Origin of the sequence: Burkholderia perseverans (assembly GCF_022870505.1) — a bacterium.
Classification (GTDB): domain Bacteria; phylum Pseudomonadota; class Gammaproteobacteria; order Burkholderiales; family Burkholderiaceae; genus Burkholderia; species Burkholderia plantarii.
Genome location: NZ_CP045094.1, coordinates 4,041,996 through 4,094,658, shown reverse-complemented (window position 1 = coordinate 4,094,658; position 52,663 = coordinate 4,041,996). Strand labels below are relative to the sequence as shown.

49 protein-coding genes (1 of these 49 running past the window's edge) are annotated in these 52,663 nt (G+C 70.8%); 25 read left to right on the top strand and 24 right to left on the bottom strand.

The features are described from left to right. Positions 1-177 precede the first annotated feature (177 nt). A complete protein-coding gene (locus tag BpN12_RS32805) occupies positions 178-531 on the bottom strand; it encodes a hypothetical protein (RefSeq protein WP_246796235.1) in 354 nt (117 codons plus the stop codon). A gap of 450 nt (positions 532-981) precedes the next feature. Between BpN12_RS32805 and BpN12_RS32800 the strand changes: the two genes are divergently transcribed. After that, positions 982-1,752, top strand: a complete 771-nt coding sequence (locus BpN12_RS32800) for a phytanoyl-CoA dioxygenase family protein (RefSeq protein ID WP_246796234.1) — start codon at positions 982-984, stop codon at positions 1,750-1,752. A gap of 109 nt (positions 1,753-1,861) precedes the next feature. On the opposite strand, the gene BpN12_RS32795 is transcribed toward BpN12_RS32800, so the two are convergent. After that, the gene (locus BpN12_RS32795; RefSeq protein ID WP_246796233.1) at positions 1,862-2,068 is read right to left on the bottom strand and encodes a DUF3185 family protein; all 207 of its coding nucleotides are present in this window, start codon (positions 2,066-2,068) and stop codon (positions 1,862-1,864) included. 186 nt (positions 2,069-2,254) lie between these two features. On the opposite strand from BpN12_RS32795, the gene mgrA reads away from it, so the two are divergent. Continuing rightward, positions 2,255-3,298, top strand: a complete 1,044-nt coding sequence (mgrA, locus tag BpN12_RS32790; RefSeq protein WP_246796232.1) for an L-glyceraldehyde 3-phosphate reductase — start codon at positions 2,255-2,257, stop codon at positions 3,296-3,298. Between the two features lie 101 nt (positions 3,299-3,399). Here the strand turns inward: mgrA and BpN12_RS32785 are convergent, their stop codons facing one another. The 3 genes from BpN12_RS32785 to BpN12_RS32775 all read right to left on the bottom strand — a co-directional run bounded on the left by BpN12_RS32785 (position 3,400) and on the right by BpN12_RS32775 (position 6,320). After that, complete coding sequence (locus BpN12_RS32785; protein ID WP_042626264.1) at positions 3,400-3,585, bottom strand: hypothetical protein; 186 nt, start codon at positions 3,583-3,585, stop codon at positions 3,400-3,402. A gap of 90 nt (positions 3,586-3,675) precedes the next feature. Beyond that, positions 3,676-4,641 (bottom strand): DMT family transporter, encoded by a 966-nt coding sequence (locus BpN12_RS32780; protein WP_246796231.1) that lies wholly within the window; start codon positions 4,639-4,641, stop codon positions 3,676-3,678. Between the two features lie 404 nt (positions 4,642-5,045). Further along, complete coding sequence (locus BpN12_RS32775) at positions 5,046-6,320, bottom strand: MFS transporter (protein ID WP_246796230.1); 1,275 nt, start codon at positions 6,318-6,320, stop codon at positions 5,046-5,048. 449 nt (positions 6,321-6,769) lie between these two features. On the opposite strand from BpN12_RS32775, the gene BpN12_RS32770 reads away from it, so the two are divergent. Next, on the top strand, positions 6,770-6,982 hold the full coding sequence (locus tag BpN12_RS32770; RefSeq protein WP_006402972.1) for a hypothetical protein: 213 nt from the start codon (positions 6,770-6,772) through the stop codon (positions 6,980-6,982). 40 nt (positions 6,983-7,022) lie between these two features. Then, a complete protein-coding gene (locus tag BpN12_RS32765) occupies positions 7,023-8,054 on the top strand; it encodes a serine/threonine protein kinase (protein WP_246796229.1) in 1,032 nt (343 codons plus the stop codon). Positions 8,055-8,184: 130 nt separating this feature from the next. Here BpN12_RS32765 and BpN12_RS32760 read toward each other — a convergent pair whose 3' ends face one another. Next, positions 8,185-9,603: a coniferyl aldehyde dehydrogenase gene (locus BpN12_RS32760; RefSeq protein WP_246796228.1), complete on the bottom strand. Its 1,419-nt coding sequence runs from the start codon at positions 9,601-9,603 to the stop codon at positions 8,185-8,187. Between the two features lie 54 nt (positions 9,604-9,657). Next, entirely contained in the window at positions 9,658-11,334 is a 1,677-nt protein-coding gene (locus BpN12_RS32755; protein WP_246796227.1) for an isovaleryl-CoA dehydrogenase, read from the bottom strand. A 243-nt stretch (positions 11,335-11,577) separates the two neighbouring features. On the opposite strand from BpN12_RS32755, the gene BpN12_RS32750 reads away from it, so the two are divergent. Next, a complete protein-coding gene (locus tag BpN12_RS32750; protein WP_246796226.1) occupies positions 11,578-13,254 on the top strand; it encodes a GMC family oxidoreductase in 1,677 nt (558 codons plus the stop codon). A gap of 183 nt (positions 13,255-13,437) precedes the next feature. On the opposite strand, the gene BpN12_RS32745 is transcribed toward BpN12_RS32750, so the two are convergent. From BpN12_RS32745 to fliF, 6 genes are read right to left on the bottom strand one after another with little or no spacing between them, the layout of a single operon-like run. Next, complete coding sequence (locus tag BpN12_RS32745) at positions 13,438-14,862, bottom strand: flagellar hook-length control protein FliK (RefSeq protein WP_246796225.1); 1,425 nt, start codon at positions 14,860-14,862, stop codon at positions 13,438-13,440. 19 nt (positions 14,863-14,881) lie between these two features. Then, positions 14,882-15,346: a flagellar export protein FliJ gene (gene fliJ / locus BpN12_RS32740; protein WP_246796224.1), complete on the bottom strand. Its 465-nt coding sequence runs from the start codon at positions 15,344-15,346 to the stop codon at positions 14,882-14,884. A gap of 2 nt (positions 15,347-15,348) precedes the next feature. Continuing rightward, positions 15,349-16,791, bottom strand: coding sequence for a flagellar protein export ATPase FliI (gene fliI, locus BpN12_RS32735; protein WP_246796223.1), 1,443 nt, complete (start codon positions 16,789-16,791; stop codon positions 15,349-15,351). 7 nt (positions 16,792-16,798) lie between these two features. Then, a complete protein-coding gene (gene fliH / locus BpN12_RS32730; RefSeq protein WP_246796222.1) occupies positions 16,799-17,485 on the bottom strand; it encodes a flagellar assembly protein FliH in 687 nt (228 codons plus the stop codon). Next, positions 17,478-18,473, bottom strand: coding sequence for a flagellar motor switch protein FliG (gene fliG / locus BpN12_RS32725; RefSeq protein ID WP_246796221.1), 996 nt, complete (start codon positions 18,471-18,473; stop codon positions 17,478-17,480). The genes fliH and fliG overlap by 8 nt, the downstream gene beginning before the upstream one ends. Then, entirely contained in the window at positions 18,463-20,259 is a 1,797-nt protein-coding gene (gene fliF, locus BpN12_RS32720) for a flagellar basal-body MS-ring/collar protein FliF (RefSeq protein WP_246796220.1), read from the bottom strand. The genes fliG and fliF overlap by 11 nt, the downstream gene beginning before the upstream one ends. Positions 20,260-20,560: 301 nt before the next feature. On the opposite strand from fliF, the gene fliE reads away from it, so the two are divergent. From fliE to BpN12_RS32695, 5 genes are all read left to right on the top strand, one after another. Beyond that, positions 20,561-20,899, top strand: coding sequence for a flagellar hook-basal body complex protein FliE (fliE, locus tag BpN12_RS32715; protein ID WP_246798065.1), 339 nt, complete (start codon positions 20,561-20,563; stop codon positions 20,897-20,899). Positions 20,900-21,042: 143 nt separating this feature from the next. Next, positions 21,043-21,480 carry a flagellar export chaperone FliS gene (fliS, locus tag BpN12_RS32710; RefSeq protein WP_198250885.1) on the top strand — a complete coding sequence of 146 codons (438 nt, stop codon included), beginning with the start codon at positions 21,043-21,045 and terminating at the stop codon, positions 21,478-21,480. Next, entirely contained in the window at positions 21,477-21,809 is a 333-nt protein-coding gene (locus BpN12_RS32705) for a flagellar protein FliT (protein WP_246796219.1), read from the top strand. The genes fliS and BpN12_RS32705 overlap by 4 nt, the downstream gene beginning before the upstream one ends. A 308-nt stretch (positions 21,810-22,117) precedes the next feature. Then, entirely contained in the window at positions 22,118-23,602 is a 1,485-nt protein-coding gene (fliK, locus tag BpN12_RS32700; protein ID WP_246796218.1) for a flagellar hook-length control protein FliK, read from the top strand. Beyond that, complete coding sequence (locus BpN12_RS32695; RefSeq protein ID WP_246796217.1) at positions 23,599-23,958, top strand: EscU/YscU/HrcU family type III secretion system export apparatus switch protein; 360 nt, start codon at positions 23,599-23,601, stop codon at positions 23,956-23,958. The genes fliK and BpN12_RS32695 overlap by 4 nt, the downstream gene beginning before the upstream one ends. A 128-nt stretch (positions 23,959-24,086) precedes the next feature. Here BpN12_RS32695 and BpN12_RS32690 read toward each other — a convergent pair whose 3' ends face one another. Further along, positions 24,087-25,718, bottom strand: a complete 1,632-nt coding sequence (locus tag BpN12_RS32690) for a rhomboid family intramembrane serine protease (protein WP_246796216.1) — start codon at positions 25,716-25,718, stop codon at positions 24,087-24,089. Positions 25,719-26,226: 508 nt separating this feature from the next. Here BpN12_RS32690 and BpN12_RS32685 point away from each other — a divergent pair. Continuing rightward, positions 26,227-26,955, top strand: a complete 729-nt coding sequence (locus BpN12_RS32685) for a PepSY-associated TM helix domain-containing protein (protein WP_246796215.1) — start codon at positions 26,227-26,229, stop codon at positions 26,953-26,955. A gap of 174 nt (positions 26,956-27,129) precedes the next feature. Here BpN12_RS32685 and bcaP read toward each other — a convergent pair whose 3' ends face one another. The 6 genes from bcaP to BpN12_RS32655 all read right to left on the bottom strand — a co-directional run bounded on the left by bcaP (position 27,130) and on the right by BpN12_RS32655 (position 33,105). After that, positions 27,130-28,530, bottom strand: a complete 1,401-nt coding sequence (gene bcaP, locus BpN12_RS32680; protein ID WP_280529153.1) for a branched-chain amino acid transporter BcaP — start codon at positions 28,528-28,530, stop codon at positions 27,130-27,132. 220 nt (positions 28,531-28,750) lie between these two features. After that, a complete protein-coding gene (gene rqpR / locus BpN12_RS32675) occupies positions 28,751-29,416 on the bottom strand; it encodes a response regulator transcription factor RqpR (protein WP_246796214.1) in 666 nt (221 codons plus the stop codon). A 9-nt stretch (positions 29,417-29,425) separates the two neighbouring features. Further along, a complete protein-coding gene (locus BpN12_RS32670) occupies positions 29,426-30,286 on the bottom strand; it encodes a sensor histidine kinase (protein WP_246796213.1) in 861 nt (286 codons plus the stop codon). Between the two features lie 418 nt (positions 30,287-30,704). Next, complete coding sequence (locus BpN12_RS32665; RefSeq protein ID WP_198250893.1) at positions 30,705-31,475, bottom strand: ferredoxin--NADP reductase; 771 nt, start codon at positions 31,473-31,475, stop codon at positions 30,705-30,707. Positions 31,476-31,750: 275 nt separating this feature from the next. Further along, entirely contained in the window at positions 31,751-32,557 is an 807-nt protein-coding gene (locus BpN12_RS32660; RefSeq protein WP_246796212.1) for an endonuclease/exonuclease/phosphatase family protein, read from the bottom strand. A gap of 17 nt (positions 32,558-32,574) precedes the next feature. Continuing rightward, positions 32,575-33,105, bottom strand: a complete 531-nt coding sequence (locus BpN12_RS32655; protein WP_246796211.1) for a hypothetical protein — start codon at positions 33,103-33,105, stop codon at positions 32,575-32,577. Positions 33,106-33,464: 359 nt separating this feature from the next. On the opposite strand from BpN12_RS32655, the gene BpN12_RS32650 reads away from it, so the two are divergent. The 9 genes from BpN12_RS32650 (at position 33,465) to BpN12_RS32610 (ending at position 43,733) form a co-directional block, all read left to right on the top strand. Next, entirely contained in the window at positions 33,465-34,445 is a 981-nt protein-coding gene (locus tag BpN12_RS32650) for an AAA family ATPase (RefSeq protein ID WP_246796210.1), read from the top strand. Between the two features lie 266 nt (positions 34,446-34,711). Then, entirely contained in the window at positions 34,712-35,020 is a 309-nt protein-coding gene (locus tag BpN12_RS32645) for a high-potential iron-sulfur protein (protein ID WP_246796209.1), read from the top strand. Between the two features lie 214 nt (positions 35,021-35,234). Then, positions 35,235-36,533, top strand: a complete 1,299-nt coding sequence (locus BpN12_RS32640) for an MFS transporter (RefSeq protein ID WP_246796208.1) — start codon at positions 35,235-35,237, stop codon at positions 36,531-36,533. 390 nt (positions 36,534-36,923) lie between these two features. Then, positions 36,924-38,540 carry an ABC transporter substrate-binding protein gene (locus tag BpN12_RS32635; protein ID WP_246796207.1) on the top strand — a complete coding sequence of 539 codons (1,617 nt, stop codon included), beginning with the start codon at positions 36,924-36,926 and terminating at the stop codon, positions 38,538-38,540. A gap of 114 nt (positions 38,541-38,654) precedes the next feature. After that, the gene (locus tag BpN12_RS32630; protein ID WP_246796206.1) at positions 38,655-39,665 is read left to right on the top strand and encodes an ABC transporter permease subunit; all 1,011 of its coding nucleotides are present in this window, start codon (positions 38,655-38,657) and stop codon (positions 39,663-39,665) included. 4 nt (positions 39,666-39,669) lie between these two features. Then, entirely contained in the window at positions 39,670-40,581 is a 912-nt protein-coding gene (locus tag BpN12_RS32625) for an ABC transporter permease subunit (protein WP_246796205.1), read from the top strand. A gap of 2 nt (positions 40,582-40,583) precedes the next feature. Continuing rightward, positions 40,584-41,579: an ABC transporter ATP-binding protein gene (locus BpN12_RS32620; protein ID WP_246796204.1), complete on the top strand. Its 996-nt coding sequence runs from the start codon at positions 40,584-40,586 to the stop codon at positions 41,577-41,579. Further along, positions 41,576-42,592, top strand: coding sequence for a peptide ABC transporter ATP-binding protein (locus BpN12_RS32615; protein ID WP_042626235.1), 1,017 nt, complete (start codon positions 41,576-41,578; stop codon positions 42,590-42,592). The genes BpN12_RS32620 and BpN12_RS32615 overlap by 4 nt, the downstream gene beginning before the upstream one ends. Further along, on the top strand, positions 42,585-43,733 hold the full coding sequence (locus BpN12_RS32610; RefSeq protein ID WP_246796203.1) for a TraB/GumN family protein: 1,149 nt from the start codon (positions 42,585-42,587) through the stop codon (positions 43,731-43,733). Before BpN12_RS32615 ends, BpN12_RS32610 begins: the two co-directional genes overlap by 8 nt. 593 nt (positions 43,734-44,326) lie before the next feature. On the opposite strand, the gene pxpA is transcribed toward BpN12_RS32610, so the two are convergent. Genes pxpA through pxpB form a run of 3 tightly spaced genes read right to left on the bottom strand, consistent with a single transcriptional unit; the run spans position 44,327 to position 46,852 of the window. Continuing rightward, positions 44,327-45,079, bottom strand: a complete 753-nt coding sequence (gene pxpA, locus BpN12_RS32605) for a 5-oxoprolinase subunit PxpA (RefSeq protein WP_246796202.1) — start codon at positions 45,077-45,079, stop codon at positions 44,327-44,329. 37 nt (positions 45,080-45,116) lie between these two features. After that, positions 45,117-46,199, bottom strand: a complete 1,083-nt coding sequence (locus BpN12_RS32600) for a 5-oxoprolinase subunit C family protein (RefSeq protein WP_246796201.1) — start codon at positions 46,197-46,199, stop codon at positions 45,117-45,119. Further along, a complete protein-coding gene (gene pxpB / locus BpN12_RS32595) occupies positions 46,196-46,852 on the bottom strand; it encodes a 5-oxoprolinase subunit PxpB (RefSeq protein ID WP_246796200.1) in 657 nt (218 codons plus the stop codon). The genes BpN12_RS32600 and pxpB overlap by 4 nt, the downstream gene beginning before the upstream one ends. A gap of 158 nt (positions 46,853-47,010) precedes the next feature. On the opposite strand from pxpB, the gene BpN12_RS32590 reads away from it, so the two are divergent. Next, entirely contained in the window at positions 47,011-47,526 is a 516-nt protein-coding gene (locus tag BpN12_RS32590; RefSeq protein WP_246796199.1) for a winged helix DNA-binding protein, read from the top strand. A 28-nt stretch (positions 47,527-47,554) separates the two neighbouring features. Here the strand turns inward: BpN12_RS32590 and BpN12_RS32585 are convergent, their stop codons facing one another. Further along, positions 47,555-48,157 carry a 5-formyltetrahydrofolate cyclo-ligase gene (locus BpN12_RS32585; RefSeq protein WP_246796198.1) on the bottom strand — a complete coding sequence of 201 codons (603 nt, stop codon included), beginning with the start codon at positions 48,155-48,157 and terminating at the stop codon, positions 47,555-47,557. A 33-nt stretch (positions 48,158-48,190) separates the two neighbouring features. Here BpN12_RS32585 and BpN12_RS32580 point away from each other — a divergent pair, with 33 nt between their 5' ends. The 4 genes from BpN12_RS32580 to BpN12_RS32565 all read left to right on the top strand — a co-directional run. Further along, on the top strand, positions 48,191-50,143 hold the full coding sequence (locus BpN12_RS32580) for a lytic transglycosylase domain-containing protein (RefSeq protein ID WP_246796197.1): 1,953 nt from the start codon (positions 48,191-48,193) through the stop codon (positions 50,141-50,143). Between the two features lie 105 nt (positions 50,144-50,248). Continuing rightward, positions 50,249-51,208 carry a complex I NDUFA9 subunit family protein gene (locus tag BpN12_RS32575; RefSeq protein WP_246796196.1) on the top strand — a complete coding sequence of 320 codons (960 nt, stop codon included), beginning with the start codon at positions 50,249-50,251 and terminating at the stop codon, positions 51,206-51,208. 258 nt (positions 51,209-51,466) lie between these two features. Continuing rightward, entirely contained in the window at positions 51,467-52,099 is a 633-nt protein-coding gene (locus BpN12_RS32570; RefSeq protein ID WP_246796195.1) for a glutathione S-transferase family protein, read from the top strand. A gap of 41 nt (positions 52,100-52,140) precedes the next feature. Further along, positions 52,141-52,663, top strand: the 5' end (the start) of a protein-coding gene (locus BpN12_RS32565; protein ID WP_246796194.1) for a multifunctional CCA addition/repair protein. It continues 725 nt past the right edge of the window; only the first 523 of its 1,248 coding nucleotides appear in the window; the start codon lies at positions 52,141-52,143; its stop codon lies off the right edge, out of view.

Sequence of the window (52,663 nt, the reverse complement as noted above, 5' to 3'; positions counted from 1 at the left end):
CACTTCAGCGCAGCGTTTACAACCACTCCTTCCCCAAAACAAAAATGCCGTTCAGTTGCTTAACTGAACGGCATTACCGGCTTGCCGGGGTTTTTTCTTGGGCGCGCGTGGCGTGGTGAGGGGCGGGCCGTGATCGGACGGCGCATTGGCCAACCCATCGGCCGACGGTGGCCCGCCTCAACGCGCGCCGAACGCGAACCAGCCGGGGCTCGCCGACAGGCGCCGCGGGCGGTTGACGCGGCGGCGCGGGCCGTTTGCGCGACGCAGCGCGAGCAGGCGCAGCGACGACGGCTTGCGCAGCAGGGCCGGCAGGCCGAGCCGGCGCGCGCCGGCATGGGCGCGCATCGCCGCGAGGAACGAATGCAGCCAGGCGCGCAGGCCGTCGAAGCGCGGCGTCGATGCCACCGCGCGCGTCGCCAGCGCCCGGGTGCGCGCCTGATGATGGCGCAGGGTGCGGACGATGCGGCGGGGCTCGAGCTGGGAAAGACGTCGGGCGGCGCGGTGCAGGCGGGAGGTGAGACGGAAGGACATGACGATGTGACTTGGCTCGTAAAGGTGCCGGATCGGTTGCCCCACGGGCGGTCGGTGTTCGACACCTGAGTAAGGGTAGGCGCCGGGCGGACGCCGTTCTGGCGCGGCAGGCCCGGTTGGCCCGCGCCGGTCGACATGACAGGCGCCGACAGCCTACCGGCGATCCATGACGCCCAGAAGTCGAGACAACCCTGAGAGTGGCCCCGGGGCGGCGCGCGTTTCGCGCTTCGCGGGATTAGTCACACGGGGCGTCCGGCAGTTCCGCGATGGCGGCGGAAAGCGGGTAAAAAGCGGGCGGAAGCGGGACGAAAGCGCGCCGGCAGCCCTGCCGCGCCGGCAATCGGCCCGCGTGCCGCGAGATCCGGTCGCGGTCGTCGACAATGTTGGGTTCCGGATCGATCCGCGCCGTCTTACAATCGACGCATTCATAAAAACGACATCGAGCCAGCCATGTCCCCACAGCATTCGGAGTTGATTCGCGCCCAGATCGACGCATTGCGCGAACACGGTTATGTGATCGTTCCGGGGCTGGTTGCGCCCGAGACTTGCGCCGGATTGAAGGCGGTCGCCGAGCGCCAGTTGCGCGAAGCCGCCGAGCCGCTCGAATTCGAGGCGGACTTGCGCTATCCGGGCGCGCCGCAGTCGAAGGACGCGCCGGGCGGCCGTACCGTGCGCCGCCTGCTCGATGCCTACCAGCGCGCGCCCGAGTTCGCCGCGCGCGCCACCGCCCCCGAGATCGCCGCCTGGCTGCAGGCGTACTTCGGCGAGGCGGCGCTGCTTTCGCGCGCGCATCACAACTGCATGATGACGAAGCACCCGCGCTACGGCAGCCTGACCGGCTGGCACCGCGATTTCCGCTACTGGGCGTTCGAGCGCGCGGATCTGGTGTCGGTCTGGCTCGCGGTCGGCGCGGAGACCGACGGCAACGGCGCGCTGTGGCTCGTGCCCGGTTCGCATCGGGCCGAACTCGGCGCCGACTGTTTCGACGAGGCGAAGTTCTTCCGCGGCGACCTGCCCGCCAACCGCGCGTTGATCGAGCGCGCGGTGTGCCCCGAACTCGCCCCCGGCGACGTGGTGTTCTTCCACTGCAACACGCTGCATTCGGCCGGCCAGAACCGCAGCGACGAGGTGAAGTTCTCGCTCGTCTACACCTATCACGGCGAGAGCAACCGGCCGGTGCCCGGTTCGCGCTCGGCGTCGAAGCCCGACGTGAGGCTTTGACCGGCGGGAGCCGGACGCGGCGTCGGGGCCGTCGGCTCCGCCCGCGCCGGTTCAAGCGCGATGATTCAACCGCGGCTCACGCGCGACGGCTCGCGCGCGCCTCCGGCATTCAGCGCCGGCCGCCCGGCATCGCGAGGCCGATCAGGCCGGCCAGCATCGCGACCGCGCCGCCGGCGAACAGCAGGATCGTCTTGGTCGCCGGCGAGCCGGTGAAGAATCGCGACAGGCTGTCGTTGAACGAATGGAATGACTGGCCGCCGAAGTACAGCAGCACGATGCCGCCGACGATCAACGCGACCGAGATCGCTCGAGTCATGGATTGCTCCGCTATCACGCCTCATCAGGACGCCGCAGTGTAGGGTACCGGCGCCATGGCGTCCATCGCGCCGGGCAACGGCTGCGCGAACGCGGCCGGCCCGCTACCATGGCCGGCATGCGCTTCCCGTCCGCCCGCCGGCATCGCCCGGCGGGCGCCTTCACGACTCGACCGAGAGCACCCCCGATGGCCTACGAAGCAGCTTCCCACCGTTACGCGGACATGCCGTATCGCACCTGCGGCAAGTCCGGTCTCAAACTGCCGGCGCTGTCGCTCGGCCTCTGGCACAACTTCGGCGATACCACGCCGCTCGCGACGCAGCGCGAGATCCTGCGCACCGCGTTCGATCTCGGCATCACGCATTTCGATCTCGCCAACAACTACGGGCCGCCCTACGGCAGCGCCGAAACCAACTTCGGCCGGCTGCTGAAGGACGACTTCCGCCCCTACCGCGACGAGCTGCTGATCTCGACCAAGGCCGGCTGGGACATGTGGCCGGGGCCCTACGGCAGCGGCGGCGGCTCGCGCAAGTACGTGCTGGCGAGCCTCGACCAGAGCCTCGCGCGGATGGGCCTCGACTACGTCGACATCTTCTACTCGCATCGCTTCGATGCCCACACGCCGCTCGAGGAAACCGCGAGCGCGCTGGCCACCGCCGTGAAGCAGGGCAAGGCGCTCTACGTCGGCGTGTCGTCGTATTCGGCCGGCAAGACGCGCGAGATCGCCGCGCTGCTGGCCGAGGAGCGCATCCCGCTGCTGATCCACCAGCCTGCCTACAACCTGCTGAACCGCTGGCCCGAGCAGGCGCTGTTCGATGCGCTCGACGAGACGGGCGCGGGCAGCATCGCGTTCACGCCGCTCGCGCAGGGGCTGCTGACCTCGAAATACCTGAACGGGATTCCCGACGACGCGCGCGTCAACAAGCCCGGCGGCGGTTCACTGAAGGCCGAGCATCTGAGCGCGCAGAACCTCGACCACGTGCGCAAGCTCAACGTGATCGCCGTGCGGCGCGGCCAGAGCCTCGCGCAGATGGCGCTCGCCTGGGTGCTGCGCGGCAACCGCGTGACCTCGGCGCTGATCGGCGCGAGCCGGCCCGAGCAGGTGCGCGAGAACGTCGGCGCGCTGACGCGGCTCGACTTCACGGCCGAGGAACTGGCCGAGATCGATCGCTACGCGACCGAAGGCGGAATCAATCTGTGGGAAAAGCCGTCGACCGATCAGGCGCTGTGACGGCAAGTGCGCCGCGCGGCTGCATGGCGTGAGAGAAAAGAGGAGGACGCGCGCCGCGAGCGCGCGCCGTTCAACGACGGATCAATCGTGGAGTGCTTGCGCTAGATCAGCGCGGGCAGCCCCTCGACCAGCAGCAGCGCGACGCCCACCCCAAGCATCGCGCCAAGCACGCGCAGCACGTTGTGCCGCATATGATGCGTGCCGCACGGCACCGCGCCGAAGAACAGCGCGCCGGCCAGCGCCATCGGAATCAGAAGGATGAAATCGCCGATCGTGAAGTAGCTCATGTTCGTCTCCCGGCTTGATTCGACCCGCCCGTGAAGTGCGGGCGGTTGATTCAAGTATAGGTAACGAAATCGTGAATTTCGCGTTCCGGATTATTGCGAATCCGGAGAAACATCTTCCGCAACTGATCGATGAGCGCGGCACGATGCTTCGCTTTCCGAAGCATGACGGCGAGCTTTCTTTTTCCGCATCGCACGATCGGGCGCATGCCGGAACACCAGTGCGAGCCCGGCGAGGATCGCGGCCATGCCGGCGAGTTCAGGCAGCCCGGGCAGGTGGCCGAAACCGAGCGCGTCCATCAGCGTGGTGACTACCGGCACCAGATAGAACAGGCTCGTCACGTTGACGGCGTCGCCGTCGCGCATCAGGCGATAGAACAGCATCTGACCGGCCACCGAGATCACGAGGCCGAGCCAGAGCACGGCGGCGATGAGCGGCCACGAGCCGTCGAACGCGAACGGCGCGCTCGACAGCGGCAGGCACAGCGCGCTCATCGCCACGCCGATCGCGGTCTGCAGCGCGAGGCCGTCGGCGGGCGCCACGCCGCTGCGTTTCTGCAGCAGCGCGCCGGCGGTGATCGCCACCAGCGCGGCGAGTGCGAAGCCCGCGCCGGCCGCCGACACGCCGCCGCCGGCCAGGCCGCGCCAGACCACCAGCGCGAGGCCGAGCAGCGCGAGCAGCAGGCCGGCGCCACGCGGCGCGGACCAGCGCCGCTCGACCAGCGCGAGCGTGAGGATCGGCTGCGCGCCGAGCAGCGTGGCGAGCATGCCCGGCGTGATGCCGTGTTCGAGCGCGAGCAGATAGCCGATCGAATAGACGCCCATCAGCAGGCCGATCACGGCCGTGATGCGCCGCCCGCCGCGCGGCGGCAGCCAGCGGCCGCGCCAGCAGGCGACGGCGGCCAGCGCGAGCGAGGCGAGCGCGAAGCGCGCGATCAGGAACGCGAGCGCGGACGCATGGCGCACGCCGAGTTCGGCGAAGATCGCGCCGCTGCTCCACAGCAGCACGAACAACGAAGTGGTGAAATGCGCGGTGACCGCGCGTTGAACGGAACGCATGGTGATCCCTTGTCGATCGAGGTCGCGAACGGCCGCGCGCACCGCCGCGCGTCGAGGACGTCGCGCACGAACGGCGGGCGGGACCGCAGGAGAAAAGCGGAAAACGCGGCGCGGGTCAGCCGCGCCGGGCCGCGCGATGCGGCGGCGGCGCGCCGAGGCGCGGCGGATCGACAGGGGGAGGCGGGGCCGCTTGCGCGCGCACCCGCCGCCGCACGAGCGGCGGCGGGCAATCGGCGAGGTGAGCATGTGCGGCAGACCGCATGGTTCGGAAACCGTGGATGACGTGACGAGCCCTCACGTTAGCGCAGGGCGGGGACGTTCGGCAAGCGTTGCATGCGTGCGCTCGTGCATTCACGCGGGCGGGAAGCAGGCGGGCGGCCGCCGGCTTCGGGGCCGCTGCCGGCTCAGGCCGCCCCGACGCGTTCCCGCGCGCGCAGCCAGCGCGCCGCGACGAAGCCGGCCGCGAGCAGCGCGGCAACCAGCGCCGCGACGCCGGGCCAGCCCGATGCGCTCCAGAAGTGGCCGCCGAGCGAGCCGATCACGCTTGAGCCCACGTAGTACGAAAGCAGGTACAGCGCGGCGGCCTGCCCCTTGCCCTCGGTGGCGAGCCGCCCGACCCAGCCGCTCGCGACCGAGTGGCCGGCGAAGAAGCCGAACGTCACGCAGGCGATACCGGCCGCGATCGCGGCCACCGGCGTGAGCAGTGTCAGCGCGACGCCCGCGCCCATCATCACGATGCTCACCATCAGCACGCGGCCGCGCCCGATCGAATCGGCCATCCGTCCGGACCATGGCGAGGCGAACACGCCGACCAGATAGACCACGAAGATCGCGCCGATGGTGGCCTGGTTCATCGCGTAGGGCGGCGCGAGCAGCCGGTAGCCGATGTAGTTGTAGAGCGTGACGAAGCTGCCCATCAGCACGAAGCCCATCAGGAACAGCGCCGGCAGCTCGCGGCGCCCGGTCAGGTGCCGCGCCAGCGCGCGGCGATGATGCGCGAGGCCGAGCCCGCGGCGCGGCGTGAAATGGCGCGAGGCCGGCAGCAGCGCGCGAAACGCCAGCATCGACAGCAGCCCGAGCACGCCGATGCCGGCCACCGCGATGCGCCAGCCGAACCACTCGGCGAGCATGCCGGTGATCACGCGCCCGGCCATGCCGCCGATCGCGGTGCCGCCCACGTAGAGCCCCATCGCGAGCCCGAGCCCGTCCGGATGCACTTCCTCGGCGAGATAGGCCATCGCCACGGCCGGCACGCCGCCGAGCGAGAGCCCGGTGAGCGCGCGCAGCACCAGCAGCTCGTGCCAGTGCGGCACGAACGCGGCCGCGAGCGTGAACAGCGACGAGGCGGTCAGCGAGGCCGTCATCAGCCGGTGCCGGCTCAGGCCTTCGGAGACGAAGCCGGCCACGAAGATCGCGATCGCCAGCGCGGCCGTCGCGAACGACAGCGACAGGCTGCTCTGCGCGGGGCTCACGTCGAACGCGCCCGAGAATTCCGGCAGCAGCGGCTGCACGTAGTAGAGCAGCGAGAAGGTGGCGTAACCGGCGAACAGCAGCGCGATGGCCGCGTGCCAGTAGCCGCGCGTGCCGCGCTCGAGATACGGCGGCGGTGACGAGGACGACGGCTCGGATTGGGCGGGACGGCGGCTGGCCGGCTCCGGCGATCCGGGTGATGCACTCACGCTGGGACTCCCTGCAACGAACGAAAACCGCAACGATACGCCGGTTGCCTGCTTTATGTCGTCTGACGGTGTCGTCCGGACGTGTTGTCCGAATGCATCGTTCGAACGCGTCGCCCGGATCGGCCGGCATGGCGCGCGCAGCACGGAATGTCGCTTATGGCATCGGCGGTCGGCCGTCTCGCGCAAGGCCGATGATGGTGCGTTCTGCTGAGCGTCACATCTGTCGGGTTATGATGGCACTGCGCCGGACGGGGTTCCGGCGTGGCCGTGCCGTCCCGGAAAACGGGGGCGGGGCGGCCGGATCGTGTTTTTGCGATCTTTTTATTTTCATAAACGCGATTCCCATCCACGCGGGAATCGGTTGACAATGGATGCGCGTCCAGGCCTTCGGGCAGCGCGTCCGGGTATTCGCGGCCGGGACTCCGGCCGGCTTTGAGTGGGGAAACATCATGCATGTCGGTTCGATTGTCTGCACTACCCATATCGCCGTCCCGAAGGGCGCCCGGGGCATCGTCCAGCGCATTCTCGGTGACATGGCGATGGTGACCTGGTACGCCGGCGTGCCTGGCGAATCGAAGGAACTGAACACCGAGCCCTTCTTTCTCGAGGACCTGATCGACACCGGCGAATCGGTGCTGCCGGCGGGCGCCGCGATTCACTGAGCGCTCGTCAAGCCGCCCCGCGCGCGGCACAATGCGGGGCATGACCGACGACCATTCCGAACCCTCCGAGGCCGGCGCGAGCGCCGGCCTGCCATTTGCGGGCCTGACGCCCGAACGCGTGCTCGACGCGCTCGACAGCGTGCTGATGCCGGCCGGTCTGCGCACCGACGGCCGCCTGCTCGCGCTGAACAGCTACGAGAACCGCGTCTACCAGGTGGGCGTCGAGGACGGGCCGCCGGTCGTCGCGAAGTTCTATCGGCCGCAGCGCTGGTCCGACACGGCGATCCTTGAGGAGCACGCGTTCGTCGCCGAACTCGCCGCGCGCGAGATCCCGGCGGTCCCCGCGCGCGAACTCGACGGCCGCACGCTGCACGCCTTCGAAGGGTTCCGCTTCTCGGTGTTCGAACGCCGCGGCGGGCGCGCGCCCGAGCTGGACCGGCGCGACACGCTCGAATGGCTCGGCCGCTTCATCGGCCGCATCCACGCGGTGGGTGCCACCACCGCCTACGTCGAGCGGCCCACGCTCGACATCCGCAGCTTCGGCTACGATTCGCGCGACACGCTGCTGGCCGGCGGCGTCGTGCAGGACGACGTGCGTCCCGCCTACGAGACGGTGCTGGCGCTGGCGCTGGAAGGCGTCGAGGCCGCGTTCGCGCGCGCGGGCGAGGTGCGGATGCTGCGCGCGCATGGCGACTGCCATCCGAGCAACGTGCTGTGGACCGACGCCGGCCCGCATTTCGTCGACTTCGACGACAGCCGGATGGCGCCCGCGATCCAGGATCTGTGGCTGCTGCTGCCGGGCGACCGCGCCGGCGCCTCGGCCGCGCTGGCCGACCTGCTGGCCGGCTACGAGGACTTCTGCGAGTTCGATCCGCGCGAGCTGCATCTGGTCGAGGCGCTGCGCACGCTGCGCCTGATCCATTACTCGGCGTGGCTCGCGCGGCGCTGGGACGATCCGGCCTTCCCCGCGGCATTCCCATGGTTCAACACGCAGCGCTACTGGGAAGCGCGCGTGCTGGAACTGCGCGAGCAGATCGGCGCGATGCAGGAAGGCCCGCTCTGGCCGGTCTGAACTGACCGGCGGCTCGTAGGCGCGGGCCGCCCCGCGCGGTTGTCACAAGCCGTCCGCCGCGCGGCGTCGGCATCGGCATCGAACGCGGCGGCCGCTCCGGCCGCCCTTGCACCGCGCCGCGCGTGCGGCCTCAGAACCTCAGCATCAGCTTCATCAGCGCCGCGAAGCGCCGGCCGTAGGGCGGCAGCAGCAGGTTGCGCGCGTTGAAGCGCGCCTGCGTGAGCACCGGCTTCAGCTTCGAGAACGTGACGAAGCCGTCGTAGCCGTGATACGCGCCCATTCCGCTCGCGCCGATGCCGCCGAACGGCAGCGAGCCGCAGGCGATGTGCATCAGCGTCTCGTTGATCGACACGCCGCCCGAGATCGTCTCGCGCATCACGCGATCGATGCTCGCGCGCGATTCCTCGAACAGGTACAGCGCGAGCGGCCGCGGCCGCGCATTTACGTAGGCGATCGCCTGGTCCAGCGTGTCGTAGGGCACGATCGGCAGCAGCGGCCCGAAGATTTCCTCCTGCATCAGCGCGGCGGCGTCGGGCGCGCGCGTGACGGCCAGCGGCGCGAAGCGGCGCCGCGCCGGATCGGCCGCCGCGTCGGTCAGCGGATGCAGCGCCGCGCCGCCGGCCCGGGCCTCGGCGGCCAGCCGTTCGAGCCGCGTGAAATGGCGCTCGGAGACGATCGAGGTGTAGTCGGCGTTGTTCGCGAAGTCGGGATAGAGCTTCGCGATGCGCGCGCGGGCCCGCGCGATGAACGCGTCCTCCTTGCCGCGCGGCACCAGCACGTAGTCGGGCGCGATGCAGGTCTGGCCCGCGTTCAGCGTCTTGCCGGCGACGATCGCGTCGACCGCGTTGTCGAAGCGCGCGCCCGGCCCGATGATCGCGGGCGACTTGCCGCCGAGTTCGAGCGTGACCGGCGTCAGGTGCTCGGCGGCCGCGCGCATCACGTGCCGGCCCACCTGCGTCGAGCCCGTGAACAGCAGGTGGTCGAACGGCAGCGCGCTGAACGCGGCGCCCACCTCGGCGTCGCCGTTCACCACCGCGACGTGCTCGCGCGAGAAGGTCTTCGCGATCAGCGTCTCGAACAGCTCGCCGGTGCGCGGCGTCAGTTCGGACATCTTGAGGATCGCGCGGTTGCCGGCGGCGAGCGCGCAGATCAGCGGGCCGGCGGCGAGCAGCACCGGATAGTTCCACGGCGCCACGATGCCGACCACGCCGAGCGGCTGCGGGATCACGCCGGCGCGCGCCGGCATCAGCCACTTGTTCATCGGGCGGCGGCGCGGGCGCATCCAGCGCCGGCCGTGCCGCAGCGCGTCGTCGATTTCCTCCTTGGCCATCCAGATCTCGGAGAGCAGCACCTCCTGTTTCGCGCGATGGCCGAAGTCGGCGCTGATCGCCTCGGCGAGCGCGTCGGCATGCTCGAGCAGCATGGTGCGCAGCGTGCGCAGATGGCCCGCGCGGGTGTCCCACGACGGATACGGCGCGCGCAGGAACGCGGCGCGCTGGTCGTGCAGCAACGCGTCGAGCGTCGCGAGGCCGGGCAGGTCGTTTTTCATCTCGTCTCCTCGGAGCGGCCGGCGGCCCGAGGTCGGGCCGGCCCGGGCCGCGGGTCAGGCCGGGAACGCGCGCGCCACCAGCGCGCCGTGATCGAAGCTCGCGGGCAGCGTACCGTAGACGCGTCCCGCCTCGGGGCTCGCCGCGCCGAGGCGCGTCGCGATGAACGCGTCGGCCACCTCGGCGGGCGCGTGGCGCGCCAGCAGCGCGGCCTGCGCGATCAACGCGATGCGCTGCGCGATGCGTCGCGCCGAGGCCTCGCGGGCCTCGGCCGGCGCGGCCAGCGTCGCGAGCAGATCGTCGAGCGCGCGCAGCACCTCGCGCCGCTCGCCGAGATCGGCGCGCCAGGCGGCGACGAGCGCGGCGGCCGCGTCGGGCTCGCGTTCGATCGCGCGCAGCACGTCGAGGCACATCACGTTGCCGGAGCCTTCCCAGATCGAGTTGACGGGCGCCTCGCGATAGAAGCGCGCCATCGGGCCGGTCTCGACGTAGCCGTTGCCGCCCCACACCTCCATCGCCTCGCCGGTGAATTCGAGCGCGCGCTTGCAGACCCAGAACTTCGCGGCCGGCGTGACGATGCGGCGCCAGCCGCGTGCCTCGGCGTCGTGGCCGTCGTCGTGCTCGACCGCGTCGGCGAGGCGCATGAACAGCAGCGTGGCGGCCTCCGATTCGAGCGCGAGATCGGCCAGCACGTTGCGCATCAGCGGCTGGTCGGCGAGCCGGCGGCCGAACGCGTGGCGGTGCCGCGTGTGGTGGATCGCCTGCACGAGAGCGGCGCGCATCAGCGCGGCGCTGCCGATCACGCAGTCGAGCCGCGTCAGGTTCGCCATCTCGATGATGGTCGGCACGCCGCGGCCCTCGTCGCCGACCATCACGCCGTAGGCATCGAGGAACTCCACCTCGCTGCTCGCGTTCGAGCGGTTGCCGAGCTTGTCCTTGAGCCGCTGGATCTGCACCGCGTTCTTCGCGCCGTCGGGCGTGAAGCGCGGCACGTAGAAGCACGAGATGCCGGCGTGGTCCGACGTGCGCGCGAGCACCAGATGCGCGTCGCATTGCGGCGCCGAGAAGAACCACTTGTGGCCCACCAGCCGGTAGGCCTCGCCGCGCCCGCCCGCGCCGAGCGCGAACGCGCGCGTCTCGTTGCTGCGCACGTCGGAGCCGCCCTGTTTCTCGGTCATGCCCATGCCGATCATCATCGAGCGCTTCGCCGCGAGCGGCACGTCGCGCGGATCGTGCTCGCGCGTGTAGAGCCGCTCGCGCAGCGTCTCGAACAGGGCCGGTTCCCGTTGCAGCACGGGGATGCTCGCGAACGTCATGGTCAGCGGGCAGAGCGACCCCGATTCGAGCTGTGCGTGCAGGAAATAGCCGGCGCAGCGCGCGGCCATCGCGCCGGCGCGCGGCTCGGCAAACGGCAGCGCGTGCAGGCCTTCGCCGCGCAGCAGCGCGAGCAATTGGTGCCAGCTCGGGTGGAATTCCAGCGCGTCGAGCCGCTCCCCGCGCGGGCTGTGCGTGATGAGTTCGGGCGTGTGGCGGTTGGCGAGTTCGGCCAGCGCGAGCGTGTCGGGCGTGGTCAGCGCCGCGCCGTGGCGCGCCAGCGCCGTTCGATGCCAGGGCGCGCCGTGCCGCTCGACGGCGGCCGCGAGCGCGAGGTCGGTTTCAAACGCGTTGTAGTCGGTGAGCGGCGGGGCCTGATTCGTGACCTGATGCGTGGCCGCCGGTGCCTGCTGATCCATGCCGGTGTCTCCCACGGTGTCTCTCATTTCGCGGCGCGCTCAGGCGCGAAACCGCCCGCTGCCGCGCGAGGCGAATCCGGCCATCTTACGGCCGCGCGCGCCCGGCGTTTAGAGGAATCGCTCTTGATTCCGTGCGCCGCGCCGCGCGTCGCGTTCCTACAATGCGCGAACATTACAGGCGATAGCGCCGCTCGCCGAACAAGGCGAAGCCGGTCACTGTTCATGACATGAAGGAGACATGACATGCAGTACGACTATCTGATCGTGGGTGGCGGATCGGGCGGCGCGAGCCTTGCCGCGCGCCTCGCCGACGCGTGCCCCGACGCCACCGTCGCGCTGATCGAGGCGGGCGGCGACAACCGGCGCAACCTGCTGGTCAACCTGCCGATGGGCATCGCCGCGCTGGTGCCGTACCGGCTCGGCACCAACTACGGCTACCAGACGGAGCCGCAGGCCGGGCTCGGCGGGCGGCGTGGCTACCAGCCGCGCGGGCGCGGGCTGGGCGGCTCGAGCGCGATCAACGCGATGATCTACACGCGCGGCCATCCGCTCGACTACGACGAATGGGCCGCGCTCGGCTGCACCGGCTGGGGCTGGCAGGAGGTGCTGCCCTACTTTCGCCGCGCCGAGGGCAACCAGCGCGGCGCCAGCGAATGGCATGGCGCCGACGGGCCGCTGACGGTGTCCGACCTGCGCTTTCGCAATCCGTTCGCACAACGATTCATCGACGCGGCGCACGCGGCCGGCTATCCGCTAAACGACGATTTCAACGGCCCTGAGCAGGAGGGCGTCGGCTTCTACCAGGTCACGCATCGCGACGGCGCGCGCTGCAGCGTGGCGCGCGCCTATCTCTACGACCAGCCGCGCGGCAACCTGCGGATCCTGACCGGCGCCACCGTGCTGCGCGTGGTGTTCGACGGCAAGCGCGCGGCCGGCGTGACGCTCGAACGCGGCGGCAGGATCGAGACGATCGGCGCGCGCGCCGAGGTGATCGTGGCGGCCGGCGCGTTCAACTCACCGCAACTGCTGATGTGCTCGGGCATCGGGCCGGGCGAGTCGCTGCGCGCGCACGGCATCGAGGTGGTCCACGACGCGCCCGAGGTCGGACGCAACCTGATCGACCATATCGACTTCATCATCAACAAGCGCGTGGATTCGACGGAGCTGGTGGGGATCTGCCTGCGCGGGCTTGCGAAGATGACGCCACAGCTGTTCCGCTGGCTCTCGAAGCGCGACGGCATGATGTCGAGCAACGTCGCCGAGGCGGGCGGCTTCCTCAAGAGCGCGCCGGGGCTCGACCGCCCCGACCTGCAGCTGCATTTCTGCACCGCGCTCGTCGACGATCACAACCGCCACATGCATTGGGGCTTCGGCTATTCGCTGCACGTCTGCGCGCTGCGGCCGTGGAGCCGCGGCACCGTCACGCTGGCGAGCGGCGACGCGCGCGAGGCGCCGCGCATCGACCCGCGCTTCCTCAGCGACGCGCGCGATCTCGAGCTGCTGATGACGGGCGCGAAGGCGATCCGCCGGATCCTGGCGGCCGAGCCGCTCGCCTCGCAAGGCGGGCGCGAGCTCTACACCGACCCGGCCGACGACGACGCCGCGCTGCGCGCGGCGATCGTCGCGCACGCGGACACCATCTATCACCCGGTCGGCACCTGCCGGATGGGCGGCGACGCGGCGTCGGTCGTCGATCCGCAGTTGCGCGTGCGCGGCGTGACGGGGCTGCGCGTGGTCGATGCGTCGGTGATGCCGACGCTGATCGGCGGCAACACGAACGCGCCGTCGGTGATGATCGGCGAGCGCGCGGCCGATTTCATCGTGGCCGCGCGGCGCGGGGCCGAGCCGCAGCGCGTCGAGAACGTGGTGCCGGTGATGCCTGTCGCGGCGGCGGCTGGCGGGGGGATGTCGGGCGGGTAAAGCGTGGGCAACGATGACGCGCGGCGCTGGGGCCGGCGCCCGGAGCGGGCGGCGTGACGACAGCCTGAAGGCGGCCGCGGGCAGGAAGTCACGACCGCGGGCAGAATGGGCGGGCCGGCCCGGCGTCCGATCGTCCGCGGACTGCCCGGCTCTCCGACGCCGACCCGCCAACTCTGGAGGTGCTTACGCGAACGTATCGACCATCCCGACGCGCTGCTGCGTCGCGCCGCTGGACGACGTCGCTGCGATCCCGGCGAGCGCGTCGTCGCCCGTCCCGCCCGATCCGAGCCCGCCGCCCGCGCGTCGCGTCGCGCTTGCGCCCGACGATTGCCGTTGCGCGTCCTGGCGGGCGAATCCGGCGCCGCCGTCGCTGACGTTGGCGCTGCCGAGGCTCAGGCCGCCCGCTTCCATCGCTTCGCGCAGCTTCGGCAGCGCGGCCTCGACGCCTTCGCGCACCTGCGGATGCTGCGACACGAACAGCGCATGCGCGTGGTTGTCGGCCACGTTGAGCACCACCTGCAGCGGGCCGAGGTCCGGCGGATTCAGCGTCAGCTCGGCGCTTTGCTGATGCGCGTTCGACAGGAACACCACCTTCTGGCTCAGCGCGTCGCTCCAGTCGGGACTGCCCACGCGCGGGCCGATGGTCGCTTCGGCGGCGGCCGCGCCGGCGGTGGTGGCGGCGGCCGTCTGCGCGAGCGGCGTGGCCTGCTGCGAGGCGGCGGCGGCCAGCGCGGTCTGGGCCGCGTTCGGATCGGCCGAGGTGATCGCCGTGGTGTCGACGTGCTGCGTGTTGGCCGACGAACCGGCGGCGGCGTTGGCCGCGGCCGCGTAGGCCGACGAGCCGGACGGCGAGACCGCGTTGGCCGGATTGTGATCGGCGCCCGCGGCGCCATTGCCGGTGGCGGCCAGATGCGCGCCGGCCTGTCCGCCCGCGGCGCTGCTGCCGCCAGTGCCGCCGCGTGCGGACAGCATCGGTGCCGCCGCGCCGTTGGCGCCGCCGTTCTGCAGGTGATCGAGCGCGGCCTGCAGCGCGTTCGCGACCGAGTTGCCGTTCGCGCCCGCGCCGGCCGCGGCGGTCTGCGCCGCGGCGCTGCCGGCCAGCGCGGCGGCTGCCGCGTTCGCGTCGGCCTTGCCGGTCGCGGCCGCGTTGGCGGCGAGCGCGGCGGCGGCCGTATCGGCGGCGCTGCCGTCCGCGGCGTTGCCGTTGGCCGCGTCCTGGCGTGCCTGCAGCTGCGCCTGCACCGCCGCGGCGGCCGCGAGCGCGGCGGCCTCGGCCGGCGTGGTCGCGGTCTGCGCATCCTGCGTATCCGTGCTGTCGTCCTTGTCCGATGCGTGGTGGCCGCGGTGCGGGCGCACCGAGCCGTCGCCCGAGGTGTCCTGGGTGGTGGTGGCGGCCGCCTGCTGCTGTTGCGGCGCGCTCGGCTGCTGCGGCGCGGGCTGCGCCGGCTTCGGCTGGCCCTGCTGGCTCGCCACGCTCTGCTGCAGCGTCTGCGAGAACGGCGTCGAGCTCTGCGCGGCGGCGTTCGCGTCGCTCGCGCGCGAACTCTGGCTGGCGCGGGTGGCGGAGAGGGTGTCGAGCAGCGATGCGCTCAGGGAAGTGGCGGCCATGGCGGTGTCTCGTTCCAGTTTATTTGGAGGATTGCGCGGCGGCGTCGGCGCGCATGCGCAGCACTTTGGCTGCGTGTTCGTCGGCGTCACGCTGTTCGCGTTTCGCCGCGCGTTGCTCATCCTGCGCGACGCCGCGTGCCTGCAGGATTTCATAGGAACCGAGCGTGCGCTTCCTGGCCTGCCACTCGGGGCGCGTGGCCTCGATGCGGGCGTCGGCCGCGGCGACGATGCGGCGCTGCTGGCCGATCGCCGCGTCGAGCGTATCGATGAACGACTGGAAATTGCGCATGCTGCCGGCCGGCATGCCGGCCTGCGCGTCGGCGGCGAACCGCTCGTGGTATTCGTCGCGATAGCGCAGCAGCGAGTCGAGCTGGGCGACCGCGGCGGTGCGGTCGCGCTGCGCGAGGCCGAGCTGCTTGGTCGCGTTGTCGAGGTCTTCCTGCGCGCGATCGAGCAGGATCTGCAGCGGAAAACGTGCGGTCATCGTCAGCCTCCTTCACCCGGGAACAGCGCGTCGAGCGCGGCCATGCAGGACGCGAACGGCGCGCATTCGCGAAAGCCCTGCTGCAGGAACGCCTCGATGCGCGGATACAGCGCGATGGCGCGGTCGAGCTGCGCGTCGCGCCCCGCCGCGTAGGCGCCCACCGCGATCAGGTCGCGGTTGCGCTGGTAGCGCGAGAGCATCTGCTTGAAGCGGCGCACGCGATCGAGATGGCGGTCGTCGATCAGCGCGGTCATCGCGCGGCTGATCGACTGCTCGATGTCGATCGCCGGGTAGTGGCCGGCCTCGGCGAGCTGGCGCGACAGCACGATGTGGCCGTCGAGGATCGCGCGCGCCGAATCGGCGATCGGGTCCTGCTGGTCGTCGCCCTCGGTCAGTACCGTGTAGAACGCGGTGATCGAGCCGCCGCCCTCGGGGCCGTTGCCGGTGCGCTCGACGAGCGCCGGCAGCTTGGCGAACACCGACGGCGGATAGCCCTTGGTGGCGGGCGGCTCGCCGATCGCGAGCGCGATCTCGCGCTGCGCCATCGCGTAGCGCGTGAGCGAATCCATCAGCAGCAGCACGTGCTTGCCCTGGTCGCGGAAATATTCGGCCAGCGAAGTCGCGTAGGCGGCGCCCTGCATCCGCAAGAGCGGCGAGACGTCGGCCGGCGCGGCCACCACCACCGAGCGCGCGAGGCCGTCCTCGCCGAGGATCTGCTCGATGAATTCCTTCACTTCGCGGCCGCGCTCGCCGATCAGGCCGATCACGATCACCTCGGCGCTGGTGTAGCGCGCCATGGTGCCGAGCAGCACCGACTTGCCGACGCCCGAGCCCGCGAACAGGCCCATGCGCTGGCCGCGGCCGACCGTCAGCAGCGCGTTGATGGCGCGCACGCCGACGTCGAGCACGTGGTGGATCGGCTCGCGTTCGAGCGGATTGATGGTGGGCGCGGACAGCGGCGCGTCGAGTTCCGAGCCGAGCGGGCCGAGCCGGTCGAGCGGGCGGCCCGAGGCATCGACCACGCGGCCCAGCATCTGCCAGCCTACCGGCAGGCGCTTGGCGCCCGTCATCGGGTCGGCCACTGGCGCGCGTTCGAGCGGCCAGACGCGCGCGCCGGGCAGCACGCCGGCGACTTCGGTGGTCGGCATCAGGAACAGGCGATCGCCGGCGAAGCCGACCACTTCGGCCTCGGCCACCGGCAGCGTGCTGCCGGGCGGCAATTCGATGGTGCATTCCGAGCCGACCGCGAGACGCAGCCCGGTGGCTTCCAGCACCAGGCCCGCGGCGCGCGTCAGGCGCCCGCAGGGGCGCAGCGGCAGCGCCAGCGCGCCGCGTTCGCGCAGCGCGCCGAGCCGGCCGCGCCAGTGGGCGATGTGCGGATTGGCGGCGATCGCGGCGGCGGCCGGAACGGGGCGGGCGTCGGGGGCGGAAGCGGGGGCGGTCATGACCGGCTCACCATTCGCTCGTGTGGCCGAGCGCGGCGGCCACGCGCTCCCAGCGCGTGGGCAGCGTCGCGTCGATCTCGCCGGAGGCGGCCTGGGCGCGGCAGCCGCCGCGCTCGATGGCCGGATCGGTGCGCACGCTCCAGCCGAGCGCGTCGAGTTCTTCCTGCAGGTAAGCCTCGATGACGGGCAGGTCGGCGGGACTCACCACCAGCTGCGGCGCGCCGGCGAGCGCGGGCTCGGCGGCCAGCGTCTCGCGCGCGGCGGCCAGCACCGTGCCGGGGTCGAGCTGCACGTGCTGCCGCACCACCTGCTGCGCGATGTCGAGCGCGAGCTGGGCGAGTTCGTCGGCCAGGCCGTCGCGCGCGCCGAGCAGCGCCTCACTGAACGAGGCGGCCAGCGTGGCGAGCTTGACGGCCTCGGCGCGCATCTCGGCGCGGCCGATCTCCATGCCCTCGGCGTAGCCGGTGTCGTAGCCGGCGCGCTGGCCGATCGCGAGCCCTTCGGCATGGCCGCTCGCCATGCCTTCCGCGTGCGCGGCGTCGCGCACGCGCTGCAATTCGAGCGCGAGCGCGGCCGCGGCCGCCTCGCCGTTGTCCTCGACGGGCGGCGGCGGCGGTTTCGGATCGAACGATGCCATCTCCCACCGCTGGTACGCGGTGAGCGTGGCGGCACCGGCGCGCGCGCGTTCAGACATACGCGTCTTCCGCCTTGCCGCCGATCACGACCTGCCCCTGCTCGGCCAGCGTGCGCACGATCTGCAGGATCTTGCGCTGCTGCTGCTCGACCTCGGAGACGCGCACCGGGCCGCGCGAGTCGAGATCCTCGGCCAGCAGTTCGGCCGCGCGTTGCGACATGTTCGACAGGAACTTCTGGCGCAGCGGCGGTTGCGCGCCCTTCAGCGCGACGATCAGCGTTTCCGACTCGACTTCCTTCAGCACCAGCTGGATCGCGCGATCCTCGAGGTCGAGCAGGTTCTCGAACACGAACATCTCGTCGATGATCTTCTGGGCCAGGTCGGCGTCGTAGACGCGCACGTTCTCGAGCACCGACTCCTCGTGCGTGCTGGTCATGAAGTTCAGGATTTCGGCCGCGGTGCGGATGCCGCCCATCGGGCTGCGCTTGAGGTTGTCGCTGCCCGACAGCAGCGTGGTCAGCACCTCGTCGAGCTCGCGCAGCGCGGCCGGCTGGATGCCGTCGAGCGTGGCGATCCGCAGCAGCACGTCGTTGCGCAGCCGCTCGGTGAAGCAGGACGCGATCTCGGAAGCCTGGTCGCGGTCCAGGTGCACGAGGATGGTGGCGATGATCTGCGGATGCTCGTTCTTGATCAGCTCGGCGACCGCGGCCGAGTCCATCCACTTGAGGCCCTCGATGCCGCTGGTGTCGCTGCCCTGCAGGATCCGGTCGATGATCACGCCGGCGCGGTCCTCGCCGAGCGCCTTGGTCAGCACCGAGCGGATGTATTCGCCGGAATCGAGCGAGAGCGCCGAGTGCTTCTCGGCCTCCGAGACGAACTCCTTGAGCACGTCGTCGAGCTGCTCGCGCGTGACGTTCTTCAGCGTGGCCATCGTCACGCCGATCTTCTGGACCTCGCGCGGGCCCAGGAACTTGAACACCTGCGCCGCTTCTTCCTCGCCGATCGACATCAGCAGCAGCGCGCTCTTGATCAGGCCTTCAGCGCTCATCGGACACCCAGTTCTTGACGACCGTCGCGACGATCTTCGGATCCTGCCGAGCGATCATCTTCGCGTAGTCTAGGTTGCGTTCATAGCGGTGCTTGTCGGCCTCGAACGCCAGCAGCGCCGCCTCGGGCGAGTCCTCGGCAACCACCGAGTCGGGCGCCGGCAGGCCGTCGAGCGCGGGCTCGTCGGGGCCGCCCAGCGCGGCCAGCGCCGGGTTCGCGACCACCGGCTCGGGCGGCGGGAACGCGCGGCGCATGGCCGGGCGCACGAACATGAAGTACAGCGCGACGGCCGCCACGGCGATGCCGAGCCACTTCGCGGCGTCCTTGGCCAGCGCGATCATGTCGGGCTGGCGCCACCACGGCAGGTTGGCGAGCGGATCGGCGGTGGTGGTGAACACGCTGTTGACCACGTTCACCGAGTCGCCGCGCTTCTCGTCGTAGCCCATCGCGTCCTTCACCAGCTGCTCGACCTGCTTGAGCTTGTCGGCCGTGAGCGGCTGCATCGTCACGTGGCCCCGGGCGTCGACCACCGGCAGGTTGTTGACCACCACCGCCACCGACAGCCGCTTGATGCCGCCCGTCGGCGCCTCGGTGTGGCGCACCGTCTTGTCGAGCTCGTAGTTGGTGGTCGAATCCTTGTGGTCGCTGATCGGCGTGGGCGGGGTGCCGGCCGCGCCGCTCGCGCCCGTGATCGGCGCCGAGGCCGGCTGCGGCGGCGTGTTCGACAGCGCGCCGGGCACGCCGCTCGCGCCGCTCTGCGCGTTCTCGGTGGACGACGAGGTCTGCTGGCTGCGGATCGCCGCCTGCTGCTGCGTGCCGTTCGGCGCGTAGCTCTCCGAGGTCTGCTCGCTCTTCGTGAAGTCGATGTCGGCGCTGACCTGCGAGCGCGTGTTGCCGGCGCCGAACATCGGCGCGAGGATCGCGTCGATGCGCTTCTGCGTGTTGTGCTCGACCTGCTGCACGTACTTGAGCTGGTTCGCGTCGAGCCCCGACGACGACGGCTGCTGGCTCAGCAGGTTGCCGTCCTGGTCGACGATCGTGACGTTCTTGGCCGGCATGTCGGGCACGCCCGAGGCCACCATGCGCGTGATCGCGAGCACCTGACCGTCGTCGAGCACGCGGCCCGGGTAGAGATCGATGAACACCGAGGCGCTCGGCGCTTCGCGATCGCGCACGAACACCGACGGCTTCGGGATCGCCAGATGCACGCGCGCGCTGCGCACCGCGTTGATCGAGGCGATGGTGCGCTCCAGCTCGCCTTCGAGCGCGCGCTGGTAGTTGACCTGCTCGGCGAACTGGCTGATGCCGAACTTCTGGTTGTCCATCAGCTCGAAGCCGACCGAGCCGCCCTTGGGCAGGCCCATCGCGGCCAGCTTCAGGCGCGTCTCGTGAACCTGGCTGGCCGGCACCAGGATCGCGCCGCCGGCGTCGGCGAACTGATAGGGAATGTTGGCTTGCTGCAGTGCGGTAATGATCGCGCCGCCGTCGCGGTCCGACAGGTTGCTGTACAGCACCTTGTAGTCGGGCGCGCGGCTCCAGAGCACCAGCGCGACGATCGCGGCGATCACCAGCGCGGTGATGATCACGAACGGCAGTTTCGGGTTGGTGCGCATCCGCGACAGGCCGGGCAGCCCGGAGAAGCGTTCGGCGAAACCGCCCATGCCGAAGTCCGCGCCGCCCGCGCCGGCGCCCGGCAACGTGCCGGCCGCGGCGGTCGCGTTCGGCGACGTGCCGGCGACGGCGTTGCGCGCGTCTGGGTTGATCAGCGAGTTGGCCTGCGAATCCATGCGTCGGGGTTCTCCACAGCGGGCTGCCGCTCGACGAGCGGACGGACAATGACACGATCCGATTATCCGGCCGGCGTCCCGTGGCGATCGCGGGAACAGAGCCGAGTTTTCCCCGTACTTCACCCGCTTCGCGTGCCGGGCGCTTGCTATGCTTGGTCCCAATCCGGCATTTCGTCGCCGCCGCGCGCCCGCCAGCACCGTGCCAGTGCGGCATGGCGAGGTGGTGGGAGGGCCGGACCGATTTCCGGCCGATGCCGGCTCCTTTTCCCGTGTTTTTTCCGAATCCTTCTGCGGAGACCCCATGACTGCGCCCGTCAACGGTATTGCTTCGGCGCTGCAACAAATGCAGGCGATGGCGGCCCAGGCCGCGGGCGGCACGCCCGGCGCCGCGCTGGCCGGTAACGGCGCGGCCACCGCGAGCAGCTTCGCGGGCGCGCTGAAATCGTCGCTCGACCGGATCAGCGAGGCCCAGGCCACCGCCGCCGGCGAGGCCAAGGCGTTCGAACTCGGCGCGCCGAACGTGTCGCTGAACGATGTCATGATCGACGGGCAAAAGGCCAATATCGGCCTCCAGTTCGGCCTGCAGGTGCGCAACAAGCTCGTCAGCGCGTACAACGACATCATGCAGATGTCGGTCTGACCCCAAAACGGCGCATCCCCCCGCGCCGTCGACGCGCTAAAGCTTTCCCCGTCCTTACCGATAACGCCGGTAATAGCCCGCGCGACGCATGCCGTCGCGACGGGCTTCCCGCACAGACACGAACGCACTACAGGAGGGCCACCATGTTTTCCCCAGGACACGCTGGAGCCAGTGCCTACGCGCGCGTCGGCGTCGAGACAGGGGTGATGGGCGCGTCCCCGCATCGCCTGATCGCGATGCTGTACGAAGGCGCGCGCAAGGCGATCGTCCACGCTCGCCTGCACCTGGCCTCGGGCAACGTGGCGGCGCGCGGCGAGTCGATCAGCAAGTCGATGCGCATCATCGAGAGCGGCCTGCAGCAGTCGCTCGACGTGAAGGCCGGCGGCGAGATCGCCGAGCGGCTCAACGCGCTGTATTCGTACATGCTGCGCCGCCTGCTGGAGGCGAACGTGAGCGCCAGCGACGCGATCCTGCTGGAGGTGGACGGCCTGCTCGCGACGCTCGAGGAAGCCTGGGCCGGCATTGGCCCCGAAGTCGCCCGGATGATGACGCCACAAGCCCAGCCGGAAGTGACTCGATGAATCGCAAGGCAGCCTATCTCGCTCGCTACGAGGCGATCGCGGACGTATCCGGCCGGATGCTCGCGGCCGCGCGCGGCGCCGACTGGCCGGCGGTCGACGGGCTGCAGGCCGAGTACCAGACGCTCGTCGACGGCCTGAAGGCCGCCGAGGAAGGCGTCTTGCTGGACCCCGCCGAGCGCGGACACAAATATTCGCTGATCCGCCGGATCCTCGCCGACGACGCGGCGATCCGCGATCTCGCGAGCCCGGAGGTCGCGCGGCTGTCGGCGCTGTTCGAGGCGGGCCGCTCGACGCGGATGCTGAAGGATATCTACCAGGCGCGCCGCTGAACGCGGATGCGCCGGCACTGCCGCGCTGCGGTGTGCGAGCGCCGGCGGAGTCGGCGGATTCGGCTGGATGGCAGGACCGGCAGCGTGGCCGGGCGGTTCGCCGCGCGGGGCCGCGCCGGCGAGCGGTGCCGCCGGCCACGAAGCCGGCGAAGGGGGGCGCAACGGGTGGCAATGGGGTTGGCGAGGGCCGTGGTCGGCGCGCCGCCCGGTCGGTGGCCGCGCGTTGCGTTGGATGGATACGCGTTCGCCGCGCAGACGGCGACCGCCACACCGATAGATGCCGGCCGCGCGCCGCGCGGGGAATCACGATGACCGGGATCGACGCCGTTACCGCCGCCATGCTCGCCAGCCGGATCGACAGCCTGCTCGAGGGCGGCGTGTCGGCCGGCGCGGCAGCCACCCAGGTCGGCGTTTCGACGGGCGCCACCCGCGGCGCCACCCAGGCGCCGCTGCCGCCCACGACGCCGAGCCCGCCCGCGGCCTCCGTGCAGACCGACCTGTCGAGCGTCGCGCTGACGCTCGACGCGATTTCCCGTTATGGCGGCGACGCCACGCCGGTGGTGATCGGCAGCCTGCCGCTGCTGGCCGGGCCGCCCGTGCTCGATCCGGCCGCCCAGGCCGCCGCCGACGCGGCGGCGGCGGCCGCGGCTTCCGGCGGTGCCATGCCGCCCTCGGGGGCGGCGCAGACCGGCGCCCCGGCCGGTTCCGCCGCGACGGCATCGGGCTCGGCCGGTGACGCGGCTTCGGGCACGTCCGCCTCGGGCTCCGCCTCCGCCGGTTCGGCCGGTTCGGCTGGTTCAGCCGGCGCGGCGTCCGGCGCCGCGCCGGTGCTGCCGGGCGTCACCGAGGCGAGCGTCGCCGCGCTGGCCGCGGCGCTCTCGCGTGCCGTCTCCGGCAGCGGCCTGTTCTACGAATCCCATCTCTCGCAATGGCTCTCGGGCCAGCGCACCACCGCCGATCTCGCGCAGGAGCCGCAGACGCAGTTGACGCGCGGCGCCGGCACGCCCGCGCCCGGCGACGGTAGCCGGCCTGCCGCGCCGGCCTCCGGCGCGCCCGGCCAGGCGCCGGCGCAGGACGCGCGGCAGGCGGCGCCTGGCCAGTTCGGCGCGAGCGGCGCGCACGCCTATGCGTCGTTCGCGGCCGACGATGCCGCCGGCCGGCTGTTCGCCGCCACCGCGGGCCAGCCCGACGGTACGACGCCGGGCCAGGACGGCGCCGACGGGTCGGCGAACACCGCCGCGGCGATGGCCACCGTGCATCCGGCGACGCTGCCGCTGGTGCGCCAGCAGCTCGATCTGCTCGCCACCGAGCAGTTCCGCTGGGCCGGCGAGGCGTGGCCGGGCGCGCGGCTCGACTGGAGCGTCGAGCCGGACGGCGGCCAGGGCGCTCCGGCCGAGGCGCCGCTCGCCTGGCGCACGCGCCTGGTGCTGGCACTGCCGACGCTCGGCACGGTCGATGCGGAGCTGGTGCTGACCGGCTCGCAGGTGGTCGCGCGGCTGCGCGCCAACGAGGCCGGCGCCGCGAAGCTCAACGCGCGGGGCGACGCGCTGCGGCAGCGGCTGCTGGCCTCGGGGCTCGAACTGGGCGGGCTGTCGATCCGGTCGGTCGAGATCGCGCCCGACGCGTTCGACACGGCGGCCACGCGCGCCGCGGCCGCCGCCTACGGGCAGGCCGCCGCCGCGCAGCGCGCCGGCGCCGACGCGAAGCCGCGCGCGTCGTCCTCGGGTTTCGATCTTGGCGATTTCGACGACATCGACGAGTTCGGCCTGCACGACGACGGAGCGTGGCTGTGAGCGGCGCGGACAAGCGCCGCACCGCGGCCGCGCTGGTCTACGACCCGAAGGGCGGCGACGCGGCGCCGCGCGTGGTGGCCAAGGGCTACGGGCTGGTCGCCGAGATGATCGTCGCGCGCGCGCGCGAATCGGGGCTGTACGTCCACACGGCGCCCGAGATGGTGTCGCTGCTGATGCAGGTCGATCTCGACGACCGGATTCCGCCGGCGCTGTACCGTGCCGTGGCCGAACTGCTCGCCTGGCTTTACGCGCTCGAGCGGGCCGACGTGGCTGGCACCGAGGGCGGCGCGGAGAGTGGCGCGGACGGGCCGCCCGCGCCGCCTGCCTTCCCGGCGCTGCCGCAGCCACGGCGCTGAAGCCGCTACCCCCTTTATGATGACGCAGCCGGCCCGCTCGCGGTTGGGTTTGCGCTCGCGTCGAGTCTCGCCGCTGGCCGCCTTCCGGGTGCTGCCGCAGTCTTGGCGCTGACCGCCCGCTACGCCCGCTACGATTTCGCGGCCGGCCCGCTCGCGGCCGGGCTCGTGCCCGCATCGAGTCCCGCCGTCGCCGGAGCGCCATGCCGGGCGAGGCGCACGCCGCGCCGCATCGCCAGCTCGATACCCGCGACCGCCTTCGCGTCCGCGCGCCGCTCGGGCAGCGCCGGCGCGCGGCCGTCCCGGGCGTCGCTGCCGGTGGGCGAGCGCACCAGCATCAGCGCATAGGTGGTCGCCATCCGGCGCGCGTTGTCGAGCATGCCGAGGCCGGTCTCGCGCAGCGCGCGATAGGGCGAGCCGTCGGGCAGCGGCAGGCTCGACAGCACCGCATAGAGGTTGTTCCAGCGCGGCACGATATCGGTCATCACCTGGTTCGACACGGCGATGCGCTGCGCGTCGGTGTCGAGCGGCGCGTGCTGCAGCGCCACCAGCGCGCCGCCGATCTCGGCCGACGCGCCCGTCATCGCCATGTATTCGCGTGCGAAGCGCAGCTCCTGCGCGCGCGCGGCGCCGGGATGGGTGAGCGGATAGGCGAGCGTGAGCGCGAGCAGCGCGGCGACGCCGGCCGCGGTGGCGAGGTTCGCGCCGGCCGTCGCGTCGCGCGCGGCCGGGTCGGCGGGCGGCGCGAGCGCGAGCCCCAGCAGCAGCCCGGCGATCAGGCCGCCGAGGTGCGCGACGTTGTCGATGGCCGGATGCATCAGGCCGTTGTAGAGGCAATAGGCGAGGAAGCCGAACGCGAGCCGGCGCGGCCGTCCGGCGGCGGCGCCCGGCTCGCGGCCGCGCCGCAGCCGGTGGGCGAACAGCGCGCCGAACACGCCGAAGATCGCGCCCGACGCGCCGGCCGAGCACTGCATCGGGTCCTGCAGCGCGCTCGTCATGCCGGCGACCACGCCCGCGAACAGAAACAGCGAGAGCAGCCGCAGGCTGCCGTAGCGGCGCTCGGCGAGCGGCCCGAAACGGCCCAGCACCAGCAGGTTGACGCCCAGATGGAACACCCCGAAGTGCAGGAACGGCGCGGTCAGCAGCCGCCACCAGTCGCCTTCCAGCGTGTCCGGCCCGAAGTTGGCGCCCCAGCGAATCATGGCCGGCACGTCCGGGCGCAGCGCCGGCACGCCGTTCATGACCATCGCGAGGAACAGCAGCAGGTTGACCGCGATCAGGCTCCAGGTGACCCAGGCGAGCGGCTCGGCTTGGGCCAGCTCGGCGAAGCGCGCGGGCGCGTCGAGTTCGTGCGAGGAGAACGCGGAGGTGACCTGCATCGGCAGGCGCCCGGCGATCTGGCCGGCGGCGGCGGTGTCGGCGGCGAGCAGCACGATGCTGGAGGTGCCGTCGGGCGTGTGCAGGTCGAAGCAGACGCGCTTGCCGGCGGCGCTCGCATCGAAGATCTGCGCGCGCGGCAGCGCCAGATGGAACGGCGTGCCGCGCAGCAGGCCGCCCGTCGTGCCGTCGAGCGAGAGCGTGCCGGTGGCCGCGCCGAAGCTCAGCGTGCCGCTGCCCGGCAGGCCGCCGTGGCCGGCGCGCCGCGGCGTGCCGGCCGGACGCGGCTGCACCGAGAAGCGTACGCGGAACGTGTCGCTGGCACCCGGCGCCAAGGCGGCGGGCGCGAGCGGCGGCGAGCCCGGCGCGGATGCGATGTCGTTCATGAAATGTGCTGGCCCAGATTGTTGTCGTCTTGTCATGCCGGCCGCCATGAGGGTGCCGCCTCGCCAGGCGGGCGGCGGTGCGCGGCCGATGATTCCCCGTCGGTCGCGGCAGGTCCGGATGCTGTCGCGATTCTAGCGCCGCCACGGCGAATCCGCGCACCCGAAATGCATCGGACAACGAATTTCGTCCGATACGACATCGCGCCGTCATTTTGGCGGGCGACGATGCCGGCCCGACACATGACGGCGACCGTGCGGGCCACCGCGCAAGCCCTTGCATGGTGCGGTCCCCATGGCCCGCCCACCGGCGAATCGCGCCGGCCGTCACGGGAACGTCACGCCGTTGTCACGCCGCCCGGCGGCGCGGGCGGCCCGATGCCGCCATGCGCGGGATGGCGTTGAGTCCGTCATGTCTTTATGTAATGATAGCGATTCTCATTTATTGAAAACCGGGCGGCCTCGCGACGTGATCGCGGGCCGCCCTTGTTGCTTGGGGTAGGGAAACAGCGTGAACGCGCCAGAATCGATCGAACCGACCTTGCCGACCGGCATCGCGACGCGTTATGCGTCCGTCGCGCGCGCCCTCGACGAAACGGAACTCGCCGCCAGGCGGCAGCGCTCGCGGCGTGCGACGTTCATCAAGTGGCTGCGCAAGGTCCACGGCTGGGTCGGCCTGTGGGGCGCGGTGCTCGGCCTGATGTTCGGCGTGACCGGCTTCGTGATGAACCACCGCGCCGGGCCGCTGCGGATCTCGCCGGGCCTGCCGCAGGTGAGCGAGGTGCAGCTGACGCTGCCGGGCGCGCCGCCCGCCACGCCCGCCAAGCTCGAAGCATGGCTGCGGCAGCAGCTGCAGTTCGACAGCGGTCGCAGCCGGATTCGCAAGGAGGCCGCGCAGCCCGTCGAATGGGGCGATCGCAGCGTCGTGCAGCCCGAGCATTGGCAGATCACGCTGTTCCGCCCCGGCGCGAACGTGACCGCCGAGTACTGGGTCGGCAGCCGGACCGTCGCGCTCAAGCGCAACGACAATTCGCTGATGATGACGCTGACCAACCTGCATCGCGGCGTCGGGATGAGCCTCGTCTGGGTGCTGGTGACGGATACGATCGCCGGCTCGATGATCCTGCTCTCGCTGACGGGCGTGCTGCTCTGGACCGAACTCAACAAGCGCCGCACCATCGCCGTGGTGCTGATCGGCGCGTCGATCGCGGCGGCGCTGATCGCGGGGCTGTCGTCGTGACGGCCTGAGTGGGCGAGGCGACCGGCAGCGGCGCAACGAAAAAAAGCGGCACTTCCATCACCTGGAGCGCCGCTTTTTTTGCGTTCGGGGAAACGGGAGCCAATGCCGGCTGCGCTTCGCCATCAATGAAAAACGGCGGCCCGCGTTGCCGCCGGGCCGCCGCCTTTCGAAACCTCAGTGCGTCTCGCCGTGCGCAATCTTCGCGTGGCGACGCGAGTAGGCGAAGTAGACGACCAGGCCGATCACGAGCCAGATGATGAACGCCTTCCAGGTGACGGCGCTGAGGTTCAGCATCAGGAACAGGCACGAGGCGACCGCGAGGATCGGCACCACCGGCAAGCCCGGGCAGCGGAACGCGCGCGGCAGGTCAGGCCGCGTGCGGCGCAGCACGATCACGGCGATCGACACCATCGCGAACGCGGCCAGCGTGCCGATGTTGATCAGCTCGGCCAGCACGTTGAGCGGGATCAGCGCGGCGATCAGCGCGCACAAGAGGCCGATGATCCAGGTGGCGATGAACGGCGTCTGGAAGCGCGGATGCACGCGCGAGAGCACGGCCGGCAGCAGCCCGTCGCGCGACATCGCGTAGGTGATGCGGGTCTGGCCGTAGGTCATCACGAGGATCACGGTCAGCATGCCGAGCACGGCGCCCAGGTCGATGAAGCCGGCCACCCACTTCTGGCCGGCCACCTGCAGCGCATACGAGATCGGATGGGTGATGCCCGCGTATTGCGCCGACGGCACGATGCCGGTGGCGACCGCCGCGACCGTCACGTACAGCACCGCGCAGACGCCGAGCGAGGCGATGATGCCGACCGGCAGGTCGCGCTTCGGGTTCTTCACTTCCTCGGCCGCCGAGGACACCGCGTCGAAGCCGATGAACGCGAAGAACATCACGGCCGCGGCGCCGAACACGCCCGGCCAGCCGTGCGGCATGAACGGCGTCCAGTTGGCCGGCGTCACGTGGAACACGCCCACCGCGATCACCAGCAGCACCACGGCGATCTTGATGAACACCATGATGTTGTTCACGCGCGTCGATTCGCGGATGCCGACCGACAGCAGCGTGGTGATCGCGAGCATCACCGCGAACGCGGGCAGGTCGAAGAAGGTGGTCACGCCGGGCACCGAGCCGGGCGCGGCCGTGAGCACGGTGGGCAGCACCACGCCGAAGCCCTTCAGCAGCGATTGCAGGTAGCCCGACCAGCCGACCGAGACGGCCGATGCCGCGAGGCTGTATTCGAGCATCAGGTCCCAGCCGATGATCCAGGCCACCAGCTCGCCGAGCGTGGCATACGAGTAGGTGTAGATCGAACCGGCCACCGGGATCGTCGAGGCGAATTCGGCGTAGGCGAGCGCGGACAGCCCGCAGGCGATCGCCGCGACGATGAACGAGACCATCAGCGCCGGGCCGGCCTGCACGGCTCCCGTGCCGGTCAGCACGAAGATCCCGGTGCCGATGATGGCGCCGATTCCGAGGAAGGTCAGATCGAGGGCGCCGAGCGCCTTCTTGAGCCCCGCGCGTTGCGCGCCGGCGATCATCTGGTCGACGTTTTTCTTGCGAAGAAGTGACATGCGGATGGATAAACAGAGAATGCGGCCGACGGCTGCGGTTTATGGTTGTAATCGGTAGAGCCCCGGCATTTTAGCCGATCCGTCCAGGTTGCCCTATTCGGGTTGCACCTATCATTCGTCTAACAAAATCAGGTGCTTGCGCGCGAAGCGGCCGCGGTGACGCATGCCGCGACGCGGGGAGGGGGAAAAGGCGGGAGAGCGGCGCCCGGGCGCCGCGCGTTCAGGCGCCGGCCGGCGAGGACGGCGGCGTCATTTCGAGCAGGCGGTTGCTCATCGCGTAGAACGTCAGTTCGGCGTTGTTCGACAGCTTCATCTTCTCGAGCAGCCGCGTGCGGTAGACGCTGACCGTCTTCACCGACAGCGACAGCGTGACCGCGATGTCGGTCAGCCGCTTGCCCGAGGCGAGCATGCAGAGCGTCTGGTATTCGCGGTCCGAGAGCTTCTCGTGCGGCAGCGGCTCGTTCTCGAACGAGACGTATTCGGCGAGCGCCTCGGCCAGCGCCGGGCTCACGTACTTGCGGCCCGCCGCGACCTGCTGGATCGCCGAGATCATCTGCGCCGCGTTGACCGTCTTCGACAGATAGCCGGCCGCGCCGGCCTTCAGCGCGCGCACCGCGTACTGGTCCTCGCGGTACATCGAGAACATCAGCACCGGCACCGACGGCAGCTTGCGCTTGAGGCGCTTGAGCAGCTCGACGCCGTTGATGTCGGGCAGCGAGATGTCGAGCAGGATCACGTCGAAACTGCCCTTGTCGGCGGCCGCGAGGGCCTCGGCGCCCGATTCGGCCTCGGCCACCTCGCGTGCGACGCGGCGGTCGATCAACAGCTGGCGGATACCCTGGCGAACGATCGCGTGATCATCGACGAGCAGCAGATTCAACCCCATCGCCGCGCCTCAGGAAGCCGAAACATGCAGGTTCGCGCCGGGCGCCGCGAGCAGCGCGTCCCACCCGAAGCTCGCGCGCAGCACGGTGCCGCCGCCCGCGCGCGCTTCGAGCGCGAGCGTGCCGCCGAACGCGGCGCAGCGCGCGCGCAGATGGCCGAGACCGCGCCCCTTGCGTTCCGTATTGCGCCCCGTATTGCGGCGCGCGGGACGGCGCAGGCCGGCGCCGTCGTCGGCGACCACCAGTTCCAGATGCGTCGGCCCCGCCTCGAGCGTGACCTCGACGCTGGTTGCCCGCGCATGCCGGGCCACGTTGGCGAGCGCTTCCTGCGCGACGCGCAGCGCGGCGAGCGTGCCGTCCGCGCCGACCAGCGCGAGCCGTGCGTCGGCCGCGCAGGCCACGCGCGTGCGCAGCCCGGTGCGCGCGCCGAACCCGTCGATCCAGGCCGACAGCGTGCCGGCGAGGCCCGCGTCGAGCGGCGGCGCCGCGTCGTCGAGCGCGCGCCGGTACGAGTCGAACGCGGCGTCGAGCGCCTGCTGCGCGAGTTCGAGCGCGCGGCGGGCGCCTTCGGGCGCGTCGGCCGGCAGCCAGGTTTCGAGATTGGCGAAGGCGAAGTACACGCCGGTCAGGTCGGCACCGAGGCCGTCGTGCAGTTCGCGCGACAGGCGCTCGCGCGCGGCTTCGTCGGCGGCGGCGAGTTCGGCCGAGACGGCGGCCAACTGCGCGTCGGCATCGCCGGCGATGCGCGCCGCGGCGGATCGGGCAGCGCCGGGCAGCAGACGCACGGCGGCGGAGCGGGCCGGCCGGGTCGCGCCGCAGCTCGACTCGGGAGAGGCGCTCGCTGGGGGCGGTGCGATACGCGGCGTGTCCATGACGTTCCTTCGTGCAGGAAAACGGACCGATCCGGCGCGCCGACGGCGGGCGGGACCGATTCCAGTCTCGCGTGGTCCAACGCGAGCCGGGTAACAATCGTTACATTCGGTAATAGGTGCTTCGACCCTTCGCAAGCTTGTTACGAAATGCCGAAGCGCCGCGAATCATAACTCAGAATGTACGCGGGAGACGCGCCAGGCGGGCCTCTCCTCGGGTAAACAGCCGGTATTCCGGCATCGGGTGTCGGAAAAATCCGACAGTAGAGCGGAGCAGATTGACGAATTTTTTTCCGTCAATCCTGTAGCCAAACGCAAGGGTTTGTAACCGCGAGGCGGCACTGTAACCGCTCAATATGACGGAAACATAAAAAAACCGGAGCATCGGCTCCGGTTTTGCGAGGGTGCGACAATATGTCAATCAGTCGACGAATGCGCGTTCGATCACATAGTGGCCCGGCGCGCTGTTCTTGCCTTCGACGAGGCCGGCCTGCTTGAGCAGGTCGGTGGTGTCCTTCAGCATCGCGGTGCTGCCGCACAGCATCACGCGGTCGTTCTCGGGCGAGAACGGCGGCACGTCGAGATCGGTGAACAGCTTGCCCGTCGAGATTAGGTCGGTGATCCGCCCCTCGTTGTCGAACGCTTCGCGCGTGACGGTCGGATAATAGACCAGCTTTTCCTTGATGATGTCGCCGAGGTATTCGTGGCCCGGCAGGTCGTGCTTGATGAAGTCCATGTACGCCAGCTCGCCCTTCAGGCGGCAGGTGTGCGTGAGCACCACCTTCTCGTAGCGTTCGTAGATGTCCGGATCGCGGATGATCGACATGAACGGCGCGAGACCCGTGCCGGTCGACAGCAGCCACAGGGTCTTGCCCGGCAGCAGGTTGTCGGCCACCAGCGTGCCGGTGGGCTTCTTGCCGATCAGCACGTTGTCGCCGACCTTCAGGTGCTGCAGGCGCGAGGTGAGCGGGCCGTCCTGCACCTTGATGCTGAAGAACTCGAGGTGCTCCTCGTAGTTCGGGCTGACGATGCTGTAGGCGCGGGCGAGCGGCCGGCCGTCGACCTCGAGGCCCACCATCGTGAATTCGCCGTTGTTGAAGCGCAGGCTTTGTTCGCGGGTGCAGGTGAAGCTGAACAGCGTGTCGGTCCAGTGATGGACGGACAGGACGGTAGCGGTATCGTATTTGCTCATGGGATACGGATGCGAGACGGAAACCGAGGGCACCGGCCCGATCCGCAGACCGGCCGATGGCGGGCGCGCCACTCTCGAAAGCGCACGCCTACCCGTTAACAGACGTTTGGAGAACCCCGTATTTTACCCTGCCTGAGCGTCGAACGCGTTTGACCCCGGGCAGGTCCGGGGATTCGGGGACGCGCGGCGGCGGCCTGCCGGCGACAAAAAGACGGTGAAACGACTTGAAAACGGCAGCAAAACGACGGCGGCGCGGTGCGCCGTCGGCCGCTGCGTCAGTCGATGCGCAGCCGCGCGACGTACGGCAGATGATCGGACAGCCAGGCCGTGTCGTCGCCGGGCGCGCGCCATTCGAGCGGCGTGAAGCCGCGCACGAACATCTTGTCGAGCGCGAGCGCGGGCGAGAACGCCGGGAACGTGCGGCCCGACTCGCCGAGCAGCGTGGCCACCTCGGCCAGTCCGATCTGGCCGAACAGCGGCACCGAATCGTTGCGCCAGTCGTTGAAGTCGCCGGCCAGCACGAGCGGGCCTTCCTGCGCGTGATGCTCGATCCAGTGCGCGATCCAGGTCATCTGCCGCAGCCGCGCGGCACGCGTGAGCGCGAGATGCGCGCACAGCAGCGTGATCGGCGCGCTGCCGGCCAGCGTGGCGCGGGCCACCAGCAGCCCGCGCCGCTCGAAGCGATGCGCTGAAATGTCCCACCTACCGCCGAGGTCGAGCGGATGCGGCGAGAGGATCGCGTTGCCGTGCCGCCACGACGGCTTGAACACGTTCGGGCCCAGCGCGATCTGCCAGTCGAGCGCGCGCGCGATCTCGGTGGCCTGGCAGTGCCAGATGTCGTCGACGGGGTCGTCCATCGGCGCGCCGAAGCCGGAGGCCAGCACCGGGCGCGGCATGCGCCGCGCCATCGCTTCCTGCAGGAAGTAGATATCCGCACGTGTCGATTCGACCCAGCGGCGCATCGCGTTCCAGGCGGTGAAACCGAGCGGCGAGCGGCCCTTGTGCAGGTTCCAGCTGACCGCGGTGATTTCATTCGGGGCCGTGCGCGGCTCGGCGAACGGCAGGGCTTGGGAGGCATGCATCGGCATCGGCATCGGCCTCAGTTCGCGACGACGTGCGCGCGCACCTGATAGACCAGCCGCGCGGCCTTGTCGGCCGGCGCCCAGTCGGTCCAGCCGTCGGCCTTGACGGCGAGCCCCGGATGGCTGGCCGAGATCTGGCGCGGCGACAGCGAGCAGCCGTCGCCGTCGTCGACGGTCTCCTGCACGTCGAGCGCGAGCGTGACGGTGCTGCCGTCCACGTAGAGCGGCGCGACGGTGACGCTGCGCGTGCGCTCGGGCTTCATGGCCGCGACGGCCGACGCCTCGACGCTGGCCGGGCAGCCGGCCGGCAACCGGACCGGATAGGTGTGGCTGTCGGTGCGCGACTGGCCGACCGTGGTGGTGTGGTGGAACGTGTCGACGGTCTGGCCCGCGTGGACCACGCGCACTTCCCAGTCGATCGACTGCGGCGCGCCTTGGGCCCGGGCGGCGAGCGTCGCGCCGGCCAGCGTCGCGGCCAGCGCGGCGCCGCGCGCGAGGCGTCGCAGCCGGGCGGCGCGGGCCTCGCGTGCGGCGGGCGGGCGGAACATCGCGAGGAGCGGATGGAGGGGCGAACCGGGAAATGGGCTGGCTGCGATTGCGGCCGCGGGCACGGCGCGCGGGCGACGTGCGGCGGGGCGGGACGGCGGCGAAAGCTCGATCATCGGCGGTTCCTCGTGGGGGCCGGCGGCCCGGCGAACGGCGGCCGGCACGCGGCGGTGAACCGTTGATGATACGCGCGCTCGCGGCGCCTTGCAGCGCCCGCCGCCGTTAGCAGCAGAGCGGGCCGAGTGCTCGCTTGCGCAGGTCTTTTGTCTGGCCAACACTGGCATCGAGGGGTCTGATGTCGCGCGTCTGCATGGCGCGCGGCGGTGTTTCCACGAAGCGGCGGGCGAGCGGGAGGTGTGCGATGACGACGGCAATGGTGCGGCAGGAACTGGCGGTGGCGTCGTTCAGCCGTGTCTACGATCTGGAGCGGGTCGAGACGGCGCTGGGCGATCTGAACGAAGGGGCGAGCGAGGCACTGCGCGCGACCTACGAGAAGATGCTGAAGACAGGCAACCTGCGCTTCTGCGTGAAGCCCACCCGGATGCCCGCGTTCGACGCGCTGGCCGAGTCGCTGCCGAACTTCTCCGGCCCGCTCGACGACGTGCGCAAGCAGGTGGCGCTGTGCCTCGAGACGGAGGACCGGCTCGAACTGATGCCGATCCTGCTGCTCGGCGCGCCCGGCATCGGCAAGACGCACTTCGCGAAGGCGCTCGCGCAGATGCTCGGCACTGCCTACCACTACGTGCCGATGAGTTCGCTGACGGCGGGCTGGGTGCTGTCGGGGGCCTCGTCGCAATGGAAGAACGCGAAGCCGGGCAAGGTGTTCGACGCGCTCGTGAACGGCAGCTACTCGAACCCGGTGATCGCGATCGACGAGATCGACAAGGCCGGCAACGACGCGCAGTACGATCCGCTCGGCGCGCTCTACGCGCTGCTCGAGCACGACACCGCGAGCGCGTTCGTCGACGAGTTCGCCGAGGTGCCGATCGATGCCGGCAACGTGATCTGGATCGCGACCGCGAACGACGCGAAGTCGATCCCCGAGCCGATCCTGAACCGCATGAACGTCTACGAGATCGCGGCGCCCGACGAGGCCGGCGCGCGCCGCATCGCGCAGACCATCTACACGCAGATCCGCGAGGCGCACGCGTGGGGCCGGCGCTTTCCCGGGCAGCTCGGCGAGGCGTCGCTGGCCGCGCTCGCGGCGGTGCCGCCGCGCACCATGCGGCGCGCGCTGCTGCATGCGTTCGGCGCCGCGCGGCTGGACGGCCGCGACGCGGTCGAGCCGCGCGACATTCGCGCCGACGAGGGCATGCCGAAGCGGCGGCCGATCGGCTTCTGACGCGTCGCTGCCCGGCCGCCGTGCCGCGCGTGGCGGCGGCGCGCGACACGACGCATGGCGCGTGACACCAGAGGGCGCGGCTGACGGATCGATGCGCGCGCACCTTTCATTCCGCATGCGTCGCGCGGGCCGGCTCGCGCGGCGAGGCGCGGCATTCTCTTATCCTCGGAATTCGGCGCGCAGGCTCGCGCCGACGGCGTTATGCTTGGCGCCGTGCCGCCGTCAGAGCGGCCGTCCCCACGATATCGAGAAGCTGGAGCCGTCCCATGAAAACCTCCCGTCGCAGTTTCCTCATCACCAGTGTCGGCGCGATGTCCGCGCTCGCGTTGTCGCGCGAGGCGTTCGCCGCGCCGATGCTGTCCGAGACCGATCCGACCGCGGTGGCGCTCGGCTACAAGGCCGATGCATCGAAGGTCGACAAGAGCAAGTTCCCGAAATACGCGGCCGGCCAGGACTGCGCGGCCTGCTCGATGTACCAGGGCAAGAAGGGGTCCACCTCGGCGGCCTGCGTCGCGTTCCCGGGCAAGGACGTAGCCGCGAAGGGCTGGTGCGGCGCGTTCTCGAAGATGGCCTGACGCCGCGCCGCCTCGCGCGCTCGCGTGAAACGACCCGGCCGGCGAACGTCGGCCGGGTTTTTTTACGCCGCTTGTGTTCGCCGGCGGCGCTCCCTACACTCGCTGCACGATACGCGCCGCACGGCGCGCAGGCCGTGCCGTCGCGCGGACGCGGCACGACGGAGATGACGCGCAGGGAACCGGGCGAGGCTGACGGGTGGAGGCTCGAAAACGCATGACGACACGGACGACGGATTCGACGCCACCGCAGGCACGCGCGCCGGGGCGCCGCGCGGTGATCGCCGCGGTGATCGGCAACGCACTCGAGTGGTACGACTTCACCGTGTTCAGCTTCATGGTGGTGGTGATCGCCGACCTGTTCTTTCCGGCCAGCAGCGAATACGCGTCGCTGCTGCTGACCACGGCCAGCTTCGGCGTGGCGTTCTTCATGCGGCCGGTGGGCGGCATCGTGCTCGGCCTCTACGCCGATCGCGCGGGCCGCAAGGCCGCGCTCTCGCTGGTGATGGTGCTGATGACGCTCGGCATCTTCCTGATCGCGGCCGCGCCGCCCTACGCGGCGATCGGCATCGCCGGCCCGCTCCTGATCGTGCTCGGCCGGCTGCTGCAGGGCTTCTCGGCCGGCGGCGAGTTCGGCAGCGCGACGGCGATGCTGATCGAGGCCGCGCCGCTCTCGCGCCGCGGCTTCTACGGCAGCTGGCAGATGGCGAGCCAGTCGGCGGCGCTGCTGGTCGGCGCGCTGGTGGGCGCGGCCGTCACGCGCGGGCTGTCGGGCGCCGCGCTGCATGCCTGGGGCTGGCGCGTGCCGTTCCTGATCGGGATGCTGATCGGCCCGATCGGCTATTACCTGCGCCGCCACCTGGCCGACTCCGACGCGTTCCTGTTCGCCAAGGCGCGCGCGCGGCGCGCGACGCTCGGCGAGGTGCTCGCGCGGCACGGCCGCGAGGTGGTCTGCGGGCTCGGCTCGGTGATCGCGCTGACGGTGACGATCTACGTGCTGATCAGCTATCTGCCGACCTTCGCCGTCAAGCAGCTGAAGCTGCCCTACGGCGAATCGTTCTACGCGACGATCGTGGGCGGCGTGCTGCTGACCGTGCTCTCGCCGGTGGCCGGCGCGTGGTCGGACCGCCTCGGGCGCAAGCGGCTGTCGCTGGCCTCGCTGGTGGCGACGCTGGTGCTGATCTATCCGCTGTTCCTCTGGCTCGACGCGGCGCCGAGCATCGGCCGGCTGGTGCTCGTGCAGGGCATCCTGGCCGTCACGCTGGCCGGGTACTACGGGCCGTTCGGCGCGATGATCGCCGAGCTGTTTCCGGCCAACGTGCGCTCCACCGGGCTGTCGCTTGCTTACAACGTCGCGGTGATGCTGTTCGGCGGATTCGGGCAGACCATCGTCACCTGGCTGATCCGCGTCACGGGCACGCCGCTTGCACCGACCTACTACGTGATGGCGGGCATCGCGCTGTCGGTGATCGCGATCGCCGCGATGCCGCGCCTCGCGCCGGGCGCAGAAGGCTGAGCGCCGGCCGGCCCGGATGGCAGCCGACCGGGCCGGATCGCGACGAACCGCGCGCCGGGCCCGGCGCGGGTCTCGCGCGCGGCACCGGCGCCAGCCGCGCTCGCGCGGCACCTGCGCGGCCGCGTCGTTTCACCGGCGCTTCGCCGTCGTCCGGTCGTCACTTCGACATCGCCTCGCCGCCATTTCACGGCCCGCCGCCGCCTTGCGTTGTTTAGCACCACGACGAAACAGATCGGCGCCGTCGCCGCGCGCAAGCACGCCGGAAATCGGCATGCAAGCGTTTGCCCACGGCCGTTTGCGGCATTATTGGCCAGCCTTGTTCGCCGTGCGAAAGCTCAAGTAAGATCGCCGCACGCCGGCGCAGCCGGCACGAGACCTGGAGATAACACAATGACATCAGATCGTCTGTTGCGCGCGGCCCTGGCGGCCGTCGCGGCGGCCGCGTTCGGCATCTCGGGTGCCGCGCATGCGCAGATCCCGAACAAGACGCTCGTCTACTGCTCGGAAGGCAGCCCGGCGGGCTTCGATTCGGCGCAGTACACGACCGGCACCGATTTCGCGGCGGCCACCTTCACCATCTACAACCGCCTCGTCGAGTTCGTGCGCGGCGGCACCAAGGTCGAGCCGGGCCTCGCCGAGTCGTGGGACATCTCGCCGGACGGCAAGGTCTACACGTTCCACCTGCGCCATGGCGTAAAGTTCCAGACCACCGACTACTTCAAGCCCACCCGCGAATTCAACGCCGACGACGTGCTGTTCACGTTCGAGCGCATGCTCGATCCCAACCAGGCGTTCCGCAAGGCCTACCCGGTCAGCTTCCCGTACTTCACCGACATGGGCCTCGACAAGCTGATCACGAAGATCGAGAAGGTCGATCCGTACACGGTCCGCTTCACGCTGACCGAGCCGAACGCGCCGTTCATCCAGAACATGGCGATGGAATTCGCCTCGATCCTGTCGGCCGAATACGCCGACCAGCTGATGAAGGCCGGCCACGCCGCCGACATCAACCAGAAGCCGATCGGCACCGGTCCGTTCATCCTGCGCAGCTACACGAAGGACGCGACGATCCGCTACGACGGCAACCCCGACTACTGGAAGAAGGGCGAGGTGAAGATCGCGAAGCTGATCTTCTCGATCACGCCCGACGCCGGCGTGCGCGTGCAGAAGATGAAGCGCAACGAATGCCAGGTGATGAGCTATCCGCGCCCGGCCGACATCGCCACGCTGAAGGCCGACCCGAACCTCGACATGCCCTCGCAGGCGGGCTTCAACCTCGGCTACCTCGCCTACAACACGCAGCACAAGCCGCTCGAGAAGCTCGAGGTGCGCCGCGCGCTCGACATGGCGATCAACAAGAAGGCGATCCTCGAATCGGTCTACCAGGGCGCCGGCCAGGCGGCCGCCGCGCCGATGCCGCCGACCCAGTGGTCGTTCGATCCGAGCCTGAAACCGGCCGCCTATGACCCGGCCGCGGCCAAGGCGCTGCTTGCCAAGGCGGGCTTCCCGAACGGCTTCTCGATCACGCTCTGGGCGATGCCGGTGCAGCGCGCCTACAACCCGAACGCGAAGCTGATGGCCGAGATGATCCAGGCCGACTGGTCCAAGATCGGCGTGAAGGCGAACATCGTCAGCTATGAGTGGGGCGAGTACATCAAGCGCGCCCACTCGGGCGAGCAGGACGCGATGCTGATCGGCTGGACCGGCGACAACGGCGACCCCGACAACTGGCTCGCCACCCAGCTCGGCTGCGAGGCGATCGGCGGCAACAACTTCACGCGCTGGTGCGACAAGTCGTTTGACGCGCTCGTGAAGAAGGGCCGCGAGACCACCGGCCAGGACGCGCGCAGCAAGATCTACACGCAGGCGCAGCAGATCTATGCGCAGCAGCTGCCGTACACGGCGATCGCGAATTCCACCGTCTACCAGCCGGTGCGCAAGAACGTGGTCGACCAGCGGATCGAGCCGCTCGGCTTCATCCGCTTCGACGGCGTCGGCGTGAAGTAAGCGGCGGCCGATCGCGCGCCGTTGCACCGACTGCACGATAATTGATCCGGCGACGGGGGGCTCGGCCCCCCGTCGCCGGACGCACTTTACCCCCACGATTTTTCGAGACCCGCCATGTTGCGATTTGTGTTGCGCCGCGTCGGCATGGTGATCCCGACCTTCATCGGCATCACCATCCTCGCGTTCGCGCTGATCCATCTGATACCGGGCGACCCCATCGAAGTGATGATGGGCGAGCGCGGCGTCGATCCGGCGATGCATGCCGAGGCGATGCACCGCCTCGGCCTCGACCAGCCGCTGCCGCTGCAGTATCTCCACTACATCGGCCGGGCGCTGCACGGCGACCTGGGCCTGTCGATCATCACCAACACCAGCGTGATGGACGAGTTCCTCGCGCGTTTCCCGGCCACCGTCGAGCTGTCGATCTGCGCGCTCGCGTTCGCGCTGCTGGTGGGCCTGCCGGCCGGCGTGTTCGCGGCGCTGCGGCGCGGCACGCTGGTCGACCACGGCGTGATGGGCACCGCGCTGACCGGCTACTCGATGCCGATCTTCTGGTGGGGCCTGATCCTGATCATGGTGTTCTCGTCGACGCTCGGCTGGACCCCGGTGTCGGGCCGCATCGCCGTGGAATTCGATATTCCGCACGTCACCGGTTTCATGCTGATCGACGCGCTGCTCGCGCCCGACGAAGGCGCGTTCCGCTCGGCGGTGAGCCACCTGATCCTGCCGTCGATCGTGCTCGGCACGATCCCGCTCGCGGTGATCGCGCGCATGACGCGCTCGTCGATGCTCGAAGTGCTGCGCGAGGACTACATCCGCACCGCGCGCGCCAAGGGCCTGTCGCCGGCGCGCGTGGTGGTGGTGCATGCGCTGCGCAACGCGCTGATCCCGGTGGTCACCGTGATCGGGCTGCAGATCGGCACGCTGCTCGCGGGCGCGGTGCTGACCGAGACGCTGTTCTCGTGGCCCGGCGTGGGCAAATGGCTGATCGACGCGATCGGCCGGCGCGACTACCCGGTCGTGCAGGGCGGCATCCTGCTGATCGCGACGCTCGTGATCATCGTCAATCTCGTCGTCGATCTGCTCTACGGCGTGCTCAACCCCCGCATCCGCCATACGAGGTAATCCGATGAGCGAACTCCCCGATGTGCTGCCGGCGGCCCGCGCCGGCGGCCGCGCGCTCGCGCTGCAGGAATTCTGGCGCAACTTCTCGCGCAACCGCGGCGCCGTGGGCGCCGGCCTGATCGTGCTGCTGATGGTGCTGGTGGCGATCTTCGCGCCGCTGGTCGCGCCGCACAGCCCGATCGAGCAATACCGCGACTTCGTGAAGATCCCGCCCGCCTGGCTCGACGGCGGCAACTGGCGCTTCGTGCTTGGCACCGACGAGGCCGGCCGCGACATCCTCTCGCGGCTGATGTACGGCGCGCGGCTGTCGTTCTGGATCGGCCTGGTGTCGGTGGTGCTGGCGCTGATCCCCGGCATCATGCTCGGGCTCGTCGCCGCGTTCTTCCAGCGCTGGGCCGATACGCCCGTGATGCGCGTGATGGACGTGCTGCTCGCGCTGCCCTCGCTGCTGCTGGCGGTGGCGGTGGTGGCGATCATCGGCCCGGGCCTCACCAACACCATGTTCGCGATCGCGATCGTGGCGCTGCCGGGCTACGTGCGTCTCACGCGCGCCTCGGCGCTCGGCGAGCTGCAGAAGGAATACGTCACGGCCTCGCGCGTGGCGGGCGCCGGCACGCTGCGGCTGATGTTCTCGCAGGTGCTGCCGAACTGCACCGCGCCGCTGATCGTGCAGGCCACGCTCGGCTTCTCGTCGGCGATCCTCGACGCGGCCGCGCTCGGCTTCCTCGGGCTCGGCGTGCAGCCGCCGGCGGCCGAGTGGGGCGCGATGCTGGCCAGCGCGCGCGACTACATCGACAACGCCTGGTGGATCGTCACCATGCCGGGCCTCGCGATCCTGATCTCGGTGCTGGCGATCAACCTGCTCGGCGACGGCCTGCGCGACGCGCTCGACCCGAAACTGAAACGGATGGCCTGACCATGGACAATCTTCTGACCATCCGCAATCTCGCGGTGAATTTCAACGGCCTCGCCGCCGTCGACCGGATCGACCTCAGCGTCGCGCCGGGCGAGGTGGTGGGCGTGGTGGGCGAATCGGGCTCGGGCAAGAGCGTGACGATGATGGCGCTGATGGGGCTGGTGGACGCGCCCGGCATCGTCAGCGCCGACGAGGTCACCTTCAACGGCATCGACCTGCTGCGCGCGAGCCCGCGCCAGCGCCGCCGGATCGTCGGCAAGGACATCGCGATGGTGTTCCAGGACGCGCTGTCGAGCCTGAACCCGAGCTACACGGTCGGCTACCAGATCCGCGAGGTGCTGAAGCTGCACGAGGGACTGCGCGGCGATGCGCTGAAACGTCGCGCCCTCGAGCTGCTCGACCAGGTCGGCATTCCCGACGCGAAGAACCGCATCGACACGTTCCCGCACCAGATGTCGGGCGGCATGAACCAGCGCGTGATGATCGCGATGGCGGTGGCCTGCAACCCGAAGCTGCTGATCGCCGACGAGCCCACCACCGCGCTCGACGTGACGATCCAGGCCCAGATCATGGATCTGCTGGTGTCGCTGCAGAAGGAGCGCGGCATGGCGCTGGTGCTGATCTCGCACGATCTGGCCGTGGTCTCGGAGGTCGCACAGCGCGTCGCGGTGATGTACGCGGGCGAGATCATCGAGACCAACCGCGTGCCCGACATCTTCGCCGCGCCGCATCACCCGTATACTGAGGCGCTGCTCGCGGCGATTCCGGAGCACAACGCGGGTGCCGAGCGCCTCGCCGCGCTGCCCGGGATGGTGCCGGGGCGCGACGACCGGCCCGCCGGATGCCTGTTCGCGCCGCGCTGCCGCTACGCCGTCGATGCCTGCGACGCCGCGCGTCCGGCGCTCGCCGAGCTGATGCCCGGCGACGCCGCGATGCGCGCGCGCTGCATCAAGCCCTTGAACCTGCAAGCGATCGAGCCATCGGGAGGGACACGATGAACGCAGTCCACGCTCAGCCGCCGGCAGCCGCCCGCGGCGACGCGGTGCTCGTCGCCGACGGGCTCGCGAAACATTATTCGGTGCGCCGCGGCATGTTCGGCCAGGCCACCGTGAAGGCGCTCAACGGCGTCTCGTTCACGCTCGCGCGCGGCCGCACGCTGGCCGTGGTCGGCGAATCGGGCTGCGGGAAATCGACGCTCGCCCGCCAGCTGACGATGATCGAGACGCCCACCGCCGGCCACCTGCGGATCGACGGCGAGGACGTGGCCGGCGCGAACCGCGAGACCGTCGCCGCGCTGCGCCGGCGCGTGCAGATGGTGTTCCAGAACCCGTTCGCCTCGCTGAACCCGCGCAAGACCGTCGAGCAGACGCTCGGCGAGCCGCTCGCGATCAACACGCCGCTCGGCGCCGGCGAGCGCGCCGCGCGGATCGCCCAGATCATGCGCACGGTGGGCCTGCGCCCCGAGCACGCGAAGCGCTATCCGCACATGTTCTCGGGCGGCCAGCGCCAGCGCGTGGCGATCGCGCGCGCGATGATCCTCGAGCCGCAGATCGTGGTGGCCGACGAGCCGGTGTCCGCGCTCGACGTGTCGATCCAGGCACAGATCCTGAACCTGTTCATGGACCTGCAGCAGCAGTTCGGCACCAGCTACGTGTTCATCTCGCACAACCTGTCGGTGGTCGAGCACGTGGCCGACGACGTGATGGTGATGTACTTCGGCGCGGTGGCCGAACTCGGCGACAAGGCCACGATCTACGCGCGGCCGCGCCATCCGTACACGCGCGCGCTGATGTCGGCGACCCCGGCGATCTTCGAGTCGGACCGGCGGATCCAGATCAAGCTGCAGGGCGAGCTGCCGTCGCCGCTCAAGCCGCCGTCGGGCTGCGCGTTCCACCAGCGCTGCCCCTACGCGGTGGAGCGCTGCCGCGCCGAGGTGCCCGCGCTGCGGGAGGTCGATGGACGGCAGGTGGCCTGCCATCGCGCCGAGGAGGTCGGTGACGGGAATGCCTGAAGCCAGGGCGGCGCAGCGGCGCGGCGCGAGCCAGCTGGCGCGCCGCCTGCGGGTATGCCGGGTGCGCGGCACGCGCCTGCGCCGCCGTGCCTCGCGACGGCGCGCCGGCGCGCTCGCGCAGGCGGTGCTGGTGGGCGCCTGCCTGCTGGCCGGGCTCGGCTGGCCGGCCGGCGACGCGCTGGCCCAGGGCGCCGGCGCCCACGCGCCGCTGAACGGCGCCCGGCTGTCGCCGTCGCTGTCGCTGCCCGGCTTCCACTCGCCGCCGCCCGATCCCACCGTCTCGAGCGGCGCGGTGCGCGCGCAGCCGGCGCGCATGCCGTTCTACGTCGCCACGCGCGGCAAGGTCACCATCTACATGCTCGGCACGCTGCACGTCGGCGACCCGAGCGACTATCCGCCCGGCCAGCCGTTCCGGCGGCCGATCCTCGCGGCGCTGGCGGCCTCGCCCGTGCTCGCGCTCGAACTCTCGCCCGACGATCTGCTCGAATCGGCCGACGACGTCTCGCGCTACGGCGTGTGCCGCTACCCGTGCCTGCCGAAGCTGCTGCCCGAACCGCTCTGGCAGCGGCTCGCCGCGCGCCTGCACGGCAACCCGGCCGCGCTCGACGGGATTCGCCGGATGCGGCCGTGGCTGGCCGCGCTGGTGGTGGAAACCTACGATTCGCTGTCGGCCGGGCTGCAGACCGAATACGGCACCGAGGCACAGCTGCAGAACGTGTTCCTGAAGAAGAAGGGCGCGCGCGTGGTGGGCCTCGAGACGCTGGCCGAGCAGATGCGCGCGTTCACCGGGCTCACGCTCGCCGAGCAGCGCGAGATGCTGGCGCAGGACATCGTGCAGACCCCGGCGCAGAACGCCGCCGACGTGCAGGCGCTGCACCGGCTGTGGCGCATCGGCGACGCCGATGCATTGGCCGCCTGGGCCAGCGCGAAATCGGAGCGGCTCGCGCGCTCGCGGCCGGTGGCCGACGCGATCGACAACAAGATCCTCTACGAGCGCAACCGCCGCTTCGCCGCGCGTTCGATCGCGCTGGCCGGGCCGAACCGGCCCCTGTTCGTGGCGGTCGGTGCCCTGCATCTCGGTGGCCCGAAAGGTGTGATCGAATTGTTAAAGCGGCAAGGATTTCGTGTCGACGCCGATTGATGATGGGGAAAACCCACAGTTTTACCGATTTCTTGCGTTTGCCGATTGACATGAAACATTGTCAAAACTATTCTCCATTCCACAGTCGATTCAACTGTAAAGAACAGAGCACTACGGGGAAGCAGCACCAAAAAGAAGCGCGAGGCAGGCGTTGCCGGCACGTGATCGACGTGCCGGCAATGGCCACCGGCAGCACGCGAGGCCAATAGACGAAGAACTACGAGGCACGCTTCGAGCGTGGTAGGAATTGGGCGATCCGCCGTCCGGCCGTGGATAGTTTGACGGTTGGCGGCGGACGTATTTTTTGGGGCTCCCGATTCGGGTTCCCGATTGAATCGCGTTCAATTAAACCGGTAAATCATTCCGCCATTATTCAATGGCATGATTTGAAATAACCTCATTTGAATGAGGTATCGGTTTATCGATCGGTTGTTTGAAAAAGCAAAGCGCCCGGGGCGCTTTTTTTATTGCCGGTCGCGGCTGATCGTTCGCCATTAATCGGGCTGCCGGTGGCGCGCGCAGCGGCGCTGCGCGGTGCCGATCAAACAGATCGATGCCGGATTGCCGACCGGCGCGCGGTTCAGGCGTGCGGCTCAGACGTGCGTCGTGCCCGGCGCGAGCAGCGTCACGCCGGCCTGCTCGAGCGCGTCGCGCAGCCGCCGCGCGAACGCCAGCGCGTGCGGGCCGTCGCCGTGCAGGCAGACGGTCTGCGCGTTGAGCGCCACCCATTCGCCCGTCACCGCGCGCACGCGCCGGTCGCGCACCATTTCGAGCGTGCGCGCGAGCATGGCGGCCTCGTCGTCGACCAGCGCGCCCGGCTCGCCGCGCGGCACCAGCGAGCCGTCGGCGCGATAGCCGCGATCGGCGAACACCTCCTCGACGGCCGCCAGCCCGGCGCGCCGCGCGGCCGCCACGAAGCCGCTGCCGGCCAGCCCGAACACCGCCACCGACGGATCGAAATCGTGGACCGCGGCCACCACCGCGTCGGCGATGCGCGCATCGCGCGCGGCCTGGTTGTAGAGCGCGCCGTGCGGCTTGACGTGGGCGATCCGGCCGCCTTCGGCCTGTGCGATCGCAGACAGGGCGCCAAGCTGATAGAGGACGCCCGCGTAGATCTCGCCCGCCGGCAGGTCCATCTCCTTGCGTCCGAAGTTCTCGGGATCGTGGAAGCTCGGATGCGCGCCGATCGAGACGTTGCGGCTCACCGCCCAGCGCACGCAGTCGCGCATCGCCTGCGCGCCGCCCGCGTGCCAGCCGCACGCGATGTTCGCCGAGGTGACGAGCCCGAGCAGCGCCTCGTCGGCGCCGCAGCCCTCGCCGAGATCGGCGTTCAGGTCGATTTCCATGATGTGTGCGGTCCTGGGTCGGTGAAGGGGCGGGCCGTCAGGCGGCCCGCGAGGGCGCCGCGCGAGCCAGCGCCTCGTCGCGCAGCGCGATCGCGACATCGATCTGCCGCAGGTAGGCGCGCTCGGCGGCCAGCGCCTCGCGCGCGGCCTCGGCGGTGGTCGCCACGAAGCGGATCGGCAGGTTCAGGCGCGCCTGCGCGAGCTTCCAGAGGTCGGCGCGGATCACCGTGCCGATCTGCGGATAGCCGCCGGTGGTCTGCGCGTCGTGCATCAGCACGATCGGCTGGCCGTTCGGCGGCACCTGGATCGCGCCGGGCAGCACCGCGTGCGAGAGCAGCTCGTCGCGCGCCTCGCGCGCGAGCATCGGGCCCGCGAGCCGGTAGCCCATCCGGTTGCTGTTCGGCGTGACGAGCCATTCGTCGTCCCAGAAAGCCTGCCGCGAGGCCGCCGCGAACGCCTCGTACTGCGGGCCGGGCAGCACCCGCACCGGGGTCGCCCACGGCGCGTGGGCATGGGTGTGGCGCGGCCGCCGCGGCGCCTCGTCGAAGCGCGTGAACGGCGCGCACCAGGCCGGCGCCTTGACGCCGAACTCGTGCGCATCGGGCGCGACGCAGCCGCGCCGGCCAGCCGCGATCGGGCCGATCGGCAGGCGGTCGCCGTCGCGCAGCGCGCGGCCGCCCAGGCCGCCGAAGCGCGAGCCGAGATCGGTGCTGCGCGAGCCGAGCACCGGCAGCACGTCGATGCCGCCCGCCACGCACAGGTAGCCGCGCATGCCGCGCCTGGCCACCTGCACCACCAGCGTTTCGCCGGCCGCCACCGGCAGGCTCCACCACGCGTGCGCGGGCCGCTCGCCGAGCGTCGCGCCGAACTCGGTGCCGGTGATCGCGATGCGCGTGGCGCGCGGGAAGCGGAACGCCGCCGGGCCGAGCGTGATCTCGATCGCGGCCGCGTCGGGCCGGTTGCCCACCAGCCGGTTGCCGACCTCGAGCGCGAGCGTGTCGAGCGCGCCGCCCTGCGCCACGCCGAGATGCCGGACGCCATGACGGCCGGCGTCCTGGACCGTGGACAGCGGGCCGGCGCGCAATACCTCGACGGCGGCCTGAGCCGGGCGGGTGGTCATGAGCCGATTACCTCCGAGATCGTGAAGCGGACCCGGTCGCCGGGCCGCAGCAGGGTGGGCGGCGTGGCGGCGGGATCGAACAGCGTCAGCGCGGTGCGGCCGATCAGCTGCCAGCCGCCGGGCGCGGCGGCCGGGTAGATGCCGGTCTGCGCGCCGCCGATGCCGACCGAGCCGGCCGGCACCTCAAGCCGCGGCGCGGTGCGGCGCGGCGTGTGCAGCGCGGCCTCGAGGCCGCCGAGATAGGCGAAGCCGGGCTGGAAGCCGAGGAAGAACACCACGTAGCTGCCGGCCGCGTGGCGTTGCGCGAGCACCTCGGCCGTGAGGCCGGTGTGCTTCGCGACCGCCGCGAGGTCAGGGCCACCGGCGCCGCCGTACACCACCGGGATCTCGATCTGGCGGCCCGGCGCGGCGTCGGCATCGGCGTCGCGCCAGGCCGCCTCGAGCAACGGCATCAACTGATCGGCCGAGCCGTCGAACGGATCGAACACCACGGTGAGATTGTTCATGCCGGGCACCACGTCGACCACGTGCGGCCAGCCGCGCGCGGCCTCGGCCACGGCCCAGATCCGGCGCTGGCATTCGAGCGTGGCGGGCGGCGGCGCTTCGCAGACGACGGCGGTGTCGCCGAGCGGATAGAGACGGGGGGCGGTCATGAGCGGCTCGCGGGCGGCATCGGTTCGCGTGGATGATACATCATCGGTAAATTATCGATAAATTGTCGAGAAGAAACTGCCGCGGGACGGTCGGTTCGCGGTTCTGGCGTACACTGCGGCTCATTTCCGTCCGAATCGTTCCCGCCGACATACCCGACATGCCGCCGCGTCCCGCCACCAAGATCGTCTCATCCGAACATCTCGTCTCCGAGGCAAGCGCCGAATTGTCCGAACTCGAATACGGGCTGATCACGGCGAGCAACGCGTTCAACCGCTGGATGGTGCGCTGCATGGCCGCCGCCGGCGCGAAGGACATGACCGCCATCGAGGTCTCGCTGCTGCACCACGTCGGGCATCGCGACCGCAGCAAGAAGCTGGCCGACATCTGCTTCGTGCTCAATATCGAGGATACGCACGTTGCCACCTACGCGCTCAGGAAGCTGGCCGCGCGCGGCTACGTGGCGGGCGAGAAATCGGGCAAGGAGGTGCTGTTCTCGGTCACGCCCGAGGGGCGCGCGCTGTGCGAGAGGTATCGGGAGGTGCGCGAGCACTGCCTGATCGAGACGCTCAGGGACAGCGGGCTCACCAACGCGCAGATCGGCGAGGCCGCGCAGCTGCTGCGCCACGCCTCGGGGCTCTACGACACGGCCGCGCGCGCGGCCGCCTCGCTGTAGGCGCGCGGCGGCCCGCGGTGCCGCTACTTCAGGCGGTCGAGCCCGAGCGGTACGCGTAGCACTCGGTGACGATCCAGTCGAGCGGCCGGTCGTGCGATTCGCGCGGCAGCGCATCGAGCGCGAGCGCCTCGTAGGCGACGCCGATCGTGACGGGCAGCGCGTCGTTCGGCCAGGCGGCCAGCGTGCGGTCGTAGTAGCCGCCGCCGTAGCCGAGCCGGAAGCCCTGCCGGTCGAAGCCGACGCATGGAATCAGCAGCAGGTCCGGCACCACCGGCTCGCCGCCGGCCGGCTCGGGAATCCGGTGATGGCCGGTGCGCATCGGCGCGTCGGGCGTCCAGCTGCGAAACGACAGTGGCGTGTAGGGCTGGGTGATGACGGGCAGCGCGGCGCGCCGGCGCGCGTCGTCGGCGAGCCATTCGGCGATCGTGGGACGCGCGTCGAACTCGCCCGGCAGCGGCCAGTAGAAGCCCACCGTGAGCAGCGGATGCTTGCCGAGCAGGTCCAGCACGCGGCGCGCGAGCGTGGCGTTCGCGGCCGCCTCGCCGCTTGCCGCCCGACGCAGCGGCGCGAGCGTTTCGCGCAGGACCCGCTTGCGATTTGCGACGGGGGGGCGTGCTATGCTTTCGCTCACTTCGTGCTCCGGTTTCGTTCCCTGATCAAATCGATGTCAACCAGCCTCGTCCGAGTATATCGCGCGGCCGCCATGACGCTGTCGGCGCTCGTGCTGGCCGTGGGCACCGCCGCCTGCGCCGCGCAATCCGTCGACGAAGTCTCGTCGAACGACGACCAGATCTTCGTCCAGCTTCGCGAGGCCGCGCGCGCCAACAACCCCGCGCGCGCCGCGCAACTCGCCGCGATGATTCCCGGCTATCCGGCGCCGTCCTATCTCGAATACTTCCAGATCAAGCCGCAGCTGTTCGACAGCTCGGGCCGCGCGCGCATCGATGCGCCCGACGCGCCGGTGCTGTCGTTCCTGCAGCGCTACGACGGCCAGGCGATCGCCGACCGGATGCGCAACGACTACCTGCTGGTGCTGGGCGCGCGCCACGACTGGCGCGGCTTCGACGACCAGTACAAGCGCTTCGTGCTCGACGACGACACCCAGGTGAAGTGCTACGCGCTCGAATCGCGCGCCGCGCGCGGCGAGAAGGTGGCCGACATCGCGCGCGACCTGCTGGTCGATCCGAAATACTACGGCGACGCCTGCGTGGACCTGATCTCGGCGCTCGCCGTGAACCAGCAGTTCTCGTCCGACGACGTCTGGACCCAGGTGCGGCTCGCGTTCGAGCAGAACTACACCACCACCGCCGGCAAGATCGCCGACGTGCTCGGCCCGCGCCCGGTGGCGTTCGACCAGGCCGCGAGCGCGCCGCCGCTGTTCCTCGCGCGCGGCGTGGGCCCCGACGCCACCTCGCGCCAGCTCGCGCTGATCGCGATCACGCGCATGGCGCGCAACGATCCGGACCAGGCCGCGACGATGCTCGCCACGCTGACTTCGCTGTCGAAGGCCGAGCAGGCGATCGCCTGGGGCGAGATCGGCATGCAGGCGGCGCTGAAGCGCTCGCCGCTGGCGGTGCAGTATTACAAGCAGTCGGGCGGCGCGCCGCTGTCGACGCCGGGCTATGAATGGCGCGTGCGCGCGGCGCTGCTCGCGGGCGACTGGCCGATGGTGCGCTGGGCGATCGAGCAGATGCCGGCCGACCTGCGCGCGCAGCCGGCCTGGCTCTACTGGCACGGCCGCGCGCTGAAACAGGCCGGCGACGCCGGCGGCGCGAGCCGCGATTTCGAGCAGGTGGCGGGCCGCTTCGACTTCTACGGCCAGCTCGCGGCCGAGGAACTCGGCCAGAAGACCGTGATCCCGCCGCGCACCACCGTGACCGACGCCGAGGTGGACGCGATGAGCCAGGTGCCCGGCTTCGCGCTGGCGCGGCGCTTCTATGCGCTGAACCTGCGGCTCGAGGGCAACCGCGAGTGGAACTGGCCGCTGCGCGGCATGACCGACCGCCAGCTGCTGGCCGCGGCCGAATACGCGAAGCGCATCGACATGCTCGACCGCACCGTCAACACGGCCGACCGCACCACCGCGCTGCACGACTTCTCGCTGCGCTACCCGTCGCCGTACCGGCCGATCGTGGAGCGCTACGCGCAAAGCAACGGCCTCGACATCGAATGGGCCTACGGGCTGATCCGCCAGGAATCGCGCTTCATCACCAACGCGCGTTCCTCGGTCGGCGCGGGCGGCCTGATGCAGCTGATGCCGGCCACCGCGCAACTGGTCGCGAAGAAGCTCGGCATGGGCGGCATCTCGCGCGAGCAGATGCACGACATCGACACCAACATCCAGCTCGGCACCTGGTACCTGTCCGACATCTACCAGAAGTTCGACAATTCGGCCGTGCTGGCCACGGCCGGCTACAACGCCGGCCCGGGCCGGCCGCGCCAGTGGCGGCAGGCGCTGACGCAGCCGGTGGAGGGCGCGATCTTCGCCGAGACGATCCCGTTCAACGAGACGCGCGACTACGTGAAGAACGTGCTGTCGAACACCACCTATTACGCGGCGCTGTTCGAAGGCAAGCCCGAATCGCTGAAGGCGCGGCTGGGCTTCATCGCGCCCTGAGCCGCGCCGCCCGGTACCGGGCCGACGCTGCGCCCGACGCCACTCCGCGCGGCCGCGCCGGCGGCGCGTTTCGATACCGTTTCGACACCTGACGGGAGCTTCGCCATGGATCGTCCGACCATCGCGCTCGTCGGCGGCACCGGCTTCATCGGTGCCCGCCTCGTCGCGGCCCTGGTGCGCGCCGGCTACCCGGTGCGCCTCGCCGCGCGGCGCCGCGAGCGCGCCCGCCATCTCGCCACGATGCCGGTGGAGGTCGTCGAACTCGACGGCTTCGACGCCGCGTCGCTCGCGCGCGTCGTGGCCGGCGCCGGCATCGTGTTCAACCTGGTCGGCACGCTGCACGGCGGCCACGGCACGCCCTACGGCGAGGGCTTCCGGCAATTGCACGTCGCGCTGCCGGGCACGCTCGCCGCGGCCTGCGCCGAGGCGGGCGTGGCGCAGCTGGTGCAGGTCAGCGCGCTCGGCGCCGACTCGCACGGGCCGAGCATGTACCAGCGCTCGAAGGGCGACGGCGAGGCCGCGCTGCACGCGGCGGCGGCTGCCTCGGGCGGGGCGCTCGCCGTCACCGTGCTGCGGCCGTCGGTGGTGTTCGGCCCCGGCGACGCGTTCCTGACCACCTTCGCGCGGCTGCAGCGGCTGCTGCCGGTGCTGCCGCTCGCGATGCCCGACGCGCAGTTCCAGCCCGTCTACGTCGGCGACGTCGCGCAGGCGCTGCTGGCCGTGGCCGGCAACCGCGCCGCTTACGGCCGGACCTACGAACTGGGCGGCCCGCGCGTCTACACGCTCGAACAGCTGGTGCGCTACTGCGGCGCGCTGGTGGGCCGCCAGGCGCGCATCATCCGGCTGCCCGACGCGCTCGCGCGGCTGCAGGCGAGCGTGTTCGAGCATCTGCCCGGCGAGCCCGTGATCACGCGCGACAACCTCGCCTCGATGCGCGTGCCGAACGTGCTGAGCGGCTCGCTCGCGCCCGAACTCGGTGTGCGGCCCGCGAGCCTCGAAGGCGTTGCGCCCGGCTATCTCGGCACCGGCGGCACGCGCTATGACGCGTGGCGTTCGCGGCGCTGACGGCATCCGGGCCACTCGCGGGACACGCGGGACACGCGGCGGCGGGCACCGGCGTTGCTCGCCCAGCGGCGGGGCGGGCGCCGCCGTTGTCGGCGCGGATTCGCCGGCGCCGAGCTGCCGCCTGACGCCAAGGCTGCCGGTCGACGCCCGGCGGCGCGCGCCGGCGCTCCCCGCGGCGCCCGCGCATGCCGCGAACCGAACCCGTCGCGCGGCCGGTGCCGCGCGTTTGCCTTTCGACTGGACGAGCGAGACGTGACGATGCAACTGATCATTGGTGACAAGAGCTATTCCTCGTGGTCGATGCGGCCCTGGGTGCTGATGCGGCACTTCGGGATTCCGTTCGAGGAGACGCTGATCGAGCTGCGCGCGCCCGATACCGAGGCGCGCATCCTGGCGCGCTCGCCGTCGGGCCGCGTGCCGTGCCTGATCGACGACGCTGGCCATGCGGTCTGGGATTCGCTCGCGATCGCCGAGACGCTCGCCGAGCGGTTCCCCGCGCAGCCGATGTGGCCGGCCGATCCGGCCGCGCGCGCACTGGCGCGCAGCGTCTCGGCCGAGATGCATTCGGGCTTCACGGCGGTGCGCGGCGAGATGCCGTTCAGCCTGCGCGCGCCGCAGCCGGGGCGCGTGTTGTCGCCGGCCGCGCTGGCCCAGATCGCGCGCATCGAGGCGATCTGGCGCGACTGCCTCGCGCGCTCGGGCGGCCCGTTCCTGTTCGGCGCGTTCACGATCGCCGACGCGATGTACGCGCCGGTGGTGATGCGTTTCGTCTGCTACGCGCCGGTGCTCTCCGGGGTCTCGGCCGCCTATGTCGAGCGCATGCTCGCGGTGCCGGCGATCGCGGCCTGGAACGACGGTGCGCGCCACGAGACGCGCATGGTCGAATACTGATATTGATACGGATACGGACGACGGCCGGGGAGGCGAAGCGCATGAACATCTATGTGGTAGGCGGCGCGATCCGCGATGCCCTGCTCGGCCTGCCGGTGCAGGACCGCGACTACGTGGTGGTGGGCGCCACGCCGGAGCAGCTGGCCGCGCGCGGCTTCCGCCCGGTCGGCAAGGATTTCCCGGTGTTCCTGCATCCGGACACGCACGAGGAATACGCGCTCGCGCGCACCGAGCGCAAGACGGCGGCCGGCTATCACGGCTTCCAGTTCCATTACGCGCCCGACGTGACGCTCGACGAGGATCTGGCGCGCCGCGACCTGACGATCAACGCGATGGCGCGCGAGGTCGACCCGGACGGCCGGATCACCGGCGAACTCGTCGATCCGTTCGGCGGGCGCGCCGATCTGGCCGCGAAGCAGTTCCGCCACGTCGGGCCGGCGTTCGTCGAGGACCCGGTGCGGATCCTGCGCGTCGCGCGCTTCGCGGCGCGCTTCGCCGATTTCACGGTGGCGCCCGGGACGCTCGCGCTGATGCGCGAGATGGTGGCGGCGGGCGAGGTGGACG

Bases quoted from the DNA above. Each gene is read 5' to 3' on its own strand.
- pxpA (WP_246796202.1), bottom strand. From the start codon at position 45,079: ATGGAAATCGACCTGAACGCCGATCTCGGCGAGGGCTGCGGCGCCGAC.
- BpN12_RS32660 (WP_246796212.1), bottom strand. From the start codon at position 32,557: ATGCATGCCTCCCAAGCCCTGCCGTTCGCCGAGCCGCGCACGGCCCCG.
- fliH (WP_246796222.1), bottom strand. From the start codon at position 17,485: ATGTCTGAACGCGCGCGCGCCGGTGCCGCCACGCTCACCGCGTACCAG.
- BpN12_RS32635 (WP_246796207.1), top strand. From the start codon at position 36,924: ATGACATCAGATCGTCTGTTGCGCGCGGCCCTGGCGGCCGTCGCGGCG.
- fliS (WP_198250885.1), top strand. From the start codon at position 21,043: ATGTTTTCCCCAGGACACGCTGGAGCCAGTGCCTACGCGCGCGTCGGC.
- mgrA (WP_246796232.1), top strand. From the start codon at position 2,255: ATGGCCTACGAAGCAGCTTCCCACCGTTACGCGGACATGCCGTATCGC.
- BpN12_RS32760 (WP_246796228.1), bottom strand. From the start codon at position 9,603: ATGAAAAACGACCTGCCCGGCCTCGCGACGCTCGACGCGTTGCTGCAC.
- BpN12_RS32770 (WP_006402972.1), top strand. From the start codon at position 6,770: ATGCATGTCGGTTCGATTGTCTGCACTACCCATATCGCCGTCCCGAAG.
- fliE (WP_246798065.1), top strand. From the start codon at position 20,561: ATGACTGCGCCCGTCAACGGTATTGCTTCGGCGCTGCAACAAATGCAG.
- BpN12_RS32645 (WP_246796209.1), top strand. From the start codon at position 34,712: ATGAAAACCTCCCGTCGCAGTTTCCTCATCACCAGTGTCGGCGCGATG.
- BpN12_RS32650 (WP_246796210.1), top strand. From the start codon at position 33,465: ATGACGACGGCAATGGTGCGGCAGGAACTGGCGGTGGCGTCGTTCAGC.
- BpN12_RS32800 (WP_246796234.1), top strand. From the start codon at position 982: ATGTCCCCACAGCATTCGGAGTTGATTCGCGCCCAGATCGACGCATTG.
- BpN12_RS32805 (WP_246796235.1), bottom strand. From the start codon at position 531: ATGTCCTTCCGTCTCACCTCCCGCCTGCACCGCGCCGCCCGACGTCTT.
- rqpR (WP_246796214.1), bottom strand. From the start codon at position 29,416: ATGGGGTTGAATCTGCTGCTCGTCGATGATCACGCGATCGTTCGCCAG.
- BpN12_RS32590 (WP_246796199.1), top strand. From the start codon at position 47,011: ATGCCGCCGCGTCCCGCCACCAAGATCGTCTCATCCGAACATCTCGTC.
- fliK (WP_246796218.1), top strand. From the start codon at position 22,118: ATGACCGGGATCGACGCCGTTACCGCCGCCATGCTCGCCAGCCGGATC.
- fliJ (WP_246796224.1), bottom strand. From the start codon at position 15,346: ATGACCGCACGTTTTCCGCTGCAGATCCTGCTCGATCGCGCGCAGGAA.
- BpN12_RS32575 (WP_246796196.1), top strand. From the start codon at position 50,249: ATGGATCGTCCGACCATCGCGCTCGTCGGCGGCACCGGCTTCATCGGT.
- fliG (WP_246796221.1), bottom strand. From the start codon at position 18,473: ATGAGCGCTGAAGGCCTGATCAAGAGCGCGCTGCTGCTGATGTCGATC.
- BpN12_RS32750 (WP_246796226.1), top strand. From the start codon at position 11,578: ATGCAGTACGACTATCTGATCGTGGGTGGCGGATCGGGCGGCGCGAGC.
- BpN12_RS32655 (WP_246796211.1), bottom strand. From the start codon at position 33,105: ATGTTCCGCCCGCCCGCCGCACGCGAGGCCCGCGCCGCCCGGCTGCGA.
- BpN12_RS32570 (WP_246796195.1), top strand. From the start codon at position 51,467: ATGCAACTGATCATTGGTGACAAGAGCTATTCCTCGTGGTCGATGCGG.
- BpN12_RS32670 (WP_246796213.1), bottom strand. From the start codon at position 30,286: ATGGACACGCCGCGTATCGCACCGCCCCCAGCGAGCGCCTCTCCCGAG.
- pxpB (WP_246796200.1), bottom strand. From the start codon at position 46,852: ATGACCGCCCCCCGTCTCTATCCGCTCGGCGACACCGCCGTCGTCTGC.
- BpN12_RS32615 (WP_042626235.1), top strand. From the start codon at position 41,576: ATGAACGCAGTCCACGCTCAGCCGCCGGCAGCCGCCCGCGGCGACGCG.
- BpN12_RS32580 (WP_246796197.1), top strand. From the start codon at position 48,191: ATGTCAACCAGCCTCGTCCGAGTATATCGCGCGGCCGCCATGACGCTG.
- BpN12_RS32745 (WP_246796225.1), bottom strand. From the start codon at position 14,862: ATGGCCGCCACTTCCCTGAGCGCATCGCTGCTCGACACCCTCTCCGCC.
- BpN12_RS32795 (WP_246796233.1), bottom strand. From the start codon at position 2,068: ATGACTCGAGCGATCTCGGTCGCGTTGATCGTCGGCGGCATCGTGCTG.
- fliF (WP_246796220.1), bottom strand. From the start codon at position 20,259: ATGGATTCGCAGGCCAACTCGCTGATCAACCCAGACGCGCGCAACGCC.
- BpN12_RS32600 (WP_246796201.1), bottom strand. From the start codon at position 46,199: ATGACCACCCGCCCGGCTCAGGCCGCCGTCGAGGTATTGCGCGCCGGC.
- fliI (WP_246796223.1), bottom strand. From the start codon at position 16,791: ATGACCGCCCCCGCTTCCGCCCCCGACGCCCGCCCCGTTCCGGCCGCC.
- BpN12_RS32690 (WP_246796216.1), bottom strand. From the start codon at position 25,718: ATGAACGACATCGCATCCGCGCCGGGCTCGCCGCCGCTCGCGCCCGCC.
- BpN12_RS32705 (WP_246796219.1), top strand. From the start codon at position 21,477: ATGAATCGCAAGGCAGCCTATCTCGCTCGCTACGAGGCGATCGCGGAC.
- BpN12_RS32640 (WP_246796208.1), top strand. From the start codon at position 35,235: ATGACGACACGGACGACGGATTCGACGCCACCGCAGGCACGCGCGCCG.
- BpN12_RS32610 (WP_246796203.1), top strand. From the start codon at position 42,585: ATGCCTGAAGCCAGGGCGGCGCAGCGGCGCGGCGCGAGCCAGCTGGCG.
- BpN12_RS32755 (WP_246796227.1), bottom strand. From the start codon at position 11,334: ATGGATCAGCAGGCACCGGCGGCCACGCATCAGGTCACGAATCAGGCC.
- BpN12_RS32630 (WP_246796206.1), top strand. From the start codon at position 38,655: ATGTTGCGATTTGTGTTGCGCCGCGTCGGCATGGTGATCCCGACCTTC.
- BpN12_RS32625 (WP_246796205.1), top strand. From the start codon at position 39,670: ATGAGCGAACTCCCCGATGTGCTGCCGGCGGCCCGCGCCGGCGGCCGC.
- BpN12_RS32765 (WP_246796229.1), top strand. From the start codon at position 7,023: ATGACCGACGACCATTCCGAACCCTCCGAGGCCGGCGCGAGCGCCGGC.
- BpN12_RS32665 (WP_198250893.1), bottom strand. From the start codon at position 31,475: ATGAGCAAATACGATACCGCTACCGTCCTGTCCGTCCATCACTGGACC.
- BpN12_RS32780 (WP_246796231.1), bottom strand. From the start codon at position 4,641: ATGCGTTCCGTTCAACGCGCGGTCACCGCGCATTTCACCACTTCGTTG.
- BpN12_RS32620 (WP_246796204.1), top strand. From the start codon at position 40,584: ATGGACAATCTTCTGACCATCCGCAATCTCGCGGTGAATTTCAACGGC.
- bcaP (WP_280529153.1), bottom strand. From the start codon at position 28,530: ATGTCACTTCTTCGCAAGAAAAACGTCGACCAGATGATCGCCGGCGCG.
- BpN12_RS32785 (WP_042626264.1), bottom strand. From the start codon at position 3,585: ATGAGCTACTTCACGATCGGCGATTTCATCCTTCTGATTCCGATGGCG.